Origin of the sequence: Xenorhabdus innexi (genome assembly GCF_002632485.1) — a bacterium.
In the GTDB taxonomy this organism is placed as follows: Bacteria; Pseudomonadota; Gammaproteobacteria; order Enterobacterales; family Enterobacteriaceae; genus Xenorhabdus; species Xenorhabdus innexi.
In genome coordinates this window covers 1-43,346 of record NZ_NIBU01000031.1, presented here as the reverse complement: position 1 = coordinate 43,346, position 43,346 = coordinate 1, and the positions used below count along the sequence as shown (strand labels likewise).

Sequence of the window (43,346 nt, the reverse complement as noted above, 5' to 3'; positions counted from 1 at the left end):
CACAAACTCCGGCTTGCTCTGGATATCCGCCCCGTTCTTTGCTTTTTCCAGACGACTGTTGGCGTTGTCGTTGACGGCATTCAGAGCGGCGTTAGTGGCATAGTCGCCTTTGTCCTGTTTGGTGTTGAGGGCGTCGTTGACCTGACGCACCGCCTTCGGGGTTGCCGCTATGTTTTCTGCATCACTGTCTGTCGCATTGCTCAGCTTTGTGATACCTGCGGTTGTCAGCGAGGCATTGGGTACATTGGAGCTGACTGTTGCTTTCAGCGCGCTGAGTAATCCGGTCTGTAATGTCTGCAAATTCCCATCATCCAGCACATCCTGATTGTTGGTCTCCGCGATAAACTGGGCGACTACCGTGGCTATCACACTCGCTTGTCGCCAGACTTTATTCAGTTCCTGTGACTTTGCCACCCCTGAATTAAAGCCGTTCGTTCGAGCCGCCAATTTGCTGTACTCGTCGTTATCTAAGACGTTTGCGCCGTCGGCAATACCGAACGGCAGAAATTCATTTTTTGCCATGCTTTCCTCACAATTTAACTGCCCAACCGCCGGTATCAAAACCCGCGACGACATCATGTTGAATGTCAAAACCAAACAGCCCACACTCGGCTGAATTGATGTAGTTATTGACCCGTACCGCTTCCGGCTTGATGTTGAGATACCCTTGCCGAATGACGGCTTTAATCACCTCTGGTATCGTGCCGCCGGTCATAAACACATCCATCGTCATGTTCTGGTTATCCACGAAAAACAGGGTAGTCTTGCTGTCCGGCAATATCCGCTGGTAAATTCGCGCCAGCACCTCACTGGAGCCGTCCCAGTGATTGGCCTCAATTTTCACTCGTAGCAATGTCCGGTAGGTCTCATCGTCCAGCTCGGTGAAGCCGCTGTCACTGTCGTAGCGGCGCTTCCAGCTCCCTTCGTCGAATCCCAGCCCTGCGGTATCCAGCGAGAAATACACCCCGACAATCGGTGTCTTCACATACCGCGATAAGCCTATCCACTCACCGACAGCGTCCAGTTGCACGCCCACCGCCTTATCCAGAGAGAAAGCGTCATTAAGTTGTCGGGCTTGTTGGTTGATGTCTGAAAGTGAGCGGGTGATAAGGTCGATATGACTGACGAATTTCCGGGCTGTCCGGTGCTGCGGGGTGATGAGTTTTTGATAATCTCTCATGTCACCACCAGTTTGATATTTTCAGGCTGACAGATAACCGCCTCGTTATAGTGGGTTTTTAAATTACCCATCACAACGGTGTCTGCGGTGCGCCCGATTTTGATGTCCGTGATATCGTAGGTTTTCCCTTCATCATCACCGGGCAGGTTTGCCGGGGTAAACAGTTTGGTCAGGTACACACTGTCGCCGATATGCACGGCGTTAATATAACCAACAACACCGGCTTTAATCCGATCGCCTACCAAGGTGGTATACCCATCAAAAGGGGTGAGGTGGATTTCAATAAACACCGGCACATCTACCGGACGCGAGAACCGTATCGGGTGGGTGATTTGATAGCGGTCAGCCACTTTAATCACCGTATCGCCAAACGTGCCACTGCCCGGTGTTTTCTTCAGGGCAATGGTACGGGCTATGGTGCTGGCGTCTCCACCGTCAACAATCATCGCAATAGAGTGGCCCGGAATGCCGTATTCGTCGGGCTGTCCGGTGTCATTCTCAAAGCCCCGTAACCGTGAAACGCCGGGGATTAAACTGATTGCCCCCAGTATCCCATCCAGTACCGTGCGTGAGGGCAGGGCAACCGAATGCCGCTGGCGTATTCGTAACTCACCATCTGTTTCCACCGCCCGCCCCGGCGTGGCGATAGTGTGGTTAATCACTTTCTGCCAACCGCGTGTCGGTGTGCCGATGTCAGCAATATCCCCGATAGCGGCGGTAATCCCGCCTTGAGTCTGGCAAGTGGCGGTGACAGTCACAGTGCCGTGTGTCCCAATCGTGACGGTATCCGGCAATCGCCATGAGTACCCCTGTACATCGCGCACCGTGCCATTTTTGATGACCGTGCCCACCTGCCCGATAATCTCCACATCACAGGTGGATTTTGTCGTCCGGTGGCGGGTCATGCCGTTAATTGCCACATTATTCGACAAGGCTGCTCCGGTGGCGGTTGCCGGGCTGAACGAGTTATAGGCGGCAATCAAGGCGTTGTTCGCATCATGAAGCGCCAGTGCATAAATTACCAGCATCTGACCGTCTTTGCTGTCCGGTTCAAGGTATGCATCCTCACCGTAAATCTGGCGAAAAAACCCGGTCAGCCGGGACAATATCGTCGGGTAATCGGGCGCAGTAATGCCGCTCGCGGTAATGGTGGCCGCAAGCCCTAACGTATCTAAATTAAGCATAAGTTACCGTTCGTGGGAGAGGGTGGTTTTGCCGTAGCGGGTATTAAGGGTGGCGGTTATCGTGATTTTTCGGGTGTCCGGGTCACGTTCTGCATCCAGTGTGATAATGTCGGTCACCCCTTCGGTTTCCAGAATGCGCTCCTCAAGGGCGAGCGCACTGGTGTAGTTTTTTTCTAACACTGCCTCACGATAGGGTGTGCCTTCTTCCGTATCTAAAAACCAGTCCCCGCGCCATAAATCCAGTCGCGTTTTGACCGCCTGCGCCACGGTTTCGGGGGTATCGACCAGAAACGTATTGTCCCCTTGCCCGAAGCTGTAATCGCCGTCACTGTCCTGTCGTCGGTAGCGCATTATTGTGGCCCCCCTGTCGTGCCATCGCCGGTTCTGACCCCGCTGTGCCTGTGCTTCATCAGACTAATCCCGCCTGCGGTTACATCGTTTTTCACATTTACCGGGCCATTCATAGTGGCCTGTCCACCATTTGCGCCCATACCCTGAGACAAGTTGCCGTTAATGGTGACATTGCCGTTCAGCACAATTTCGGGGGAGGTGATTTCCGTATTCCCCAATGCAGTAGCGGTCAGTTTGCCGGGGGTGATCACTGTGACATGGTGACTGCCCGGTGTTAATTCGATATAGGCTGCGCCATCGTCGGTACGCAACTGAGCGGATTGGGTACTGATGTTGCTGATTTTCTGCGCCTGTGACTGCGGGCCAACCAGCGCAAACCCATCAGACAGATGATGCTGTCGTGGGTCTACCGGCTCTTGTATGCCGCCGTTCTGCCACCAGAAATCGATGCAGCGGTCAGCAAACACCACTAAGCATTCATCCCCCGGTTTAATCGGAAACGTCAGCGTGACGCCGCCCCCGCGCGGGAAGATAACCGGCACGTCCACCAGCAACGGCAAGGCTACCGATTCCGCTTCACCTTTACTATTGATGATTTTGCCGCGTATCGCAGGCTGCGCAGTGACCGTTACGGCATCGGCATTAAAGGACTGAATAATGCTTGGTATTGCAACATACAGCCCTGAGCGGATGGACTCCTGCATCAGCAGGAAGGGGGTTTCCGGTTGGTTAAGGCGCTCAAAGTTTGTGATCATGATTGTCTCGTGTCTAGTGTTAACGCCGATTGTTTAAAGAGTGTCTGGTCAGATTTCGCCACACAAACCAAATCCATGTAATACGTCTTTCCTCGGGTTTCACCGAAGTAACTGACGTTAATTACCACATAATCCCCGTCGTTATCAGTCGCGGCGGGAATTTCGTCATCGGGCTTTTGAGAGGAAATTACACCCGTAGATTTGCCCGCCTCATTAATTGCGCTGTTATCCAACCGGATTAACGTTCCCGGCCTAATTTTGGGGTTAATTAAACACTTCACATTAATCCCCGCACCGATGGTCTGCTCCGGCATTCCGATTAACCCGGTGTCGTAGTTCAACACTACGGCCTCAGTCAGGTAGGTTTGCTTCGGGATAACGAGGCACTGCCCGTTTTCATAGCGCCATTCCGCATTGTTCTGCCTGGCGAAAATATTCATTTCATCGCGGTGCATGCCGAAGAAAACTTTACCCCGTGGGGCAATCACAGACGGAAATTCAGGACGCGGGCCGCTCACTATCCCGTAGGGCCCAATCTCCCGCATCATCAGCCGATCCACATCCTGCTGCGTATAACCCGCTGACAGGGTGATATTGACGGTCGCGTTGTTATACGCATGGTCTCCATCACCGGCCTGTATCACCACATAGGTCTCCGTGGGGCTGTCGCGTCCGGTGTAGGTGTACTGGATTTGTCCATGGAATATCTGACCGATGTTGCCTCTGTACCCGGCAGTAAACTGAATCGTCTTGTACTCGTTCTGGCGGATTTTATTGCGGGTTTCTTTGCTCAGGTTGTAGATTTTGAAGATACCGGTAGCGAGATACATCACGCTGGGGCGGGTAATACTGAACTTGATGGCCAGTTCGGATAAATCGATGCCGTCCCCTTTCTTATCCGCCACAATCAGCTTGCACTCGCGAAGCCATTGTTTTGACATGGTGACTCCGTAGAAAAGAAAAAAGCCCCGTGATAGGGCTTAATATTATCGTGAAAGAACTTCGTTACTCATGGATGAAGCGCATCCGGTTAAGTAGCTCAGTCATGAGCTTTTGAGCATATTCCATTTTCTTCTGCGCATTAGTCATCGTTTTTTGGGCATCAACCATGACCTGATGAGAATTAAAGATGTCTCTACGTAACCGCCAGAAGACTTCTTGGTCAACCAGAACCTTACCGTCCGCCTCATTTTCGGGGGTGATTTTTTGAGCGCCTTCATAAAATTGCGCTTTCGTTGTTACGCCATTTGCGTCACCAGTTTCATTAACTGATATAATAGTCATTGTCTATACCTCTTACCATTAGGTTTGTAGACGGTTTTAATAGAAGCCCTCCAGACTATTGCAACTAGCTGGGGGGCTTCGCCGTTTTGAAGCGGAACTATTTATTACGTGAATGTAACTTTTTGTAAAGGAAGTTCATTTTAAATTGCGAACCACCTCGAATATTAAACTTTCACTATGCCTATAATGATTTAATACTCGTTGTATATGTCGATAATCATTGTTAAATTAGTTAATTCTGTTAAAAAGATCAGTATTTACGCGGCTACATCTAATATCTTGGCTAATTTCGCAATGCCTTTCGCCGTTACCAGAACCTGCACGGCGGTAAATCCACTTCATTGAAGACAGTCTGTTAAACAACGCTTTCGGTTTTATTTGAAGGTGTTTTGCTGCGTCAGTAATGCACATACTGCCGTTCGCTTTCTTGGCGATGCGCTCGAATGCCTCAACATCCGGTTTCATTTCTGACACTTGATCTTCAAGGTCTTTATTTTCAAGTAATAACCGCTCTTTCTCTTCCTCGGCCTGAATCACCATGAAAGCCAGTTCTTTCATATTAGGTATGCGAGGAGATGCCAACTTCCCAGAACGGTAGTCAATGAAAGTTTGGTTCACCTGTAATTGGAACGCGGGGCTTATCCAACCGGCATATGAAACAGCGAGAAGTTCATGCGCAAAAGTGCCGGGAGTGACACCACCACGTACGGATTTGATTACTTCTTGACCTAAGCCCGAAATCGGGCTTTGCTCTTTAAGTTCATGAATCAACTCATTAGCCTGTTCAGTTGCAAGCCATTTTGAAGGGCGCTTATGTTCACCGTAACCACTCGTCTTATGAAGAGCATTCAGATTGAAACGGCCTTCTGAATCGGTTGTGATTTCTACACCAGCGATGACAGGCAGATTGTTATTTGCTAAAATACTCATAGCGTTATTTCCTTGTTGGTTTGTTAACGTTTTTGAAGCCCCGATGGTTGCAGCCGTTGGGGTTTTGCTTTTATTGTTCAACTGCTTCACTTTTATTCCTTTCCTCGGTATACCAAGCTACCGCTTGATTTATCACTGAATTCTGTGAAATGCCGTCCTTTTTCGCAAACTTACAAACTTGATCTTTTAAGTATTCAGTCAGCCTTAACTGCATCTTTGCAGTCTTCTTTCGTGTGTCTAAATCAGTATTCATTGCCAGCCTCCTTAGGATTAATTTGACACCATTGATATTAATTTACCACCATTGCGCGGGGTGTCAAGTTAATCCTACAATATTTTTATCAGTGTATGGGGAATACAAAGATGACAAAGTATCCAAGTCAAATGCAAGATAAGTTCAATCTCCGATTTCCAGAGGGGATGCGCGATGCTGTTGCTGAAAGTGCTAAGCAAAATGGACGGTCTATGAATTCTGAGATCATTGCGGCACTTGAAGCATGGCTTAATATAAAACCATATCAACTTACAGAATCTGAAAATTCTGTAATAGTGAGTCTTATTTCACGGATAGAGAAACTTGAAGCGCAAACCTCACGCAAAAAATAAGCCCCTTTAATGGGGCTTTTTACTAACTTACTGAGGACTACGCATGTTTAAACTTATTTTGAAGCTATTCGGTATAAATGAAAAAAATGCTTATGGTTATCCTGTAGAGTTCAATGATTTCCTGAAAAGAGAAGTTTATAGATCTAAATATATTAAATCTGAACATCGTGAGTTAATCTATAACCACCTCACTAAAAAAATAGATATTATAAAAAACGGAACAGAGCTAACAAAAGATGAAAAAATAAAGTTGAATATTAATACCAGAGTAAAATATTCAACTAAAGAGTTAGTATTATCTCTTACCAATTTAGGATTGCAAAAGTATGGTTCTAATCCAAAAGTCGTTTGTAATACTTTATACCAATCAGCCAGATCAAAATTTCATCACGCAAAAGAACTACAGAGAGTCCGAAAAACTATAAGTGTTAAAAATGTTATTTATCGCGGCGTGCGAGATGGTGATGATTGTGCTTGGTGTACTAAAATGGAAGGTAAGAAACTTCCCTCTGATATAGATATTATAAAACTAATCGAAGAGAACTGTTCCTGTGAATACAATCGAGCTTATTTGGAGTCAGTAATTCCTAGATAAAATAGCCCTATAGCGAGGGCTTTTTTACTAATATTATAACGTACAGTTAGCCATCATCACGTTTGTCTCGTTACCTTCCCCCTCTCTTTTAATGATAGCAATCACTCCTTTAGGTTCATTAATAGCTAAAACATACATATCTTCCCTAGACATCGTGGCATAAACTGTCTCTGTTGACCCTTTTCTCAGGTTTATCATAAATGGAGTTTCGATCTTCATTCCGTTGTGAGACACAATGAGCATTCTCTTTGAATCACTATGTTTGTCACTTTCAATAGTAATGATGGATTCACCTATGACGGGTAAAGAATCAAGCTCCGCATCCTTAGTACGTTGGCTATAGGGGTATATACTGCAAGAGTACCGTCCATCCGTAACTAATATATTGAAATTTTTATCTCTATATACCCCCAATTCATTGAGTGTAGAGGAGGCTCCCGCAACCCCCGATAAAAACATCAATACAACAACTATTTTATTTAGCATTGGAACTCCAGCGGTATTTGTTTAATGATTATAATGAAACAAAGTATAGCTTGTTGTTTCTACCTAACTCTTCCTTGTCCGTCTCATTTATTGGATCATCACCATAAAAAATCAACTCCCCGTTAAAGCCCAAGTAACTGTATTGAGCCAATATATCCACCCCAAAAACTAAGGGGATACCTGACACTATCGGCTCACTATTCAGGTTCATAACATCCAACACCCACCCGGCACAATCCCTGTGCTGTAAACGCATTCGGTAGTTAACGCCGCCTAATTGGATATCAAATTGCTGGTTTCCTGATTGCAGGGGGATCTCAATCATATTCATTGATAAACCTCTCAAGGGCTTTTCTTGTTATTTTTATTAGGCTTCTATTTTTGATTTCAACAGGCGCTTTAGTGCCTTTATCCACTACAGGCCCCGTATCTAACGGATATTTCATCCTTTCAGGGGGTGCGGCAATCCCTTTAACCGTTGCGGTATCGACAATAATCACCTCACGCAAGGTTAATGTAACCATCAGGACGTTTTCAGAGGCTTTATCTGTGGTCACTTCAATGGCGCGGATCAGCATATTTTTATACTGGCGCTTGCCTGTAGTCACGTTGAACGGCTCTTTTGAGGCTTTCAGCGCCAGTAACTGTTGATAGACGGCCTTGGGGCTTTTGCCGAATGAAAAGCCTGTCCCTAAATCAAGAAAATCAATCAGCGAACCGCCCCCCGCAAAGCCCAGTTCCATTGTCACCTCTGATGGTCGGTCATAAGCATGATCACTAATTGCCGCCCCGCGTTGTACCGGATGCTCGGTAATCTCCGTCGAGTCTTGGTGTTTCTCTGAAATGACCACGCTCGGTACTATCATGCCTATTTTTCTCGTTCCCTGAGAAAACAACACAGATAAAATATCCATCAGCTCACCTTGGTTTGTAGGTTACGTGCCAGTATCGCGTTACTGCGCTGTACTGCGCCCTCGGTTAACGTAGCGGCTTCATGCGGTGACTGAACACCAGTGATGTTAATCGTCAGATTCTGCTCAAAATTCATCTGATTTTGCGCCAGAGCATCAGCTTTACGCAGATATTCCGGTGTGTAACTGGAAGAGGTCAGCATGTTGTTGATATTGGCCTCTGCGTTATCGAACATTCGGGGGTCAAAGTTAAAACCACCATTCTTCGCTAAGGCCTTTGTTGGATCTGGCGCTCCAGTGATTGCAGCCATGACAAGTGACTTAGAATAAGGAAGTGGTTTCCCTATTTCTTCCGGACTCATGGCGTTCATCAGGGCGTACATAACATCATGGTTATTCAGGTCTAATCTATCGGAACGGCCTACCCCTAACGCCTTAGCAACACGAGTGATATAACCCTCGGTATCGTTTTTATCTTCTCTAGGGGCCCACTTTTTCACGATAGCTTCCACAGATTGCCGTTTAACACCATCTGTCAACCCATTAAAGTAACGCCTGAGCTGCCAAGCGGTACGCTCCAACCCGTTATATATCGTGTCAAATTGAGCGAATCTAGCGCCTTTACCACTTTCCAAAACGGCATTTTTTTGTTTGGCAAAATTTATGTTTAAGGGGTTATTGTTGCGTTCCCCGCGCGTGAGGGTTTTCGCTCCTTTTTCAGCCGCTGGTTTATCCTTAGCAGGAGTGCCGCCCATCCATTCGGGTAAATATTCGTTCAGTTTGTTATTTAAAGAGAAATACCAGTCTTTCACCATATCGTGATGGCGTTCTCCGGCTTTGCTCCCTATCGTGTTTGTCTCTTGTTTATTTTTCTCGCTGCCATTCCATGCTTGTTTAAGTTCTTCCCAAGCGAGGGTAAAATCGCCGTTATTGAGATGATTTAACGCAGCTACCAAGTGTGAGAGCATTTCACTTAAGCCACCCAAGCTCTTTAACAGACTTTCGAACTCAAACTTTAATGACCATTTTTCAACGTCAATACCGATTAAATCCATTATTTCGATGCCCAGCGCTTTAAATTCCGTTGTTAACCCGGTAACTTCCGTTTTGATCTTTTTAAGCGCACCTTCCCATTTACCCCAATCAAATTCACTATCCCCTTTTTCTTTCCATGTCTGATAGTCGTCATAGAGCAAGAATAAAGCCGACAACAAGACAGTCAGTGCACCAATAGGTGAGAACAGGAACTTAGAATTTAGCGCCCACCATGCCGCAGCAACGAGACCAAATACTTTAATCAGATTCTGGCTGCCCTCATCCAGCCGTTGCCACCAACCGATGATATCCTGTATCCCTTGCACGCTCCGGTAAACCATCTGCCCCAGTATGTCAGACATGACGAGGATCGCTTTCACCACCGACATGATGATTTTTTCGATAGTGGGCCAGTGTTTCAGTATCAGGTTGGTGAGCTTTTCCATGCTGGGAGTCAATACCCGTGACAGCTCCCCGCCGATTTTATCCTTGCCTATACCCATCACCGATTTTAACCGGTAAAACTCGGTCATAAAGGCATTGGCCTGTTTCGCTGCGGCGGTCGGGTTGTAGCCCATCGTGCGCATCATCTGGCGATAATCTGACGCATACCCGCCCATCCCGCGACGCATGGCGAGCATCGTATTCTCATCGATACCCAGCATATTGGCGTACATATTTGCCCGGTAAGACGGCATACCGGATAACCGTTCGCCCACCAGTGCCACTAAGGAAGCGGTATCCCGAAGCTGCCCATTCGCATCACGGGTCTGAATCCCCATATTGCGCAGGAAGCCTTCGCCGCCCGGATTGTTACGTAAGAACCGCGCCACGTTCTCCAGTGAAGAGTTCAAACCCTCCACCGTCCCGCCCACCTGACTGACGGCATACCCCAGCGACTTGATTTGTTCAGCCGCCGCGCCGGTGCGCTGCGCCTGCCAGTACAGTTTATCGAGCTGGGTTGCCGCGACTGCGGTAAAGCCGACGACAGAGGCCGCAGCCCCTTCCACGACAGCGCCGAACTTCAGCACGTTGGCGGTCACACCGGCTACCGTTGCACTGAATTTCTTTGCGCTCGGCTTATCAATGTTAAAGCCCAGCGATATCAGAAACTCTTTAATCACATCTGCGTTAGTGTTGCTCATCTCTCCACCGTGCTATCAGCGCCTCGTTTTCGGCTTCCACATCCAGATACTCGTTCATCAGGGCGATGAAGGCCAAGTCCACTTTGCCATTTTCCAGCGACTCTGCCTGACACATGCCGTAACGCACCGGGCGCATCAGATAATAGCGCCCGTTCGGTAACGTACTCAGTTCAAGGCTGGGCTGTCCGGGGATGATGCGTCGCTCCCGGACAGGGCGGGAAAAAAATTCCCCAGTGCATCCTTGATCACCTGACCGACAATTTTCAGCAAATCCAGTCCGTTGATATCGTCAAACATCAGTAGACCGCCGGTGTACACTTCTGACCACGATTTCCCGTGCTCCCGACTGACCACCGACAGGCAGATTTCGTTAATTTCATGGCGAGAAGTTTTGTCGAGTGAGCGCACTGCGTCCACGAGGGGGCTAATCAGGTCAATCATATCGTCTGGGGCAAAGACCGGTTTACCCTCACTGTCCACGCTGGAGGGTTTGAGATTTTCCCAGATACCTTTGAGGGCAGGCACTACCGGCACAAGTGCCACGGCTAAATCCTGCTGCTGAAACGCATTCAGTTTGCCTGCGCGATATTTCTTCCCGCTAATTTCAAATTCCATGTGTGACTCCGTTAAAATGTGCCTAAGATGGTGTCGATTTTGCCGCAGTCAAACACCCAACTGTTGGTATTGCCGACTTTGGCGTGAGAGAGGTCAGGCAGTTTTTGAAAGGAGACTGACCGTGCCGCGATAGTGTCCCCGGATACCTTGTTGCGGATCAGGATGATGTTATTGCCCCATGTTGCTGACGAGAACTGCTGGGCGTTGTACATCATCCCTAACTTAGCGTTAGCGGGAGAGGTTTTCAGCAGGGTCACGGTAATGGTGCCTGCCTTACCCGCGTGCAGGGAGTGCATGACTTCCCCGTCCGCACTAATGGTCATGGTGTTTTTGGCTTCCAGCATGGCGATAACGATCCCCTCTTCGGAGGTTGCCGCCCCGTTGCCTAAATCCACCGAACCGCCGATACCGGTAATGGTGGCGGACACGTCGATAAATGAATAAGTATTCGCCATGTTCTTACCTGTTTACGTTAATAATGACATCAGCAAAGTGCACCGCACCTGCCAGTTTGATGGCACACTGAATGACCGGGGCTTTACGTTTCTCGCGTTCCGCCTGTGCCTGTTCCGCAATCGGCGGGGCGTAGGTGTAATAACCTTTGGTCAGCGTATCGCCCCGGTTGAGTGCCCCGAAAGAATCCCCACCCCAGCGTCCCGGTGCTATCAGACCGTTTGTCACGCCTTGCGCCAGTGACTGCTCCACATTGGCGAGCAATTGAGTCACACCCTCATCGGACTGTTGTATTTTGGTGGTCGAGGTGTACAGCAGGTTATAGAGGTTGGTCTGGACATAATTCTGTAACCAGTCCAGTCCGTGGCGCTCATCAATGAACGTGCCGTTTGCCATCACACCCTCTTGGATAATGGCGGTGTCATTGTTGTAATGGACAAAGACGTTGCCATTCTTGGTTTTCAGCGCACTGGCCTGTGTTGCCGTCAGCAATTCGGCACTGACGGCAGGCTCTTGCTTGAATTTCAGGGTGATGGTGGTGCGGTTGCCCTGAAAATTCACCGTGAACATGCGCCCGAAGAGTGAGGCTATCGCATACGGCTGTGAGGAATATTGCCACAGTGTCCGGCCTAAAAAGGCACCTTTCAGTTGTGAACCGATATCGGTCACCACATCCGGGTCAAGCACGTCGGTTTTCACGACGGTATGCCCGTAAATCCGCACAACGGAGGTCGATTCAATATACCGTGCCACACTCATTACATCGCGGTCGGTCAGTGAGGTGTCGGCAATCAGCAGCCCATACCATGCACCGGACACTTCACCCAGTGCTTTCACCGCTTCGGCGATGGTTTCCGGTTCGCTGGGGGCAATCGCCGTTGCGCCGGCGGCTTCATCCAGTTTCAGCAAATCACCAAGGTAAGAACCGCTGTCAGCGCGGGTGAGATACCCCAGTTTGCCTGCGGCTTGTAATGAGACGGTGAAGCGGGAAGAGACACTGTCCCAGCGCACGGCGGCATTTTTCAGCCTCTCCGCGATACGTTCCGCCACCCCATTGAGATTGGTTTCTTTGCTGAAATCAACGCCGGTGATAAGGGTATCTTTGCCGTCGAGATTCAGTTTAAACGAGCCATCTGAGATAACGGTAAAGCGGCTCATAGCCTGTTCTGACCGGTTGAGTACCGCACCGCGTAAGGCCGCATACACCTGCGTTTTCGCCCAACGCCCGATATACAAATCTATCGGCTGGGGAGACTGGGAATAGTACAAGGCGGCGGCCTGATACTCCGGGGTCTCCATACCGAAATCCGCGCCGACGGCTTCAATATCGGTGTAATAGCGCAGCCGTTCGTGCGTGTTAATCACGTTACTGCCCCCGACAATCAGCAACGAACCAAAGTTGCGGCTCGATGCGGCACGGGGGGCCATGTTAATTTTGACATTAACAATGCTGCTGATAGGTAAGCCCTGCATAAGGGTTAATCTCCAAAGAATTTAACGGGTGCGTCCTTTAAGGCTTTCGTGCCATACCGACGCACAACCTTACGCCGCAAGATGACAGTAATGTCATAGCGGCGTACCCACTGGTTATTGATAAGTTCGGGAAACGTGGTAATACCGCGGTGTCTCACCACAGACAGCCCTGATTTATTCAGCTCTGCATTGTTCTGGCTGAGGCTGATCCCATCTCGAAAACGGCTGATATAGCGCTGACTGTGGGGACCATAGAACGATGCTGAACATTCAAACTCTTCATGTCGCCAGAGTTCCCCATATTCAGGCGTCTGATTGGCATACGCGGGATTATCATCAGCAGGTAGTTCAACAATCCCGAAACCGCACCAGTCTGAATCAGCGGGAGGTTGCGCTGCCTGAACCGCTGTCCAACGAGGCCGGACGCTCCCGGCAGGCAAGCCAGACACCGCCCGCAGCCACTGACTGAGTAGCCGCTCTAAGGCTTCGTCGTAAACTGGTTCACTGTCCGGTGTTAACCAGCCTGCCTGTTCTGAGGTGTTCATGAACGTCCTCCATCAAAAGGCAACAATTCACAGTGCGCCTGAACAAAACCCGCCCCATACGAGGTATAAGGGTCTACCGATTTCACCAGATATTCACGGTTCTGATACGTGACAACATCCCCGGCTCGCCCGGTTTCTCCTGCAATCAATCGCTCAGTCGTAATCACCAGAATCGTTCCTGTGACAGTTTGACCTGACATACGCATTTGGGCTTCTACTGAGCGGTCAACCGTCACCACGCCCGAAAAAGGCGTGACCGTATCAACCGTTGTCGGAAATCCGTCATCGTCAACGCCTACCCCCCGACGTTTTACCGTCAGTGAGGTATCGCAGAAATCCGGATCAAACAAAATGTCAGTGACATCAAGTAAGTCCATTATTCCCCCTTATCCCGTACCACATAGGTAATGGAACGGCGGTAATTGCCGGTATCAATCAGCGGTCGGGCATTAGCATTATTCGGTGTGCCTCCCTCCTGCCGATTCTGTACCTCAACTTTTGCCCCTTTACGCCCACGCCTTGCGCGTGCGGCAACTGTCGGATCAGCCAAGGGTTCGAAATCATGCGTAGTCATGTAACGCTGAATCCCCTGAACCGCAATCTGTCCGGCTTTGTTCAGCGCTTTTTCGGCCTTGTCTTTCTTACCTTCCAGTATCCATTCCGCCGCCAGTTTCAATTGTTCCGTGGTTTTATCTTCCACCGATCGCACTCCGGGTTGCAGATGGGGACGAGGCGGGATATTTTGGGCAGGTGAACCGAATTCGTTGATATAGCCGATACCGGCATTACCAAACGGGACATCATCACGCGGGCTGTTCTCCGCAGGAACACCCACCAGCACATCACGATTACCAAGGGTTTTCAGAGCTTCCAGAATGGCATTGGCTTTGTTCACTTTAATAGTGAGGCCACTTTTCATAGCTGAATACCTCCCGCGCCGAACGTCATCAACAATTCATAAAACTCAGAGCCATAGCGAGTGTTGTTCCAGAACCCTGCATTCGGATTCAGTGTCGCGCCCGTATCATAACTGGCGCTGACTTTATCCACGGATTTAGCAGACAGCACCCCGCTGTTCGCTCCTCCTGCACCACCTCTTGCCGCTGACCGACTGTCCGCGGACCACAAGGCCATGTAATGGGCGACCATCAATTCCACCAGATAGCCGAACATCTCCCCCAGCCGATGTTCATCCAACTGCTTATCAGCCAGATTTAAACGGAACTGGATTTGAGTATCGGGGTATTTGGTTTCGTCAGTGAACTGCGGGAAGTCGGTACGGAATTGCTCAACAGAGGGGAGGTGCTTATTTCTTGTTGCCCCCATTTTTACCCCCACTAGACTGATCGCCCTGTATCAGTAAATCGGCAATGTGGTCATCCCGCTCTTTGAGTTGCTGGTTGAGTTCGGTGATCTGTTTATCACGCTCTGATAACGTCTGTGTCAGGCTACTTACGGATCCCCGGAGTTCAGTCAGTTCGGCATCATAATCCGCCGGTATGCTTTCTTCCGCCGCACCCACGATTTCAGCATGTGCCTGTACAAACCAATGTTTGGCCACATCTTCACTGACATGATGAACCCCCTCTTCGAAGTCCTGTGCTTCCCCCGTTTCGGGGATGAAACGAAATGGACTATGTACCTTGATTTTCATCATTAAATGCCATCCATATAGTTCATGGTTTCACGATAGACTAGCTCAACCGCACCCAGCTTGCCGTAGTAGGTGACCATCTGATACAGGCCGCGATACTGGATCGGGATGCTTTGCAATGGCACCAACGGGAAGCGAACAAACTTCTTGTCATTGGTATAGGCAATTGCACGGTCTTTACCCGCTGTGCCGACCCCTTTCGCCCATTTCACCGCGCGAATATTCAACGGCGTACCGTTCTGGTGATAAGCGATAGTGTTATTTTGCAAGTAAGTCAGTAAAGACTGGTTACCCGCAGTCGATACAATAATGCTCGAAAGCAGCGCATACTGCTCAGGTGGGATCAACAAATCTGTCGGCACCATCGTATAGGCAGAATGTGCCCACGCTTCACTCAGCAATTGGTTAATACTGTCGCGGATTTCATCCGGTGTAGATTGCGCCCACGGTTTACGGGCATTGATGAGTTTCGCGTTTTTCTGGTTCAAAAGACCCTGTAACCCCAGACTTTCGTCACCAACGTAAACTTGCTCGTCGGCATCCATGTTCCATTTCAGGATCAAGCCGTCATGTTTTTGGGAATCGATAGGACGACCGACCTGTTGTGCTGAAGCCAGTTCGATAACTGTCCACGCCAATTCCATACCCCATAAGGTTAATGGGTGCCCGTCACGGTCAATGTTAACGCTAACGCCTGCCAGTGCGGTGGCATTACCGCTAACCCAGTTCTTACCGTTCGGATTAATCGACCCTGCGGCAGCAAACTGTGTGTTTGTCCATGTTGCGATTTCATCGCCAATGGTCACATCTTCACGGAATTGGATATCACGCCCGTAGGTATATTGCGCCAACGGCAGGTTGATAGTCTGATCCAGGCGCTCCAGTTCGAGTTTCAGGAAAGCACCTGAAGCATCAATGGTGCGTTGTTGGTCAAATGTAAACATAAGTCCCCTTAAATCTTGTAAGAAATTTCAACATTACCCTGAGCATCGCCCGCCCCTGTGAACTGCGCATTCGGGAATAAAATACTTTCTCCCTCTACGGCATCATTCAGGAAGCTACCCAGTGGACTTGTCTTAGTCGGTTTACCCACCCGCACATAGACTGGCGCACCTTTTTTGATACGGGACGCATCTCCATCCAGTTTGACTGTCATGTACCCCCGTTTCAGGGCATCCCCGGTGAAGTTGTTACCCGTACCGATAATCTGAATTTTATCCGGTATGCTGGCAGTGGGATAAGGGCGCACATAAATCCCCTGAATTTTGTCAGCCGTATCCCCTTCAGCCAGCGGCACAAAATAATCACCATCATATTTCCCCACCAGCCCGTAAGCGGGGAAGGCATCCGGTGAATTCAGTAAGACGGGTTCCACGGTCATATCCTGTGGGCGTGAGATCGCCCCGGCAATGCCTAAGGGCATCCGCTTTAAATATGCTGTCATAGTGTTATTTACTCCTGTTTGCCCAGAATTCGGCGTTAGCTTTGTTCAGGTTGGCAATGGTATTGCCTGTAGACTTACTGAGGGATGAATCGCCGGTGGCTTGGGTATTACGGCCTTTTGCCAGTTCTGCCACGGCGTTAAAGGCCATATCAACCATATATTTAGGCAGCTTTTTAATTTCAGCATCACCGACGATAGTTCTCACCATCGCCTGATCTGCACTGACCAGTACCCGACGTTTAAAGGCGGTTGGCTTGGCGGGTTTTGAGATATCAACACCCGGTATGATCAGGTCAGCTTTGTAGGCTGAATCGGCTGTAATATTTTCTTCTTTCTCGTCTTTATCTTCGTCACTATCCCCCGTCTCCTTTTTATCTGTGGGGTCGGTGCCGTTATCTTTGGTTTTCCCTTCCAGTGCCTCCAGTCGAGCCAGTATCGCATTTGCCCACTCGGGGATTTGCTCATCACCGGTTTTCATTTCCGGATCTTCTTTGGGCAGAGGTTGCTGCGGGCTGATATTGATATTAATCGCCTTGGGCACTTCACCCGTTCCTTCATCACCGGTGACGGATTCAGGGGCACTGCTTAGTACCTCTTCCATCGCAGCAGAGTCTTTGGTTTTAATCGCCTGCTTCAGACGTTTAAACCATGTTTGTGTTTTAGTAGACATACTATCTCCAATTGAACAACGTGAACCGGCGCGGGCATCTTGAACCAGCGCCACATGATTACCCCGAATTTGATACTGCGCGGCCTTACCTGTCGCAGTTTGCTGGTATTCCGCATCATAACCACAGGATACCTCGTCAAAACCGCTTTCTATTGCCGCGATTGCTTCTTTGTCTTTGATGATGAGGTCAGCCAACATCAGATCGGATTGTTCCCCTTCACCCTGCCTGACGTTCTGAACATGCCCGTGTGCCAAATCCCGCCAGTTATCCGGGTCAACAAAAATGATGTTGCCGTCGAAATCTTCAGGGTGCTTTATCGTGATGGTCATCCCCTCAAACGAAGCCAGTGTTGCTTCACTGAATACTTCGTCATCCGTACGTTCAACGACAATTTCACCATCGTCATCTGGCTCAAGATAGGGCAGTTCAAAATCGGCATAAAGCTGTATGCCAGTTCTGGCAATCGGGACGTCTTTACACAACAGGGAACCATCCGCCAGTTGATAACGTGTGTTACCCAGACGGCTGGTAAAGAAATATTTCATGATTAATCTTCCGGTATGACAACCTCACAGTAACAACGGCAATTCGGCAGAGTGCCTGCGTGCCCTGTCAGGCCGTCCAGTATCGGAGGGCTGCCCCATTCAACAAACTGCCCTTCCATTTTTTGATGTGAATGCCTGACATCACCATCGTCTGCGGTACGCCAGATATAGCCTGTTGAACCGATGGTTTGTGCTCGTGCCTGCGTGAGCGCCGTCTGTGCCCTGCCTAACTCAGTTCGAGCAATCAATTTTGCCCGTGACAGGGCGACTTCTCCTGTTCTGGCAATTTCCTGCGCGAACGGCTCATGACGTCCACCCGTCACAACAGCTTCAATAGCCTGATTATGGATGTCATACACCCTGTCCGCCGCCTCTATCGGCAGCGATTTGATGTACTTGATTTGCTCGTCAATGATAGAGCGCATGACCTGGCCAACCGGGGCATGGTCTACCAGATTGCGCAGCTCCTGACTGATTATCTGGCTTCGTTCTCGCCACTGCTTTTCGTTATGTCGGTTCACATCCAACGCAAAACGTTGGGCTACGCGCTGCGCCCACGGTGTGATTAACTCACTGTAGCTGTCCAGCGCAGCCATAATTTCGGTGACTGAATCATTTGAACCATCGTAAGAGCCCTTTACGATTTCGCCGACCGCCCGCGCTATCGCCTGTAGACTTGTTCGATACTGGTTTTCCGGTTGACGGGATACCTTCGGCAGCGGTTTCTTCCTCTTTCGCGATAAAGCCATTACCTACGCTCCCCATGATCCTTTCCGCTTCTTGTTGTGCCATACGATAGGACGATATCAACATCTGGATACCGGTATCCCTTGGTAGCAATCCCGCTGCGACTGAACTGACAATCTCTACCATGCTGGAAATCTGAGCGCCGTTTAAATCGGTATTTTCCGTTGCTTCAACATTTGTTGGTTGAAGGAGATTGCCTAACTCGCCCAGTTGAGGAGGTGAACCATCTTCCGCATTGTTGATATCCTCATCCGCTATCGATCCCCCGATACCCGTGACATCTGCCATTTCGCGCAGGTCATTCATGGCGGCTTTCAGGTTCATCATGCCGCCATCCAGTGCGCCGTTTAGTGCGTTGACGGTGTTCACCGCAATGGTGGAACGGTCAAGATCGGACATCTGCCACAGCGGGTTAAACTCGAACGTAAAATCTTCCGGCAGTGGCTGACCGAACTCTGAGCGGTGCATCACATCCAGTAAGCGGCGGATAGGTTGCCGTAATCGCCGTTCCTGTTGGGTACCGATGTTGTCGTAATAGTTGGCAAGGTCGGCATCACCTGTCGAAAAACCCTGAGGTGACTGACCAAACAACCGTACTAAAGGGATACCCACCGCCCCGGATATTTGTTCGGCAAATTGCGCCAGTACGTTATTCAGTCCGCTGAACGAATACTGATGGGTCTCAAACACATCGGTTTTATCCATCAGCGTCATGCCTTCGTTACTCTGAAACTGGCGGATCATATCCATGTGTTTCAACAACGCATCCAGCCTCGCCCCGCCCATCGCGATAATTTCGCGCAGTTTATCAACACTGTAGGTTCGAAGATGCGCCTTATACACTAACTGCGCTGCGCCGGTGGTGGCGCTGTCAAACGCCGTGAGCCTGTCGAAGATGCGTTCCACAATCGACATGCCCCATTCGTTTTCAGTCTGTGCCTGTTGATACGGTAGTGTGACGCCATCAAACCTGATTAACCGGCTGTGATGAATTCGCCACGCAGGAATGCCCCGCCCTGTGCTGCTCACCTGATAGAATTCAGGCTTGCCCAAATCCTTACCAATTTCTTTAATCCGGCGGTTCAGGTCAGGTTCAACCTGCCAACGGTCGAGCGGGAGTATCCCTCTAAACCGCCCTTTTCCAATCGTTTCAGGGCGTAGCGGAGTAAAAGGCGCTTGACCTTCAATCAGGATCAGACCCAATGCCCCACCATAAAGCCTTGACCATTTGATAATGTTGTTCAGGTTTTCCCACAGCTCCAGTTCATCAAATAGCGATTCCAGCACACCCCGTGCTTTCGGGTCGATTTCAGAGGTTATACGAAAGCCCTTGCGGGTCATGTCATCCGCCACTGAGTCCACCGCTGCCCCGATAATCCATGACGAACGATACGCATTTTCTATCAGTGTCCGGTTACGGCTTGTCCAGTTGGGGCGGTAGGTCGATGCGGAATGTTGGTTAGGCGTCTGCATCCCCACCCGTGCCATCATGTTCTCGTAACTGTCGGCGGTTGGCTGTGGTTTGCCATTATTCTTCGCCATTAAGCACCTCGTCCTAATTGTTCCCAAATCTCCATTGAGATATCCATCGGGGCGTAAAGGATCATTGTGGAGTCCGCTAAGTTAGGGGACTTCGTCCCATCCGGTTTTTTATTCACAAGAATTTTCCCGACGCCATTCACTGAATAGGTCGGCTGTGAAAGTTCCATGATTAATTTCTCTTTCAGTGGCATATCACCGGAGATAGATATCAGCTCATCGGGATGATAAAAATGTCCCTCACTCACTGCCCTATGGGTTTTTTGAAAGCGAGTGCGCAGTGACCACCACGCCTGCGCTTTTGCGTTGGCGAAAAAGTCCTGATTTAATCGGGGCGTTGTAAAAGCATCCCCCGACACCGCTTCACCTTCAGGCTCGAAGACCGCGCCGCTGCCCCGGAATGGTGTTGCTGTGATGGTGTTTAACCGTAAGGCCTTGCGCTGCTCGTTGATAATACGGGCATCACCCCGTGTGCCTGCCCCTAAACCGTCGGCATCGTACCGGAAAGAATCAAGGTTGAGCTGATCACACCAGCCGAAAACTTTCTCCACAGAGCCAAAAATATCACTGCCTTTACCTGACCATTCTTTAATGCCCAGCATCAGAAAACCATGATTCCATGCAAATGCGTTCGTGTCTTTCCCCTCATCGGCAACGTCCATTGCCCCCCGGCGAATACCTGTGGGTTTGATACCCAGTTTAACGTGTGCATCAATCGCTGACTGAACCCATTCTGAAGGGATCAGAATGCCTTCTACTGAAGCCTGATAGTTAATATCGACTTCCTGCGCCAGTGTGACCGGGTCAAGTTTCTCTTTCTGTTTGGCGTACCACGCATCATCTTTGCGCGGGTCATCGCGCCAGTGGAAGGTAAACACCTTAATGTTGCCACTGTGTCGGCGTTGGGCGAATGAGTTTGCCATGCCGTTCGGCGTTGACACATCCTGTCGGCAGTTCGTGGTGGCAGACAGTGACGCATCCACCAGCTCCGGGCGTTCAAGAAACGCAGCTTCATCGACAAAGTAAAATGAAGCACGGTCACCACGCCCGATACCGTCGCCTGCCTCACCGGTGATCACCGATTCCGTATCTGGGAAGATAATCCGCATATGCGGGGCGTGTTTTCGTATATTCCATGTGCCCCTGAATTCCGCAGGCAGCAGATTGATAAAGTTCCGTGCCTTGTCAAACAAGGACTTGGGCGAACCCAATTTATCAACGTATTCTTCTTTACGGGAACCAAACCCTGCCGCACCCCCCCGGTTAAAGAGACAGATTGCACTGGCGGTAGCAACGGTCAGCCAACTGATGCCCATATCACGGGTTTTTTCTGTGATACCCGGCTCTTGGGTGCGCCAGCACTCCATGAACCATTCGATCCATTCTTCTTGTCGTGGGAACAAAATAAACGGAATACGGCCGGGTAATCCTCGTTCGATATTACGTGGGTCGACCGTCATGCCCCAGTCAATGATAAATTGCCCCGGGTTATCACGGTAAAATGTCCGCATCGCCGGTAGCAGAGTGGGTGTCTGGCGAATACGTTGTAACCTCTCCATTCGCCATTCAAACACTGCGTTGTAATCAGGGTTACGAAAATCAAACGGAAACGGAACCGGCATAATTACCTCATCATTTTCTTGTAGGCATCTGCTGCCTGCTCCGGTGTCAGTTTTGCCACCTCAATCGGGCCATCATTCGCGCCGGTGTGTTCGGCTTTGACATTCTCGCGGAAGGCCTGCACCGACACATGTTTACCCAGCAATTCAAGGTTCTTAACCTTGTCCGGCCATTTGATCTTCTTGAGTACCCCGACCATATCGCGCTCATCGCCCCGGCCTTCGAACATCTCCGCCAGATTGAACCCGCTTAAATACCGTCGCCATGATTCCGGCCATTGGGATAACGGCTTAATGCTCAGGTCTTGTTCCAGAATGTCAGCCACGTCCATCTGGTCGATTTCAACGAGGCGCATCAGTACGTAGCTCGCATCAATGCCCAGTTGCTTATTACGTTCCTGTTTCAGCTCATCAATACGCTGAATAACGTGGGGCTTCTGCATTAACTGATAGCCAATCTCACTCGCGCGATTGGTGCTGTACCCAGCTCTGATCGCCGCTTGTGTAACGTTTAAATCGACCAGATACTCCTGACAAAACAACGCCTGTTTTGCCGTCATTTTTATTCCTCTGGTCATTTTGTTAGTTCCTTATCTCAATCGCTCATAACTGGTTCTGGTTCTTCAGGTTTAACAAACCCCGTACCATATTGAATTTGGGTTGCTTCCTGTATCGTAGCGTCTCGCCATGTGGTATCGGTTCTATCAAAACTGCGGATTCCCCTTCGTGTTCTTCTGATAACCACTTCGACTTGAAGTACCGGACGTGATGTCAGTTTTTGCGCCCTGAATCTGAATCGTCCGGTTATTCCTACTTCTCTTTCGTGTACTGGTGGTACGTGCTCAGGCATATTTACCTCGCTTATTCAGTCACCGCATAAGATTTGATAGCTGCTACTCTGCTGAGTGGGATGATGATTGAATCAATGTCATTGATGTTTTGGTATAACTGAATGTACCTGTCATCACCTGCATAAAGTGGTAACTCTTCTGTTTTGCTGTAACCAACAGCGGCGTAATCGGCATCATTCATAAATACTTCTATTCTCCAATACTTAAAAGAGAATGGGATGCGGGGTTTGTGCGGTCTGCGCTCAGACATATTGACCTCTCTGTAATTGGTTTCAGAACAAACAACTGGTTCAATCGATAACGGCCTTGTTTATCGGTGCTGATTTTCACGCCGTTCAATATGATTAATGCTGTACTCACGATGCTTATCCTTACTTAGGTAATGAACCTTTGCCGAAATAGGAAATCAGCCCATCGGGAAAGCATCAACCATTAGCTGATTCCTCAAAGGCTCATTCCTAAATAAAGGCTCGATGTTTAGATTGGCGCTTTCGGTGCGCAGTGAAATGCAGATAAAAAGAAGCCACGCGAAAGGCGAGGCTCGTTGTTGTTACTCAGTTTTCAAATGAGGAATCTTCCCTTCTTCAATGGCATCGTATAGCTTGCAGATATCATCATAATCCCACCCTCCTCTAGGGAAGTATTCCTGCATTACATCTACTGCTTCATCTTTCTTGTTCATTTCATCACCTGTAATTTCCCGTATTACTTTCTTGGTTGCTACTAATTTCATAGGGTACTTTCCTTATAGAAAATCGAACCTGCTCACCAGAAAAGCCGCCCGTAGAAGTACCCATTAACGGATTTTCTCAGGTTCGACTTTCTGTAAGGTTCTACGTTTTTTTTATTTATGTGCGCGGTGAGGGCGCAGTGAAATGCAGAGACAAAAATACCACCACGGATGTGATGGCAAGGGATATTGCTTTAACCACTCAGGGGAATGGGTAAAGGAATAAAAGCCCCTGAGTGTTAGGGGCTGTTTCTTACCAAAGAGAATAACCAGACAACAATCATTTTCATTCTGGGTAGCCATATGCAACAAAAAATCACGTACCCCATCGTGCCAATAATGGTTGATAAATAATCCCCATCATTGATGGACAAATACCAGCTAATGGGAGCCAGTACAGTGAGAACGAGAAAAAAGAGTAATAAGCTTATTCCTGCCATTAGCTTTTGGTAACTAAAATCATTCATTGACACACCGCCCTAACACACTCCCACACCCCAGAATCATTTGCTCTGGGGTTGAATATTTTCCACTCTCTGGTTCCAAACCTTGATCGCTTCCGTATAAGCTTCTCCGACATCATCAAACCAACATGCATGAGAACCCGAAGCATCACAGTTATAGCAATTAACCCACGCTTCGTAATCTTTATCAGCAAAATCATAATGGTGTTCAGTTCCCACGTTATCACTACCACAAAACGGGCACGGTTTGAGTTCATTTGCCATTATTATCTTCCTCTACACTCAGTCTTCACATAACCCTGCAATCCACTAATTTCCAATGCACTCAAGACATATTTTTTTCCGTCTATTTGGAAGTGGAAATGAAATGGAAATTTAGGAGTTGTGTAATCGCAATTGTGGAACATTGCTAAGATTCTATTTCTCAAATATTGACTCTGATCTATACCGAGAATTATCACATTACTCATTGATACCCCCACATTCCGCCTTCACATAACCTTGCAAATACTTCAGTTTTGCCCGGTCGTTGATGATGCCTTCTCGGATATCGAGAACAATTGATCCAGTTTCTCCAGTGAGTTCGACGGTGGTTGCATCGACCACGCTGCCGGAGGAAGGGGCTTCTGGCATGGGACAGGTGGCCTTGATGCGCAGCTTACGACGACCAGCGGCAACATCAGCCCGAAGAGTGTCGATTTCAGCTTTGGCATGGGCGAGTTCCTGTGTGTGTTTGCTATCCAGTTCATACAACATCTCAATGTGCGTGTTCTGGTAGTTGATGGTGTCGGTTAATTGCTGAACTTCCGTTGCTTTATCTTGGGTATCCTGCCTCTGTTTCTCATATTTTGAGTAGTAGTGCTGGGCAGCATATGAAGCCCCCGCCAGAGCAATAACCAAAACAATGATTAGCCTCTTCATAACAGCAGTGCCCCTATGAACAGAAACCAGCCCCAACCGTCACGACCACCAATTGCCAAGATGAAAGCAAACAGAAACATCAAGCCCGCCAAAGAGTGCTTAGTCATCCAACCCCCAGCATGTTAATTCCGATTCCTGAGTACGTCGCTCTACCTGACCGTAACAGCCGTTCGCCTGACCTTTGGTTTGTCGACAATCTCTGCCGCCGTCAAATATCCAGCGTTTGATTTCATTACACGCCCCTTGCTTATCGCCTGCATTCAGTTTCCGGTAGAACGTGGAAGAGAAGCATTTACCGGGGCCGATGTTGTACGGGCAGAAACTGGCAATGCCTGCTATCTGCGGTTCAGTCAGTGGCACGTTGATATGGCTTCTGACCCATGCAATGGCCTGCTCCGCTTCTTTCGCGTTAAGGTCACGGCATTGGTTCGGTGTCAGTTGCATACCCTGCCTGACCGGAGCACCATCAATTCGGGTCACGCCCCTGCAGATTGTCCAGATGCCGCCTGCGTCCCGATACGCCGATAACCGGTTGCCTTCTTTCTCGTCGAGGAACTGAGCGAGTATTGCCGTAGCGCCTGCACCCGTTAGCACCAGACCTATAACCGCTGCCGTAAGCTTAGTCTTGCCCTTTGCCATTGCGGGTATGCTCCTTGTGCTTGTAGTACCAGTTCACGGCAAAGGTGGCTATCGTACAGATAATGCCAATGACGATAGCCCAGTCGTTTAGTGAGAGTGCCCCAAAAAGCGCTGTAAAAGCGCCCCATGTGTACGCAGTGGGGCTTGTGTATTTGTCCATACGCATATATCCACCCCACTGTCGGAGTGACCATTAGATGATTTGATGTGAAAAAAAAAAGCCCTCGGGATCGAGGGCAACGGATACGCAGAGCGTAACTTGTAGCAGGTATAAATCTGCTTATTTTCAGAGGCTAAATTGTGGTCCTGCCTAATTGAGTGATGTGGCCGACTGGAACATGTAATTTCCGCACCACCCCCAGAACTTTATCATATAGGCGTCTGGAATCCTGTATACGCCATTGGCTGACCGTTCACACCTATTTCAGTCTCATACACCCCCGTGTTAGCGAGAATTTAATGTTTATGAACGGTCAGCCAATGGCATAGATAATTTGTTAAAAAACGGCTCTATTTAACATAATGAGTCTTAGGCGAACCCGCGATTTTCAACTCAATTAAAATGTCACCCCAAACAGCTAAAAGTGACAATCTTCTCGCACGAAATTAACGGATTTAATCTATAACATTTTGTTAACAAATAGCCACTATTGGAGTTCAGGCAAATATTGAGGGGTAAGCGCTGTTTTGCCTACTTTTCAGTTTTTGCACCAAAAAGAAAAGGCATCCGATGTTGGACGCCTTTTCTCAGGATCAAAAAACCATTTTTAGCACAATAGCACATGTTTTGCGCAGCGCACTAATGTTTTTAAACTGATTGCTTAAATTTTAATCTAAAAATCCATATCTAATTGAATATCAAGCATATCTAGGCAACCCGCGATAAAGCTCTCAGCAACCTGCATTTTGTGCCGTACCAAACTCTCTGACACGCGCAGGTCACGGGCTATCTCCCGCTTAGAGCGCCCGTGCATGTAATGCTGCTGGATATATTCCAGCTCCTCATCTCTTCCCCGTGCCTGTAACCGTGCAACGCACAGATCGACGATAAGCCCGTCAGCATCGCTGCATGTCGGTCTGCTGTCGCCACTGGCAGGAAGCAGGCCACTAAAACCAGCGGCGACAGGCGACCAACTTACTTGTGTCGCGTCGCTGGACCATCCACCCCAACGAACTAAAACCTGTTGAATATCGCGCATAGAATTTTGTCCTGTAGTTTGTTGTACTGAGAAATTATTTTTCTAGAAGCCGTCTCGCTTACGTGCCGGTGTGCTCTATTAGCGCTAAAAGCCAATGGCCTCTCGCGACTTATTTTTTCCTTGGGTTGCAGGTGAGGTGTCAGATAAAAATGAAACTGCCACCTGCTTAAACCCTTGTGAACTCTAGCTTTGCCGTTTTTAAGTGGCAGGTGGCAGATACTTTCAAAATAAATACATGCGCATATGCGTGCGTGTGTGTGTGCGTGCGCGTACATGTATATCTTTAAAACAACTGCCACCTGACACCTTTTACATTTAACATATTGTTTAATAGGTATTTTACGAGGTGGCAGATAGTTTTTTATCTGCCACCATCTGCCACCTTTTTCACACTACATTTAGCAATTTTTCGCATTTTTCCAGTTCAGCACGAATATGTTCATTACTATTCGCCTTGTCATTCTTCGCTAAAAGCCAAGGGCGTTCTTTTTTACCGTTAAACTTAATTGCATTTGCCTGACTCAAACCCTTACTGCGAAGAATATTACTTACTCGTTTTGGGTTGATATCTGCCTCAAGACCGATTTCCAAAGCGATATAATTCACTATCTGTTGATAAGTCATAGCCGCAACCGGAGGGTTTGCAATTAAGTCAAACAGCACGGTGTCTACATCTGATCGGCTACTCTCTATCATTAATCGCCGTTCTTCAGTCTCAGGGGCACGCTGCCAATCGAAATCATCCAGATTAATCGCCATCAGATACCAATAAACCTGTGCGATAAACTCAGGATCTTTTAGGGCCTGATACAATGGGTTGAAATATTTTTCATCCTGTAAAAAATCAGGACCACCTAACACGGCAATACGGCGATCTTCTTCTGGCAAAAAAAGCGCGTCTATATGGTTAGAAAAAAACAAGAAGCTGGTGAAAATATCCATTGTTATTTTCTTGCCGTATTTGTTATTCACTTCAAATCGCGGTTCAGTCAGTAAATCTCGAAGCTGATCGTTAATCGAATAACGTTTATCGATGTTCTCCTTCACCTCATCGACCGTGCATAACAGTGAGTGATAGAGATAGTCATGGAACTGGTTAGCACAAATCACGTCCATCTTGGCGCGGGTACAGTTCCAAGAACCTAATATGGCTTCCATGAGCTGGATAACCCAACCTCGCCCCGTACCATGTAGTACGGAGATATGTAGCGTGGTGATAGGACAACGACGTGCAGGCCGCTGTACCATCCAAGCAAGGCGAGCAATAAAAAACCATTTTTGTGCGGGGTTAGGTAACAGATAATCCATATGTTTGAGAAAGATATTTTTAGCCTTCTCGAAATTGCTCACTTTCGGATGTGGAGGTAAATAGAACTCGTTAATTTCCAGCCAGCCATCAAGCCCCTGAATCAAGCGCCCTTCTCCCGGACGATAACCGGTGCTCTCCGCAACGACCTTCTTCGGGTTCTCCAGCCATTTCTTTGTTGCGGGTACAGGCTCTTTCTTTCCCTTACCTACCGGGGGAAATTGATACGGTGCCATCAGGTTTTTAAAGGACTTCATATCCATAATGCTACGGTACGGCGGACGGGACAGATCGCAAACTTGGTCCCCTTTCACCACATAGATAAACCTTTCCAGAAAGTGGCTACTCATATCCGTATCAATATCAGTGAACTCAGATTCACCCTCACTTTTCTGCGCTGTCAGATCTTCAAAATCATCGATGCCAAAACCAATAGCATTCAGGAAATCGCCATCATTACGATGCGCACAGGAAGCATGCAGGCACTTGAAGTGCCCGACCTTAAAACCTGCTGTGCTTGAGGGGAAATAAGCCGTACTGGTGGTGTCGCTTTCGATGCTATGACCATCGGCAAACGGGCATTTGATATAACGCTCGCCGTTTCTACCGGTATCCAATGTCCAGCCGTTCGCGTCCAGATAGTCGGCGGTTTCATCAGTTGCGTTAGGGGTAGAAATACTGAGGTCACGTACCTGACCGGCAACATTCGCGGTGGTCGAATCAGTCACAGGCAACTGCTCAGCCAACGCTGACCAAAGCATTTCTAGCTGCTCTGGCGTAATTTCGAGGGGGTCAGTAGGTAAACCACCGTCCCATTGAATACGTGCGCCGCTGGGATGTGTCCCCGCAGCAACAAACTGTTGACCCTGCGCCAACAGCTCAATAATACCTAACTCCCCTTCCAAACGATGGATACGCTTACGGTATTCACCCTTGACGGACAACATGTACAGGCACTTGTTGGAGTTATTGCGATAACGGCGCGGAGGCAGTTTGCCAAACATTTTCATTAAGAGTGCCTGGATCTGAGCCTGCACATTTTCATTTTCACTGTCACAATCCAGCGCCAGTTCATCCCAACCGGTACGCAAGCAAAAACCGTAATCCGACTCTTTCGACCACAGCGCGATATCAGAATCAGTCGCCGTTTTCTCCGTCCAACGGGGAATACCCGCTACTTTACGTGAACTATTGTAACGGCTAGGAGTCTTACCAATGCTTTTCAATGATGAATCGGGGGACACTTGGGCGTCAGGGTTGCACACAATAGGTAACAGTTTATCCGCAAGACCAAGTAGCAGATCGAAATTGTTCCACTCATCCGGCGTCGCCCCCCAGCGTTTTTGTTCTAACATATGGTTACGCCCTATTATTTTTCGCTCATAAACTCGGTATAGAAACGCTCAATAGCACGAACAGTAGATAACCGGGGGTCATTACTTTCCCCCATATAGATTCTGCTTAAAGACGATTGGCTAACACCGGTACGTTCGGCTAGTTGTGCCTGCGTGAAACCCGACTCAATTAATTTTCTAACCATCTTATGAGGTGAAAAATCATACATAGCTTAAACTCCTTTAGGTTGATGTATGATTAAAAATACCCAAAATTGAATTAACATTCAACCCGAAACTTAATTTTAAAAGAAGTTAGAATATGCCAATATGCACAAGTGATTTGATTGCAAAACGATCTAGAGGCTAAAAAAGAATGTCGTCACTCACCGATATGTTAATCAGCAACATTAGATACCTAATGTATAGACATGATATTAGCAGTTTCACAGAACTCGCTAAGCGTTTGAAAATGCCGCAATCAACGATGCACCGGATATCGGTAGGGGAAATTAAAGACCCCAAATATTCAACGTTAAAACAAATAGCTGATTATTTTGGAGTCTCTGCGATAGACTTGATTGAATGTGACTTGCAAAATACGCAACCAACAACAGTTATTGAAGTAGAGGGTGAGTACTACCCTCATACATACCCACAGATCCCAATACGTAATGACGTCACCCTTAGCGATGAAGATAACAATACAGAACTGAAACCCTCAGAGAATAATGGATATCTTCGATGGCCTTCGCACGATGTCAATGCTTACGCAGTTAAGTGCACAGGGGCGTCACTGATGCCACGTATTAAAGAAGGGGAATTTGTTGTCGTAGAACCGAGTCACGAGGTTACCCCGGGAGATGAAGTTTTAATTATAACAATAGACGGGAAGGTTACTGTCAAAACTTTTATATTTGAAAGGGATGGAAATTTACACTTGATACCTGTCAACGAAGACCACGCCCCTACTCGCCTCCCTAAAAATGATATTGAAACCCTCCACTATGTTGCTGGTATAGCAAAACCAGACCTAATAAAACATTAATATAATAAAAATCAATTAGATAAAAAATGGCCGCTAAAATGCGGCCTTTCTTTTTGCAAAAATAATTCTATTTTGGGTTGACATTCATATGTGAGTTAACTTATAAATTAATTATTGAATTTTTTAACCATAAAATGAATTACGCTCTTTAACAATTTATAAAGTCGGAACAGCACACTCCCTACTGTTTAGACCCCTATGCATGAAGTACTGCGATGTACCATCGGACGCGATCCGGTCGATGGGATGATTAGCTCCGCACGAGAGTGAGTAACGGGCGCGAACGGGGAACACTGGCAGTAGGGGTGTGCGAGCGCAAATTCAACCAAAAGGAGGAACATAACTACAATTAGAGCGGCTAATTATAGGCCATTTAGTAAGTGGCCTATGGCGAGTCAACTTTAACAATAAAAAGGTGAGAATAATGACCTTAGAAACAGAACTGTTACCTAAAAACATATCGTATTTAATGGCTATACACGAGATAAAAAGTGTCACTAGGCTAGCCGAATGTGTAGGAATGCAACAGGCAACATTGCATAGAACATTAACAGGTGAAGTTAAAGACCCAAAATACTCTACGCTGAAAACAATAGGTGATTATTTCGGGCGTACCCCCGCTGAACTAATGGAATGCGATTTAGCGGAATATGATGGAGGAAGGCCGTATATTCATCCCATCTGCAATACTGAAGAATCTAAATTTCAAGCTCTACCACCAGAAGCTCAAACAGCAGTGATTGAAGCCTATAAAGAAATAGTTATAAAGGAAGCAAAACCATTCCCAGACCCATCAGGAGTATCACATCAAACAGCAAGACTCGAAAATCTGGCTGAAAGTTTAGTGAAGGGTTTTTCAAAACTTATTGATAGTTAATACCCAAGCTGCATTCTGATATATTCCTGAGATCGACAATAAAATACATGAGGGAATATGTCAGCTTACGATATCTTCGAATATTTACTGTTCAAACTCGCGTTATTCGGTTATTCATTCTGGTTTGTTTGCATTCCAGCCGGATTGCTTTTTGCTTATGTGACAATTAAAACAAAAAAGATAGCCATAAAGTTTTTATGCGCAATATTGTCTTTATTGTTTTTAGTTGCTCTCACTATAGGTCGAATAATGTAACCAAAAACAGTAATTGCCTTTTAAACAGCCTCGCAAAAAGCGAGGTTTTTTATTACCTGAGTACAGGAAAATAAAAATGACCAAGCACATACACGCTGATTTAATGACGCAGTATGCAACAATTGCACAAACATCAAGCTCCCCGTGGGAGCATTTCCAATATAGAGAGTACCAAGATGATGAATGGTCTGATTGCCGTGGGCCTGTTGAATTCTGGTTCGATCATGACTATCGGTTAAAACCTTTTCGTATCGGTGAATACGATGTTCCTGAACCAGTGAGGAAGCCGTTAGAGAATGATCAGGAATATTATTATCCAGTTATATCGGGAGTTGCTTTTTGTGGACATATTTATTGGGCTGGAGATAACCTTGATAAAGATAGACTACAACGCGGTCTAATCCACCTTACCCAAGAAGCCGCCGAACTACACGCCAAAGCACTTATATCCCTGACTCAACGATAACACCTCCTTAATGGGCGTACCCCTTACGCCCATATCAAAAAACACATTCTCTTGGTAAACCACCCGGCAATTAATTTCTGTTGGGTGTGCTTTTTGATATGCATAACGAGGAGTTAAAGGCCGTGAAACCGAAAGTAATTCCTGTAGACAAGTACCCGATAAGCAATACCGTTCGTCGTCTTCGCTGGCAACGGAAATGTGAAGAACTCAAGCGTAATCCCAACACCCGATTTCCCATTACTCTGTACTCATAATAAAAGGCTAGAAAAATGAGCTTAGAAACACATATGGCTAAAAATAACGAGCTGCTGGAGATGTTAATCCCTTTGCTAAGGCGATTAGTGGCAGCAAATGACGAACAAATGGTTACTTCAGCTAACCCAGAACCGTTTGTTCAACTTGTGGTAGATAACATCGTACCCATCAACCAACCCGATAAAAAGAAAAAATCCAGTGTTAAAAAAGAAGTCGATAACACACCCGTTGATATCGAAACACTGGATTTAGAAACGGTCGTTGCCGTTGCCGTCTTGTTCAAAAATGATGCCTATGAGCTGACCGCCGATAAACTGGCGAAAGCCCGTGCGGTTATCGAAGGTGTCGGTGAAGAAGAACGTAACGGTCAAGCCGACGCACTGGATGCGGCACTACAGGGGTTACAAGAACTCAACACGCTGACAAAGGCCACTATTCTAGATCTGTGTCTGGAAATGCTGGGGAGCTGGGACGATATCCCCGGTATCACTGAACGTCGGGAATTTGCGCTAGCACTGTTGAAAGAAGGTACTACAACCACCAGCCACGACGAGGCGGAAGACTCCGACATCCAAGAAGAAGCCACTGACATACAAGCGTTAATCTCGCAAGCTGGGCAGCTTATTTTGCAACTAGCAAAAGGGGGTTACAAAGACGAAGCATTAGGCATTTTAGCTAAATATGGTGCCAAGAAACTGGGGCAAGTTCCCGACGAAAAGATCCCCGAAGTCATTCGGCTAGCCGAAGCTGCATTGGAGGGTTAGACATGCCGGAAGTACATGCACGTCTTTCGCCATCGTCAGCGCATAGGTGGCTGCACTGCCACGGTAGTCTGGCGATGGAAGCTGGAATAAAGGATACCGCGTCACCGTTCGCACTTGAAGGTACAGCGGCGCATGCCCTCGCGGAAAACGTCTTACGTAACCGACAGAAACCAACACTGGCAGACAGGCCCTTTACCATGGGCCAAACTGCTAACGAGTACATAGGCCAGTATGTTCTGCACAAGCCCGATACTCCACGGGTTAATGAGGAAATGGCCGAAGCTGTGGCGCAATACGTTGAAACGGTCTGGGGGCTAGCTCAAGGTAATGAGCTGATGATCGAACAGCGTGTCGATTTTTCTGATGTGATTGGGGTCGAGAAATCTTTCGGTACAGCAGATGCCATCATTATTAACGGTAACGAGCTACAAATTCATGACCTGAAATACGGTAAGGGCGTGAAGGTTTACGCGGAGGGTAACGAGCAATTGATGCTATACGCATTGGGTGCGCTGGATCAGTTTGAGATGTTGTATGAATTTGAGACCGTGCGCTTGTTCATCCACCAGCCACGCTTGAACCACGTTTCAGAATGGTCGGTCAGCGTTGAAGATTTACGGCAATTTGGCGAGCAAGCCAAAGAAGCCGCTGCATTAGTCATTGTCACCTTCAATATTGCCCAATGTGAAGGTGTCGAAACGTTACCCCAGGATTCGTTCACCCCAGGCGAAAAACAATGTCGATTTTGTAAGGCGAAAGCTAATTGTGAAGCCCTGACCCAGCATGTGATGAATACCCTCTTGGATGACTTTGACGATCTGACCCAGCCGTTAGAGCCTCAGTTACAGAACGCAAAGGAAAAAGTACCCCACTACGACAGCCTGACATTAGCAGACAAATATGCGCAGGTTGATTTTGTCGAAGGCTGGTGCAAGGCCGTTCGGATTCGAGTCAGTGATGAACTCAATGCGGGCCATCCCGTCCCCGGCTTTAAACTGGTAGAAGGTAAGCAAGGTAACCGGGCTTGGGGTATCGAAACAGACGCCGAAGCGATGTTAAAAGGCTTCAAACTCAAGCAAGACCAGATGTACACCAAGAAGTTAATCAGCCCAACGCAGGCAGAAAAGGTGCTGAAAAAAGAGTATCCGAAGAAGTGGGCCAAACTGGAAACACTCATCACACGGACTGACGGTAAGCCTACCGTAGTATCAGAATCTGACCCTCGTCCAGCACTGGACATCAACCCTATAAATGATTTTGACGACGTATCCGATGATGCGCTCGTTGCCGATCTTATCTAAACAATAAAAAGGTAGAACCATGAAAATTAGTTTGAAAAACGTGCGTCTGGCATTCCCTGAATTATTCGAAGCAACACAAGTTAATGGTCAAGGCGATTTTAAATACCGCTCAAATTTCCTTATTCCTAAAGAGCGCAAAGAGTTAGTTGCCGAAATAGAAGCTGCCATCCTCAAAGTGGCTACCGATAAATGGGGCGCTAAAGCCGCAGGCATTTTGAAAACCATCCGGGGCAATAACATGCGCTTTAATTTCCGTGATGGGGATGATAAGCCTGATTATGATGGTTATGCAGGCCACATGTATATTTCGGCCAGTAACAAAGCAAGGCCATTGGTAATTGATCGTGACCGCACACCTCTGACCGCTCAGGATGGCAGACCCTACTCCGGCTGTTATGTTAACGCCACCATCAGTATTTTTGCTTACGATAACAACGGTAAAGGTATCTCGGCTTCACTCGGCGGGGTGCAGTTCTTCCGCGATGGTGATGCATTCGCAGGCGGTGGGGTCGCGTCAGTGGACGAGTTTGATGACCTGAGCGAAGGTGCAGAAGACGCAGATTTCGAAGAATTAATTAGCTAACTAAATTGTCCCGCATAATTAGCGGGGCATTTTTCAGGATAAAAAACCATGACACAGAAAATATTAACCAAAGATATAAAATCTTTGATTGTTACAAATGCGCTGACTAAAGCCGGTATATTCGAGAAAGAAGATAAGTTATTTCAAGACCGAGCTGACTGGGCTGAGAAAATAAGAATCGAAGCCATCGGTGGTAAAAATATGGAACAGGGCATACAAGATATTATGTCCGAAATAGAAAAGCTGACAACTAAACTCCCTGAATCATTGCGCACAAATATCACACCTATAAATAGAAGTAATTGCGTAGGCATCAATCTAGCGGGCAGTCGTGTTTATGCTTATTTTAATGGTGCCCGTGAGCGTTTTAAATATCCCGATAGTCGAAAACACATAACCAAAATAACACCAGATAATACCACCCTATTAGCTGATAATCCGTTGGTTAATGAATTCTATGAATTAGAAAAGCGGCACGACGAATTAAAAAGTCAACGAGCCGATATCACTAATAATGTGGAAGCTGTCTTATTAAAAGTTCGAAGTGTCAAGCGGTTATTGGAAGAATGGCCGGAGGCTGCCGAATTATTACCTAAAGATATGGGAAAAGCCGCACCTGTTCCCGCCGTTCGCCGTGAAGCACTTAATACATTAATTGGATTACCGACGGAAGTAGTTAGTTGATTATAAAAAAAATGCCCCGTATAACTAACGGGGCAATCCTAAAAATGGTGTTATTCAGGTTTATTTAGATAACGAATAACTTCAGCTGAAAGGTGAGGGTCTAATTCCATTAATTGTGTATAGAAGTCACGGCGTGACTTACACTCTAAAGCAGGTTGTTTAGCTAACTCTTTTGGGTCTTCTATATAGTAATCATTCCCATATTTTTCAGCCAGTTTTACGTGAATTGATGCAATAGCCTCTTCAACTTGTTCTACAGGTAATCTATCTACTTTAACATTTTGGCTAATTGAATCAGCAATACTATTTAAATACGTTCTCTTAAAAGCTAAGTCTTTAGTATATTCTGCCATATTATGTATATCAGGGCTTCCCACCACCCCGGGGTATAATACATTAAAGCAAAACACACCTGAGGGATCCAAATTTAAAAAAGTGTCGAACATGTTCACAGTATGCTCGCCGAATTCGTTTACAGCCTCATCGGGAGCAGAATTTAAAAGACGGCCCAAATTACTATTAACCCAAGATTTGGTAGAAATCATCACATCTGATGTTGCATTATCAGAAGAAAAAGCTTGTTTATAAAAAACTTCAAATCTTTGAGGGTCTATTTTATTTAATGCTTCTAAAACAGGATACGTTTTTAAGATTCTATTCCGTTTTTGGACTTCATCCTCTTCTAAATACCCTTTTAGAAAAAAAAGAACAATTACAATAAAAGCGATGGTCTTAATCACAAATTTTCTTTTACCACTTTTAGAACTTCCCATGTATCCCTCATCAAAATATAACAGAATATTATGAACACTATACTCTGGCTCGATCTCGAAACCTATAGCGAGATACCGATAAAGAATGGTACTCACGCTTACGCCGAACATGCCGAAATTATGTTATTTGCATGGGCGGTTAACAATAACCCTGCTCAGGTATGGGATGTGACCAGCGGAGCGCCCATGCCAAAAGAATTACCTGAAATGTTACTCGATCCTACCGTTATTCTATTCGCTCATAACAGCCACTTTGACCGTACCGTTTTGCGCCATTATATGCCACAGTTACCCCTGAGTATTAGCCGCTGGCGTGACACGATGGTACAAGCACTAACCCACGGTTTACCGGGTGCTCTCGGTGCATTGTGTGAAGTCTTGGGTATTCCCGCTGACAAAGCCAAGGATAAAGAAGGTAAGGCGTTAATTCAGTTGTTTTGTAAGCCCAGACCTAAAAATTCAGCACTTCGCCGTGCCACCAGCAAAACTCACCCCGAAGAATGGAAGCGATTTGTGGCTTACGCTGGGTTGGATATTGAGGCTATGCGTGAAGTCCATAAGCGATTGCCTAAATGGAACTATCAGGGGGGTGAACTGGCGTTATGGCATCGTGACCAGCAGATTAATGATCGCGGTGTGTATATGGATATGGAACTGGCAAAATCCGCCGTTGCTGCCGTGGAGCAGGAGCAAAAACGACTGGCAAGACGTACACAGAAGCTGACCGATGGGGATGTTCAGGCAGCGACGCAACGTGATGCCATGTTACGGCATATCACCACAGCATTTGGTATCGAGCTGCCTGACATGCAAAAAAGTACCTTAGAACGTCGGATTAGCGATCCAGATATCCCCTTAGCATTACGTGAACTGTTATCTATCCGGTTGCAAGCGAGTACCACCAGCACCAGTAAATATAAGGCGTTGATGAACGGAATTAGTGCCGATAACCGACTGCGAGGAACCTTGCAATTTTGCGGGGCGTCACGTACCGGACGCTGGGCAGGACGCCTATTCCAACCCCAAAATTTATTGAGACCAACACTCCCCCAAACGACCATTGACGCCGGTATTGAGGCACTGAAAGCGGATTGTGCAGAACTCATCTATGACAACATCATGGAATTAACCAGTTCAGTGATACGTGGCGTTATTATCGCACCGGAAGGTAAGAAGCTGGTCATTACTGACTTGTCCAATATCGAGGGTCGAATGCTCGCATGGCTGGCAGGGGAAGACTGGAAATTAAAAGCCTTCGGTGAGTATGACAACGGTACAGGCCCTGACCTCTATAAACTGGCCTATGCCCGCGCATTCAACATCGAGCCAGAGGATGTCACGAAAGACCAGAGGCAAATCGGTAAGGTCATGGAATTGGGCTTAGGGTTCGGAGGCGGTGTTGCGGCTTTTGTGACATTCGCCCTCACCTACGCCCTTGATTTAGATGAACTGGCTACGGCAGCTTTACCCAATATTCCCATATCAATCCAGCGGGAAGCCCTGAAATGGTATAAGAAATCCGTCGAGCAGGATAATACCTACGGCTTGAGCGAACGGGTATTTATTACCTGTGATTCGCTTAAACGTATGTGGCGTAACGCGCACCCTGAAACGGTATCGTTCTGGTATGAACTGGAGGAGTCGGTGAAGAGGGCGATCAGTTCACCCAGTATCACTATCCCTTGCCGTAAGTTACGGGTTCGTCGCGATGGTGCATGGCTCCGTGTGGTATTACCGTCAGGACGTGCCGTATGTTACCCCTCACCTCGCCTTGAGGACGGACAGATCAGTTACATGGGCACTAACCCGTACAGCCGTAAATGGCAACGGTTGAAAACCTACAGCGGAAAGCTGGTGGAAAATGCTACCCAAGCCGCCGCCCGTGATGTCCTCGCCGGTAACATGCCATGTATAGAAGCATCCGGTTATGACATTGTACTAACGGTGCATGATGAAATTATCAGTGAAGCACCAGACACCCCTGATTACTCACCAGAACACCTAAGTTCACTACTCTCAACAAATCCCAACTGGGCACCAGATTTACCTTTGAACGCTGGCGGGTTTGAATCATATAGATACAGAAAGGATTAGATTATGAAACGTTGTGAAATATGCGGCGGCTATTATGGCAAGTCAAAGAAAGTTAATGTAGGTGAAAAATGTTGTTTTACTATAACTACCTCCCGCGACGGGCGTTCTTTTAACAGCCGCACGGTAACGGGGATTTTATTAATGTCAGAAAAACAGGGTGACGACTTTTCTGTCATGTACCGTAAAAAAGTCTACCACACTGATCATATTTCACACCCCAATGATCCGTCACCGCTGGCCTTAGCTTTTTCTGAAAGTTGTAATTGCCCTCGTCATTGAGATAACGCTATGTCATTTAAATATCGAGACAACCCGTTATATAAGATTTATGCGCGCGAGGCCGCGCGCATTGAACACGAGGGCGATTATTTACGGGCGTCGAAAGTCTGGAATAAAGCCGCTCGCCATTCCCGCAATACCTTGAATATTGAATGGGCAGAAATTCGCTCTGAATTTTGTTTAAAGCAATACCACAGGGATAAATTAAATGAAAATACGTGAAGACGTGATCGAAAGACATTTAGTCAATGAAGTGAAAAAAGCAGGTGGCATAGCTTATAAGTTCGTATCTCCCGGTCGGCGGGGTGTGCCCGACCGTATTGTTGTTTTACCCAATGGGCGTGTGGTGTTTGTCGAGTGTAAAGCCCCGGGCGAAAAGCCCCGACCTGACCAATTACGGGAGCACGAACGGCTCAGAGCACTGGGGCAAACGGTCGTTGTTTTGGATAGCAAAAAGGTGGAGGCAATCATTGGATAAACCTATTTTAGATATGTGTTGCGGCTCCCGAATGTTCTATTTCGATAAATCCAATCCTGATGTTTTATTTTGTGACATTCGCAGAGAGCAACATATTTTATGTGATGGCAGGGAGTTAAATATCAATCCCGATTTAATAGCCGATTTTAGAAACCTGCCATTCGAAAATAAGTCATTTAATTTAGTGATATTTGACCCGCCGCATTTAATTCGTGCGGGTGAAAGTGGCTGGCAACGTAAGAAATACGGTGCATTGGATAAAAATAATTGGCGCGATGATTTGGCTAATGGGTTTCTGGAGGCATTCAGGGTATTGAGGCCGGAGCGAATATTAATTTTTAAATGGAACGAAACTCAAATTAAAACCAGTGAAATATTGGCATTGACAGATATTAAACCGGTTATTGGGCATCCGTCAGGTAAGCGCGGATATACACATTGGATGACATTTTATAAGAGATAATACCACCATGAACACTATCCGCCATTCTTACCTATGGCGCTGGGTTTGGTTGCAAGTTTGGAATTTAAGTGAATGGAGCGGAATAGGTTTAGGTAAATTTGCTCCGTGGGTATTCCATCAAATGATTGGCTGTAATTATCCAGTTAAGAAAATAAAATAAGGAAACTGTTTATGAATAATGATTATAAAGACGAGCCATCATTAGCTACGTATATTAACAACCGAACATATCAATACACTGCTGAAATAGAAATAACACATTTTTTACAAGGTAAGAATTATGATGGTGAAAATATAGCTATCGCATATGGCAGGGTATTTAATGATAGCCAAAAACGATTCGAAGATGGAAAAGAAATAATAACATCTCCAGTAGTTAATCCTGACACTTATAAAACTGACGGGTATATCAAAACTCAAAATTCAGTTTATAAGATAAGGGGGGCGAGTGAAAATAAAGAATCTGTTCCTTGATTAACCCTCAATATAAACGTCAACTTCCCCTATCACGTTATCGATTATATGGCATAGGATACCTCAGAAAAGGAGGTAGTATGTCAAACAGCGATACAAATTTACCAAAGAAAACCATAAAAGAAGCCTACAAACCTAAAACATGTCCTTTTTGTAATTTCTATGGACTTAAACGTTATCCTGAAAATAACAGTTGGTCATGTAATCAATGTGGGCTTATGTGGACACCCGAAGAAGACAAACGATAAATACCCTACCCTGCACAAGCAGGGTTTTTTATATCTACCCCAGTTTTAAGGGCAAAGTATGAAGCCATTCACACCCCACCCCTACCAAAACCTGATCATCAATCATGAACTCGATATTTCCCGTTGTAATGTCTGGGCAGGTATGGGTATGGGAAAAAGCGTAGCAACACTCACCTCACTGGAATATCTGTACATGGCGGGTGTCGAAACACAACCGACATTAGTTTTAGCACCGTTGCGTGTGGCTCGCTCCACATGGCCTGACGAAGCGGTTAAGTGGAATCATCTGCACAATATCGAAGTTCAGCCAATTATTGGCAGTGTTAAGGAGCGTATGGACGCGCTCAAAAATACCAATGCCAGTGTCTTTACTACTAACTATGACAACCTTGTCTGGCTGGTGGAAACGTTAGGAAATAAATGGCCGTTCGCTACCGTCATCGCAGATGAAAGTACACGACTTAAATCATTTCGGTTACGTAAAGGTGGCAAGCGTGCCGCAGCACTGGCAAAGGTTGCTCATAAATATGTTCGCCGCTGGGTTAATCTCACCGGTACACCATCCCCGAATGGTTTAGTCGATTTATGGGGGCAAGCATGGTTTGTCGATCAGGGTGAACGATTAGGCCGGACGTACAGTGCTTTTACTTCACGCTGGTTCAATAGCATCCGCTTTCCGGGTCAGCAATGGGTGAAGTTAGAGCCGTGGCCATTTGCTCAGGAACAGATGCAAACAGCCTTAAACGATGTGACTATCGCCCTTGATGCTGCTGATTGGTTCGATATTGAAGAGCCTATCCATAACGTTATCCATGTCGATCTACCTGCCAAAGTCCGCCAGCAATATAAAGCAATGGAAAAAGAGATGTTCATGGAGCTGGATAGTATAGGAGTCGAAGCGTTAAACGCAGCAGCCAAGACAGTTAAATGCTTACAAATCGTCAGCGGTGCTATCTATACCGACGAGAACGGCAACTGGCAAGAGTTGCATGACGCTAAATTACAGGCTCTGGACAGTATCATTGCTGAATCGGGAGGAATGCCCGTGCTGGTGGCTTACCACTGGAAGCACGATTTAGCCAGATTACTGAAAGCCTTTCCCAAAGGCAGGCACCTTGATTCAGATCCGCAGACTTTACGCGACTGGAACGCGGGGAAAATCCCCGTAATGTTCGCGCACCCTGCCAGTGCCGGACACGGTTTAAATCTACAGGACGGCGGCAATATTTTAGTGTTCTTTTCTCACTGGTGGGACTTAGAACAGTACCAACAAATCATTGAACGCATCGGCCCTACTCGACAGATTCAAGCCGGGTACAACCGCCCAGTATTCATTTATCACATTATTGCCACCGGTACGGTAGATGAGCAGGTCATGGAGCGACGCAATTCAAAACGCGAAGTTCAGGACATTTTATTAGAAGCTATGAAGAGGAAGTAAGTATTCTCTTATCTGTAAATTAGAGGTCAATATGAATGCAAAAAGCGGCATTATCAGTGACGCAGATATCATAGAATTAACGGGATACCTAATCCCCTCTAAGCAGTGCGAAGCCTTAAGAGAAGCCGGTATATTCTTTGTTATCCGCAAAGATGGCAAACCTCGAACAACATGGGAACATTTCAATAACCCTTTAGCACAGAGAGCTACCACCACGCAGGTTGTCCAAGAACCTAACTTTGGAGCGTTAGACTAATGGCTAGAAAACGTAATAATCCAGCGGATAATTGGATGCCCCCACGTGTCCGGCGGGGGCGGTCTGCGTATGAGTTTCAGACCCCAGATTGCCGGACTATTCGTTTATGTGATTTTTCAGCGACTCAAACTGAAGTCTGGATAGCTTACGAAAAGATGCTGGCTGAAGAGAAAAACGAGGAAACATTGGCTGCGCTAGTTAAGGCTTTTTTCCGTTCACCCGACTTTACTGATCTCAGTCCGCAGACCCAAAGCGATTACTTGAAAAACTCCAAAAAACTTCTACCAGTTTTTGGAAAAATGCACCCGAATAATGTAAAGCCAGAGCACGTTCGTAAGTATATGGATAAGCGCGGAATGAAAAGTAAAACACAAGCAAACAGGGAAAAGAATTTTCTATCACGGGTATATGGCTGGGGGTATGAACGGGGATTGGTTGAGAGGAATCCTTGTAAAGGTGTTCGGCAATTCAAAGAAAAAGCACGCGACCGCTATATTACCGATGAGGAATATAACGCACTTTATTCCATCTCACCGCCAGTCGTTCAGGTTGCGATGGAGCTTGCATATTTATGTTGCGCCAGACAATCCGATATCTTGGCACTGACCTATGCCCAAATCAACGACACCGGCATATTTATTAAACAGAGTAAAACGTCCGTTTCTCAAATTAAAGCATGGACAGAACGATTACATAACGCGATTGAACTCAGTAAAACGTTACCCATAGATAAAGGTATGAGCAGTATTTACGTTCTACATCAACGCAACGGAACACGATATGCCAGAGACGGATTTAACAGCCGTTGGCGAAAAGCCAGAGAACAGGCGGCTCAAAATTTTCCTGAGTTGGATTTTCACTTCACCTTTCATGATTTGAAAGCAAAAGGTGTTTCAGATCTTGAAGGGCCACTGGCGGAAAAACAGCAAATATCCGGGCATAAAAATATCACGCAAACGGCACGGTATGATCGAAAAGTGAATGTTGTTCCTGTCGTTGGAGGGCAGAAAAAATAGCTCTCGAAATAAGAACCTCATCACGCCAAGGTACTTCTAGTGGTGTATTCTGCAATTAATGACATCACTTTGTATTCCCACGGTAAAGCCACTTAAAAGGTTTAGCTAATACCCGGTTGTAATATTCGATATATTTTAAAATGCATGTCCGTAATATCGCTTTGCTGCTGACGGAAAGCCGCCTGAGCAAATGTCGGGAGACCAGACTGAACCAACATTCAATTTGATTTAACCAGGAAGCGTGTTTGGGGGTATAAACGAATCGGATCCGATGTGTCGGGTCTGATAGAAACTGCATGCGTGTCTCCATGGATTGAAGCGTTCCCCACTGGCCTTTCACTCCCAGTCCCTCATTAAGACCACAGGCTTCGGCAATGAAT

Annotated in this window: 60 protein-coding genes and 1 pseudogene; 20 read left to right on the top strand and 41 right to left on the bottom strand. The window is 47.0% G+C overall.

What is annotated here, in order from left to right; translation table 11 throughout:
* The 9 genes from Xinn_RS12820 to Xinn_RS12775 form a co-directional block, all read right to left on the bottom strand.
* Nucleotides 1-522, bottom strand: a 522-nt coding sequence (locus Xinn_RS12820) for a tail fiber protein (protein ID WP_169923575.1), incomplete at its 3' end; no start/stop codon positions are given.
* A gap of 7 nt (nt 523-529) precedes the next feature.
* Nucleotides 530-1,180, bottom strand: coding sequence for a DUF2612 domain-containing protein (locus Xinn_RS12815; RefSeq protein ID WP_086956821.1), 651 nt, complete (start codon nt 1,178-1,180; stop codon nt 530-532).
* On the bottom strand, nt 1,177-2,364 hold the full coding sequence (locus Xinn_RS12810; protein ID WP_086956820.1) for a baseplate J/gp47 family protein: 1,188 nt from the start codon (nt 2,362-2,364) through the stop codon (nt 1,177-1,179). The genes Xinn_RS12815 and Xinn_RS12810 overlap by 4 nt, the downstream gene beginning before the upstream one ends.
* Before the next feature lie 3 nt (nt 2,365-2,367).
* Entirely contained in the window at nt 2,368-2,715 is a 348-nt protein-coding gene (locus Xinn_RS12805) for a contractile injection system sheath initiator (protein ID WP_086956819.1), read from the bottom strand.
* Nucleotides 2,715-3,470: a Gp138 family membrane-puncturing spike protein gene (locus tag Xinn_RS12800; protein WP_086956818.1), complete on the bottom strand. Its 756-nt coding sequence runs from the start codon at nt 3,468-3,470 to the stop codon at nt 2,715-2,717. The genes Xinn_RS12805 and Xinn_RS12800 overlap by 1 nt, the downstream gene beginning before the upstream one ends.
* Nucleotides 3,467-4,411 carry a phage protein gene (locus tag Xinn_RS12795; RefSeq protein WP_086956817.1) on the bottom strand — a complete coding sequence of 315 codons (945 nt, stop codon included), beginning with the start codon at nt 4,409-4,411 and terminating at the stop codon, nt 3,467-3,469. The genes Xinn_RS12800 and Xinn_RS12795 overlap by 4 nt, the downstream gene beginning before the upstream one ends.
* A gap of 64 nt (nt 4,412-4,475) precedes the next feature.
* Nucleotides 4,476-4,754: a hypothetical protein gene (locus Xinn_RS12790; protein WP_086956816.1), complete on the bottom strand. Its 279-nt coding sequence runs from the start codon at nt 4,752-4,754 to the stop codon at nt 4,476-4,478.
* A gap of 228 nt (nt 4,755-4,982) precedes the next feature.
* The gene (locus Xinn_RS22725; RefSeq protein WP_244590195.1) at nt 4,983-5,774 is read right to left on the bottom strand and encodes a KilA-N domain-containing protein; all 792 of its coding nucleotides are present in this window, start codon (nt 5,772-5,774) and stop codon (nt 4,983-4,985) included.
* The gene (locus Xinn_RS12775) at nt 5,755-5,937 is read right to left on the bottom strand and encodes a hypothetical protein (protein ID WP_086956815.1); all 183 of its coding nucleotides are present in this window, start codon (nt 5,935-5,937) and stop codon (nt 5,755-5,757) included. Before Xinn_RS12775 ends, Xinn_RS22725 begins: the two co-directional genes overlap by 20 nt.
* A 110-nt stretch (nt 5,938-6,047) precedes the next feature.
* On the opposite strand from Xinn_RS12775, the pseudogene Xinn_RS22720 reads away from it, so the two are divergent.
* A pseudogene (locus Xinn_RS22720) lies at nt 6,048-6,179 on the top strand (Arc family DNA-binding protein); the annotation flags it as partial.
* Nucleotides 6,180-6,333: 154 nt separating this feature from the next.
* Entirely contained in the window at nt 6,334-6,885 is a 552-nt protein-coding gene (locus Xinn_RS12765; protein ID WP_086956813.1) for a hypothetical protein, read from the top strand.
* 33 nt (nt 6,886-6,918) lie between these two features.
* On the opposite strand, the gene Xinn_RS12760 is transcribed toward Xinn_RS12765, so the two are convergent.
* From Xinn_RS12760 to Xinn_RS12620, 30 genes are all read right to left on the bottom strand, one after another.
* A complete protein-coding gene (locus tag Xinn_RS12760) occupies nt 6,919-7,371 on the bottom strand; it encodes a hypothetical protein (protein ID WP_086956812.1) in 453 nt (150 codons plus the stop codon).
* A gap of 28 nt (nt 7,372-7,399) precedes the next feature.
* Entirely contained in the window at nt 7,400-7,702 is a 303-nt protein-coding gene (locus Xinn_RS12755) for a phage baseplate plug family protein (RefSeq protein WP_086956811.1), read from the bottom strand.
* A complete protein-coding gene (locus tag Xinn_RS12750; RefSeq protein WP_086956810.1) occupies nt 7,689-8,285 on the bottom strand; it encodes a phage baseplate protein in 597 nt (198 codons plus the stop codon). The genes Xinn_RS12755 and Xinn_RS12750 overlap by 14 nt, the downstream gene beginning before the upstream one ends.
* Nucleotides 8,285-10,462 carry a hypothetical protein gene (locus tag Xinn_RS12745; protein WP_086956809.1) on the bottom strand — a complete coding sequence of 726 codons (2,178 nt, stop codon included), beginning with the start codon at nt 10,460-10,462 and terminating at the stop codon, nt 8,285-8,287. Before Xinn_RS12745 ends, Xinn_RS12750 begins: the two co-directional genes overlap by 1 nt.
* Nucleotides 10,449-10,598: a DUF6889 family protein gene (locus Xinn_RS22025; RefSeq protein WP_169923574.1), complete on the bottom strand. Its 150-nt coding sequence runs from the start codon at nt 10,596-10,598 to the stop codon at nt 10,449-10,451. Before Xinn_RS22025 ends, Xinn_RS12745 begins: the two co-directional genes overlap by 14 nt.
* 29 nt (nt 10,599-10,627) lie before the next feature.
* Nucleotides 10,628-11,077 carry a phage tail assembly chaperone gene (locus Xinn_RS12740; RefSeq protein ID WP_086956808.1) on the bottom strand — a complete coding sequence of 150 codons (450 nt, stop codon included), beginning with the start codon at nt 11,075-11,077 and terminating at the stop codon, nt 10,628-10,630.
* Between the two features lie 11 nt (nt 11,078-11,088).
* Nucleotides 11,089-11,532, bottom strand: a complete 444-nt coding sequence (locus tag Xinn_RS12735; protein WP_086956807.1) for a phage structural protein — start codon at nt 11,530-11,532, stop codon at nt 11,089-11,091.
* Between the two features lie 4 nt (nt 11,533-11,536).
* Nucleotides 11,537-13,003, bottom strand: coding sequence for a DUF3383 domain-containing protein (locus tag Xinn_RS12730; RefSeq protein WP_086956806.1), 1,467 nt, complete (start codon nt 13,001-13,003; stop codon nt 11,537-11,539).
* A gap of 5 nt (nt 13,004-13,008) precedes the next feature.
* Nucleotides 13,009-13,548 carry a phage neck terminator protein gene (locus Xinn_RS12725; RefSeq protein WP_086956805.1) on the bottom strand — a complete coding sequence of 180 codons (540 nt, stop codon included), beginning with the start codon at nt 13,546-13,548 and terminating at the stop codon, nt 13,009-13,011.
* Complete coding sequence (locus Xinn_RS12720; protein ID WP_086956804.1) at nt 13,545-13,925, bottom strand: head-tail adaptor; 381 nt, start codon at nt 13,923-13,925, stop codon at nt 13,545-13,547. The genes Xinn_RS12725 and Xinn_RS12720 overlap by 4 nt, the downstream gene beginning before the upstream one ends.
* Entirely contained in the window at nt 13,925-14,467 is a 543-nt protein-coding gene (locus Xinn_RS12715; protein ID WP_086956803.1) for a hypothetical protein, read from the bottom strand. The genes Xinn_RS12720 and Xinn_RS12715 overlap by 1 nt, the downstream gene beginning before the upstream one ends.
* The gene (locus Xinn_RS12710; RefSeq protein WP_086956802.1) at nt 14,464-14,874 is read right to left on the bottom strand and encodes a DUF4054 domain-containing protein; all 411 of its coding nucleotides are present in this window, start codon (nt 14,872-14,874) and stop codon (nt 14,464-14,466) included. Before Xinn_RS12710 ends, Xinn_RS12715 begins: the two co-directional genes overlap by 4 nt.
* Complete coding sequence (locus tag Xinn_RS12705; protein ID WP_086956801.1) at nt 14,855-15,205, bottom strand: STY1053 family phage-associated protein; 351 nt, start codon at nt 15,203-15,205, stop codon at nt 14,855-14,857. The genes Xinn_RS12710 and Xinn_RS12705 overlap by 20 nt, the downstream gene beginning before the upstream one ends.
* Nucleotides 15,205-16,146 (bottom strand): DUF2184 domain-containing protein, encoded by a 942-nt coding sequence (locus Xinn_RS12700; RefSeq protein WP_086956800.1) that lies wholly within the window; start codon nt 16,144-16,146, stop codon nt 15,205-15,207. Before Xinn_RS12700 ends, Xinn_RS12705 begins: the two co-directional genes overlap by 1 nt.
* 8 nt (nt 16,147-16,154) lie before the next feature.
* Nucleotides 16,155-16,646: a structural cement protein Gp24 gene (locus Xinn_RS12695; protein ID WP_086956799.1), complete on the bottom strand. Its 492-nt coding sequence runs from the start codon at nt 16,644-16,646 to the stop codon at nt 16,155-16,157.
* A 4-nt stretch (nt 16,647-16,650) separates the two neighbouring features.
* Nucleotides 16,651-17,862, bottom strand: a complete 1,212-nt coding sequence (locus tag Xinn_RS12690; protein ID WP_086956798.1) for a DUF2213 domain-containing protein — start codon at nt 17,860-17,862, stop codon at nt 16,651-16,653.
* A gap of 2 nt (nt 17,863-17,864) precedes the next feature.
* A complete protein-coding gene (locus Xinn_RS12685) occupies nt 17,865-18,458 on the bottom strand; it encodes a phage head morphogenesis protein (protein ID WP_086956797.1) in 594 nt (197 codons plus the stop codon).
* A 16-nt stretch (nt 18,459-18,474) separates the two neighbouring features.
* Nucleotides 18,475-20,151 carry a DUF1073 domain-containing protein gene (locus Xinn_RS12680; protein WP_086956796.1) on the bottom strand — a complete coding sequence of 559 codons (1,677 nt, stop codon included), beginning with the start codon at nt 20,149-20,151 and terminating at the stop codon, nt 18,475-18,477.
* Nucleotides 20,151-21,770 (bottom strand): TerL protein, encoded by a 1,620-nt coding sequence (locus Xinn_RS12675; RefSeq protein ID WP_086956795.1) that lies wholly within the window; start codon nt 21,768-21,770, stop codon nt 20,151-20,153. The genes Xinn_RS12680 and Xinn_RS12675 overlap by 1 nt, the downstream gene beginning before the upstream one ends.
* 2 nt (nt 21,771-21,772) lie before the next feature.
* The gene (locus Xinn_RS12670) at nt 21,773-22,345 is read right to left on the bottom strand and encodes a terminase small subunit (RefSeq protein ID WP_086956794.1); all 573 of its coding nucleotides are present in this window, start codon (nt 22,343-22,345) and stop codon (nt 21,773-21,775) included.
* Between the two features lie 17 nt (nt 22,346-22,362).
* A complete protein-coding gene (locus Xinn_RS12665; protein ID WP_086956793.1) occupies nt 22,363-22,617 on the bottom strand; it encodes a hypothetical protein in 255 nt (84 codons plus the stop codon).
* Nucleotides 22,618-22,628: 11 nt separating this feature from the next.
* A complete protein-coding gene (locus Xinn_RS21800) occupies nt 22,629-22,868 on the bottom strand; it encodes a hypothetical protein (protein WP_143706601.1) in 240 nt (79 codons plus the stop codon).
* Between the two features lie 300 nt (nt 22,869-23,168).
* Complete coding sequence (locus Xinn_RS12660) at nt 23,169-23,351, bottom strand: hypothetical protein (protein ID WP_086956792.1); 183 nt, start codon at nt 23,349-23,351, stop codon at nt 23,169-23,171.
* A gap of 500 nt (nt 23,352-23,851) precedes the next feature.
* A complete protein-coding gene (locus Xinn_RS12655; protein ID WP_086956791.1) occupies nt 23,852-24,076 on the bottom strand; it encodes a Lar family restriction alleviation protein in 225 nt (74 codons plus the stop codon).
* Nucleotides 24,077-24,274: 198 nt separating this feature from the next.
* Nucleotides 24,275-24,733 (bottom strand): lysis protein, encoded by a 459-nt coding sequence (locus Xinn_RS12645; RefSeq protein ID WP_086956789.1) that lies wholly within the window; start codon nt 24,731-24,733, stop codon nt 24,275-24,277.
* A 99-nt stretch (nt 24,734-24,832) separates the two neighbouring features.
* Entirely contained in the window at nt 24,833-25,372 is a 540-nt protein-coding gene (locus Xinn_RS12640; RefSeq protein ID WP_086956788.1) for a lysozyme, read from the bottom strand.
* Nucleotides 25,353-25,538, bottom strand: coding sequence for a phage holin family protein (locus Xinn_RS12635; RefSeq protein ID WP_086956787.1), 186 nt, complete (start codon nt 25,536-25,538; stop codon nt 25,353-25,355). The genes Xinn_RS12640 and Xinn_RS12635 overlap by 20 nt, the downstream gene beginning before the upstream one ends.
* A gap of 667 nt (nt 25,539-26,205) precedes the next feature.
* Nucleotides 26,206-26,571: an antiterminator Q family protein gene (locus tag Xinn_RS12630; RefSeq protein WP_086956786.1), complete on the bottom strand. Its 366-nt coding sequence runs from the start codon at nt 26,569-26,571 to the stop codon at nt 26,206-26,208.
* 387 nt (nt 26,572-26,958) lie between these two features.
* Nucleotides 26,959-29,232, bottom strand: a complete 2,274-nt coding sequence (locus tag Xinn_RS12625; RefSeq protein ID WP_086956785.1) for a DUF5906 domain-containing protein — start codon at nt 29,230-29,232, stop codon at nt 26,959-26,961.
* Nucleotides 29,233-29,246: 14 nt separating this feature from the next.
* Nucleotides 29,247-29,441 carry a helix-turn-helix transcriptional regulator gene (locus Xinn_RS12620; RefSeq protein WP_086956784.1) on the bottom strand — a complete coding sequence of 65 codons (195 nt, stop codon included), beginning with the start codon at nt 29,439-29,441 and terminating at the stop codon, nt 29,247-29,249.
* Between the two features lie 146 nt (nt 29,442-29,587).
* Between Xinn_RS12620 and Xinn_RS12615 the strand changes: the two genes are divergently transcribed.
* The 8 genes from Xinn_RS12615 to Xinn_RS12585 all read left to right on the top strand — a co-directional run bounded on the left by Xinn_RS12615 (nt 29,588) and on the right by Xinn_RS12585 (nt 35,444).
* A complete protein-coding gene (locus Xinn_RS12615) occupies nt 29,588-30,259 on the top strand; it encodes a S24 family peptidase (protein WP_086956783.1) in 672 nt (223 codons plus the stop codon).
* A gap of 424 nt (nt 30,260-30,683) precedes the next feature.
* Nucleotides 30,684-31,136, top strand: coding sequence for a helix-turn-helix domain-containing protein (locus Xinn_RS12610; protein WP_086956782.1), 453 nt, complete (start codon nt 30,684-30,686; stop codon nt 31,134-31,136).
* Nucleotides 31,137-31,467: 331 nt separating this feature from the next.
* Nucleotides 31,468-31,857 (top strand): hypothetical protein, encoded by a 390-nt coding sequence (locus tag Xinn_RS12605; RefSeq protein WP_086956781.1) that lies wholly within the window; start codon nt 31,468-31,470, stop codon nt 31,855-31,857.
* Nucleotides 31,858-31,979: 122 nt separating this feature from the next.
* Nucleotides 31,980-32,111 carry a hypothetical protein gene (locus tag Xinn_RS23135; protein ID WP_280176143.1) on the top strand — a complete coding sequence of 44 codons (132 nt, stop codon included), beginning with the start codon at nt 31,980-31,982 and terminating at the stop codon, nt 32,109-32,111.
* Nucleotides 32,112-32,126: 15 nt separating this feature from the next.
* The gene (locus Xinn_RS12600; protein ID WP_086956780.1) at nt 32,127-32,876 is read left to right on the top strand and encodes a hypothetical protein; all 750 of its coding nucleotides are present in this window, start codon (nt 32,127-32,129) and stop codon (nt 32,874-32,876) included.
* A gap of 2 nt (nt 32,877-32,878) precedes the next feature.
* A complete protein-coding gene (locus Xinn_RS12595; RefSeq protein ID WP_086956779.1) occupies nt 32,879-34,177 on the top strand; it encodes a DUF2800 domain-containing protein in 1,299 nt (432 codons plus the stop codon).
* 19 nt (nt 34,178-34,196) lie between these two features.
* Nucleotides 34,197-34,760, top strand: coding sequence for a DUF2815 family protein (locus Xinn_RS12590; protein WP_086956778.1), 564 nt, complete (start codon nt 34,197-34,199; stop codon nt 34,758-34,760).
* A gap of 48 nt (nt 34,761-34,808) precedes the next feature.
* The gene (locus tag Xinn_RS12585; RefSeq protein WP_086956777.1) at nt 34,809-35,444 is read left to right on the top strand and encodes an Nmad5 family putative nucleotide modification protein; all 636 of its coding nucleotides are present in this window, start codon (nt 34,809-34,811) and stop codon (nt 35,442-35,444) included.
* Nucleotides 35,445-35,494: 50 nt separating this feature from the next.
* On the opposite strand, the gene Xinn_RS12580 is transcribed toward Xinn_RS12585, so the two are convergent.
* Nucleotides 35,495-36,217: a hypothetical protein gene (locus Xinn_RS12580; RefSeq protein ID WP_086956776.1), complete on the bottom strand. Its 723-nt coding sequence runs from the start codon at nt 36,215-36,217 to the stop codon at nt 35,495-35,497.
* Nucleotides 36,218-36,247: 30 nt separating this feature from the next.
* On the opposite strand from Xinn_RS12580, the gene Xinn_RS12575 reads away from it, so the two are divergent.
* The 10 genes from Xinn_RS12575 (at nt 36,248) to Xinn_RS12535 (ending at nt 42,966) form a co-directional block, all read left to right on the top strand.
* Entirely contained in the window at nt 36,248-38,311 is a 2,064-nt protein-coding gene (locus tag Xinn_RS12575; protein ID WP_086956775.1) for a DNA polymerase, read from the top strand.
* A gap of 3 nt (nt 38,312-38,314) precedes the next feature.
* A complete protein-coding gene (locus Xinn_RS12570; protein ID WP_086956774.1) occupies nt 38,315-38,590 on the top strand; it encodes a hypothetical protein in 276 nt (91 codons plus the stop codon).
* A gap of 9 nt (nt 38,591-38,599) precedes the next feature.
* The gene (locus Xinn_RS12565) at nt 38,600-38,812 is read left to right on the top strand and encodes an ANR family transcriptional regulator (RefSeq protein ID WP_086956773.1); all 213 of its coding nucleotides are present in this window, start codon (nt 38,600-38,602) and stop codon (nt 38,810-38,812) included.
* Nucleotides 38,799-39,068, top strand: coding sequence for a PDDEXK family nuclease (locus Xinn_RS12560; RefSeq protein WP_086956772.1), 270 nt, complete (start codon nt 38,799-38,801; stop codon nt 39,066-39,068). Before Xinn_RS12565 ends, Xinn_RS12560 begins: the two co-directional genes overlap by 14 nt.
* Nucleotides 39,061-39,531: a class I SAM-dependent methyltransferase gene (locus tag Xinn_RS12555; RefSeq protein WP_086956771.1), complete on the top strand. Its 471-nt coding sequence runs from the start codon at nt 39,061-39,063 to the stop codon at nt 39,529-39,531. Before Xinn_RS12560 ends, Xinn_RS12555 begins: the two co-directional genes overlap by 8 nt.
* A 171-nt stretch (nt 39,532-39,702) precedes the next feature.
* Nucleotides 39,703-40,005, top strand: coding sequence for a hypothetical protein (locus Xinn_RS12550; RefSeq protein WP_086956770.1), 303 nt, complete (start codon nt 39,703-39,705; stop codon nt 40,003-40,005).
* 80 nt (nt 40,006-40,085) lie between these two features.
* Complete coding sequence (locus Xinn_RS22020; RefSeq protein ID WP_169923573.1) at nt 40,086-40,253, top strand: eL43 family ribosomal protein; 168 nt, start codon at nt 40,086-40,088, stop codon at nt 40,251-40,253.
* A 58-nt stretch (nt 40,254-40,311) separates the two neighbouring features.
* On the top strand, nt 40,312-41,694 hold the full coding sequence (locus Xinn_RS12545; RefSeq protein ID WP_086956769.1) for a DEAD/DEAH box helicase: 1,383 nt from the start codon (nt 40,312-40,314) through the stop codon (nt 41,692-41,694).
* 31 nt (nt 41,695-41,725) lie between these two features.
* Nucleotides 41,726-41,950, top strand: coding sequence for a DUF4224 domain-containing protein (locus tag Xinn_RS12540; RefSeq protein ID WP_086956768.1), 225 nt, complete (start codon nt 41,726-41,728; stop codon nt 41,948-41,950).
* Entirely contained in the window at nt 41,950-42,966 is a 1,017-nt protein-coding gene (locus tag Xinn_RS12535; RefSeq protein WP_086956767.1) for a tyrosine-type recombinase/integrase, read from the top strand. The genes Xinn_RS12540 and Xinn_RS12535 overlap by 1 nt, the downstream gene beginning before the upstream one ends.
* Before the next feature lie 64 nt (nt 42,967-43,030).
* Here the strand turns inward: Xinn_RS12535 and Xinn_RS23435 are convergent.
* Nucleotides 43,031-43,346, bottom strand: a 316-nt coding sequence (locus Xinn_RS23435; RefSeq protein ID WP_211285986.1) for a transposase, incomplete at its 5' end; no start/stop codon positions are given.

Excerpts from the sequence above, each read along its gene's own strand:
- Xinn_RS12720 (WP_086956804.1), bottom strand. The coding sequence starts at position 13,925 with ATGGACTTACTTGATGTCACTGACATTTTGTTTGATCCGGATTTCTGC.
- Xinn_RS12635 (WP_086956787.1), bottom strand. The coding sequence starts at position 25,538 with ATGCGTATGGACAAATACACAAGCCCCACTGCGTACACATGGGGCGCT.
- Xinn_RS12735 (WP_086956807.1), bottom strand. The coding sequence starts at position 11,532 with ATGGCGAATACTTATTCATTTATCGACGTGTCCGCCACCATTACCGGT.
- Xinn_RS12655 (WP_086956791.1), bottom strand. The coding sequence starts at position 24,076 with ATGGCAAATGAACTCAAACCGTGCCCGTTTTGTGGTAGTGATAACGTG.
- Xinn_RS12545 (WP_086956769.1), top strand. The coding sequence starts at position 40,312 with ATGAAGCCATTCACACCCCACCCCTACCAAAACCTGATCATCAATCAT.
- Xinn_RS12815 (WP_086956821.1), bottom strand. The coding sequence starts at position 1,180 with ATGAGAGATTATCAAAAACTCATCACCCCGCAGCACCGGACAGCCCGG.
- Xinn_RS12660 (WP_086956792.1), bottom strand. The coding sequence starts at position 23,351 with ATGAAATTAGTAGCAACCAAGAAAGTAATACGGGAAATTACAGGTGAT.
- Xinn_RS12795 (WP_086956817.1), bottom strand. The coding sequence starts at position 4,411 with ATGTCAAAACAATGGCTTCGCGAGTGCAAGCTGATTGTGGCGGATAAG.
- Xinn_RS12630 (WP_086956786.1), bottom strand. The coding sequence starts at position 26,571 with ATGCGCGATATTCAACAGGTTTTAGTTCGTTGGGGTGGATGGTCCAGC.
- Xinn_RS12775 (WP_086956815.1), bottom strand. The coding sequence starts at position 5,937 with ATGAATACTGATTTAGACACACGAAAGAAGACTGCAAAGATGCAGTTA.
- Xinn_RS12610 (WP_086956782.1), top strand. The coding sequence starts at position 30,684 with ATGACCTTAGAAACAGAACTGTTACCTAAAAACATATCGTATTTAATG.
- Xinn_RS12700 (WP_086956800.1), bottom strand. The coding sequence starts at position 16,146 with ATGTTTACATTTGACCAACAACGCACCATTGATGCTTCAGGTGCTTTC.
- Xinn_RS12710 (WP_086956802.1), bottom strand. The coding sequence starts at position 14,874 with ATGGGGGCAACAAGAAATAAGCACCTCCCCTCTGTTGAGCAATTCCGT.
- Xinn_RS12695 (WP_086956799.1), bottom strand. The coding sequence starts at position 16,646 with ATGACAGCATATTTAAAGCGGATGCCCTTAGGCATTGCCGGGGCGATC.
- Xinn_RS12620 (WP_086956784.1), bottom strand. The coding sequence starts at position 29,441 with ATGTATGATTTTTCACCTCATAAGATGGTTAGAAAATTAATTGAGTCG.
- Xinn_RS12725 (WP_086956805.1), bottom strand. The coding sequence starts at position 13,548 with ATGAACACCTCAGAACAGGCAGGCTGGTTAACACCGGACAGTGAACCA.
- Xinn_RS12765 (WP_086956813.1), top strand. The coding sequence starts at position 6,334 with ATGTTTAAACTTATTTTGAAGCTATTCGGTATAAATGAAAAAAATGCT.
- Xinn_RS12805 (WP_086956819.1), bottom strand. The coding sequence starts at position 2,715 with ATGCGCTACCGACGACAGGACAGTGACGGCGATTACAGCTTCGGGCAA.
- Xinn_RS12760 (WP_086956812.1), bottom strand. The coding sequence starts at position 7,371 with ATGCTAAATAAAATAGTTGTTGTATTGATGTTTTTATCGGGGGTTGCG.
- Xinn_RS12540 (WP_086956768.1), top strand. The coding sequence starts at position 41,726 with ATGAATGCAAAAAGCGGCATTATCAGTGACGCAGATATCATAGAATTA.
- Xinn_RS12585 (WP_086956777.1), top strand. The coding sequence starts at position 34,809 with ATGACACAGAAAATATTAACCAAAGATATAAAATCTTTGATTGTTACA.
- Xinn_RS12715 (WP_086956803.1), bottom strand. The coding sequence starts at position 14,467 with ATGAAAAGTGGCCTCACTATTAAAGTGAACAAAGCCAATGCCATTCTG.
- Xinn_RS12810 (WP_086956820.1), bottom strand. The coding sequence starts at position 2,364 with ATGCTTAATTTAGATACGTTAGGGCTTGCGGCCACCATTACCGCGAGC.
- Xinn_RS12615 (WP_086956783.1), top strand. The coding sequence starts at position 29,588 with ATGTCGTCACTCACCGATATGTTAATCAGCAACATTAGATACCTAATG.
- Xinn_RS12675 (WP_086956795.1), bottom strand. The coding sequence starts at position 21,770 with ATGCCGGTTCCGTTTCCGTTTGATTTTCGTAACCCTGATTACAACGCA.
- Xinn_RS12590 (WP_086956778.1), top strand. The coding sequence starts at position 34,197 with ATGAAAATTAGTTTGAAAAACGTGCGTCTGGCATTCCCTGAATTATTC.
- Xinn_RS12690 (WP_086956798.1), bottom strand. The coding sequence starts at position 17,862 with ATGAAATATTTCTTTACCAGCCGTCTGGGTAACACACGTTATCAACTG.
- Xinn_RS12535 (WP_086956767.1), top strand. The coding sequence starts at position 41,950 with ATGGCTAGAAAACGTAATAATCCAGCGGATAATTGGATGCCCCCACGT.
- Xinn_RS12800 (WP_086956818.1), bottom strand. The coding sequence starts at position 3,470 with ATGATCACAAACTTTGAGCGCCTTAACCAACCGGAAACCCCCTTCCTG.
- Xinn_RS12665 (WP_086956793.1), bottom strand. The coding sequence starts at position 22,617 with ATGCCTGAGCACGTACCACCAGTACACGAAAGAGAAGTAGGAATAACC.
- Xinn_RS12645 (WP_086956789.1), bottom strand. The coding sequence starts at position 24,733 with ATGAAGAGGCTAATCATTGTTTTGGTTATTGCTCTGGCGGGGGCTTCA.
- Xinn_RS12680 (WP_086956796.1), bottom strand. The coding sequence starts at position 20,151 with ATGGCGAAGAATAATGGCAAACCACAGCCAACCGCCGACAGTTACGAG.
- Xinn_RS12570 (WP_086956774.1), top strand. The coding sequence starts at position 38,315 with ATGAAACGTTGTGAAATATGCGGCGGCTATTATGGCAAGTCAAAGAAA.
- Xinn_RS12600 (WP_086956780.1), top strand. The coding sequence starts at position 32,127 with ATGAGCTTAGAAACACATATGGCTAAAAATAACGAGCTGCTGGAGATG.
- Xinn_RS12580 (WP_086956776.1), bottom strand. The coding sequence starts at position 36,217 with ATGGGAAGTTCTAAAAGTGGTAAAAGAAAATTTGTGATTAAGACCATC.
- Xinn_RS12595 (WP_086956779.1), top strand. The coding sequence starts at position 32,879 with ATGCCGGAAGTACATGCACGTCTTTCGCCATCGTCAGCGCATAGGTGG.
- Xinn_RS12730 (WP_086956806.1), bottom strand. The coding sequence starts at position 13,003 with ATGCAGGGCTTACCTATCAGCAGCATTGTTAATGTCAAAATTAACATG.
- Xinn_RS12750 (WP_086956810.1), bottom strand. The coding sequence starts at position 8,285 with ATGGATATTTTATCTGTGTTGTTTTCTCAGGGAACGAGAAAAATAGGC.
- Xinn_RS12705 (WP_086956801.1), bottom strand. The coding sequence starts at position 15,205 with ATGATGAAAATCAAGGTACATAGTCCATTTCGTTTCATCCCCGAAACG.
- Xinn_RS12565 (WP_086956773.1), top strand. The coding sequence starts at position 38,600 with ATGTCATTTAAATATCGAGACAACCCGTTATATAAGATTTATGCGCGC.
- Xinn_RS12625 (WP_086956785.1), bottom strand. The coding sequence starts at position 29,232 with ATGTTAGAACAAAAACGCTGGGGGGCGACGCCGGATGAGTGGAACAAT.
- Xinn_RS12790 (WP_086956816.1), bottom strand. The coding sequence starts at position 4,754 with ATGACTATTATATCAGTTAATGAAACTGGTGACGCAAATGGCGTAACA.
- Xinn_RS12745 (WP_086956809.1), bottom strand. The coding sequence starts at position 10,462 with ATGAGCAACACTAACGCAGATGTGATTAAAGAGTTTCTGATATCGCTG.
- Xinn_RS12640 (WP_086956788.1), bottom strand. The coding sequence starts at position 25,372 with ATGGCAAAGGGCAAGACTAAGCTTACGGCAGCGGTTATAGGTCTGGTG.
- Xinn_RS12755 (WP_086956811.1), bottom strand. The coding sequence starts at position 7,702 with ATGAATATGATTGAGATCCCCCTGCAATCAGGAAACCAGCAATTTGAT.
- Xinn_RS22025 (WP_169923574.1), bottom strand. The coding sequence starts at position 10,598 with ATGCGCCCGGTGCGTTACGGCATGTGTCAGGCAGAGTCGCTGGAAAAT.
- Xinn_RS12740 (WP_086956808.1), bottom strand. The coding sequence starts at position 11,077 with ATGGAATTTGAAATTAGCGGGAAGAAATATCGCGCAGGCAAACTGAAT.
- Xinn_RS12550 (WP_086956770.1), top strand. The coding sequence starts at position 39,703 with ATGAATAATGATTATAAAGACGAGCCATCATTAGCTACGTATATTAAC.
- Xinn_RS12670 (WP_086956794.1), bottom strand. The coding sequence starts at position 22,345 with ATGACCAGAGGAATAAAAATGACGGCAAAACAGGCGTTGTTTTGTCAG.
- Xinn_RS22020 (WP_169923573.1), top strand. The coding sequence starts at position 40,086 with ATGTCAAACAGCGATACAAATTTACCAAAGAAAACCATAAAAGAAGCC.
- Xinn_RS12560 (WP_086956772.1), top strand. The coding sequence starts at position 38,799 with ATGAAAATACGTGAAGACGTGATCGAAAGACATTTAGTCAATGAAGTG.
- Xinn_RS21800 (WP_143706601.1), bottom strand. The coding sequence starts at position 22,868 with ATGTCTGAGCGCAGACCGCACAAACCCCGCATCCCATTCTCTTTTAAG.
- Xinn_RS12605 (WP_086956781.1), top strand. The coding sequence starts at position 31,468 with ATGACCAAGCACATACACGCTGATTTAATGACGCAGTATGCAACAATT.
- Xinn_RS12575 (WP_086956775.1), top strand. The coding sequence starts at position 36,248 with ATGAACACTATACTCTGGCTCGATCTCGAAACCTATAGCGAGATACCG.
- Xinn_RS12685 (WP_086956797.1), bottom strand. The coding sequence starts at position 18,458 with ATGGCTGCGCTGGACAGCTACAGTGAGTTAATCACACCGTGGGCGCAG.